This window comes from Mesorhizobium sp. M1004 (genome assembly GCF_040318795.1).
In the GTDB taxonomy this organism is placed as follows: Bacteria; Pseudomonadota; Alphaproteobacteria; order Rhizobiales; family Rhizobiaceae; genus Mesorhizobium.
This window is the reverse complement of the sequence record NZ_JAMYNB010000003.1, coordinates 447,559-494,115: the sequence shown is the minus strand read 5'-3', so window position 1 is coordinate 494,115 and position 46,557 is coordinate 447,559. Positions and strand designations below refer to the sequence as shown.

Sequence of the window (46,557 nt, the reverse complement as noted above, 5' to 3'; positions counted from 1 at the left end):
CAGAAGCAAACTGCTTCGCCGCCAGCGGCGCACCGCCCTCGTTCGTGAGGCGTATATAGTCGCCACCAACCAGAACTGTCAACAGTCATCGACGATGTTTTTGAACTTTTTGCGACAGAAGTTTGGCGCCGGCAGACTGCCCCAGGGGAACATTGGCGTTGCCAAAAAGGAGCCCTATTGCCGCCGCATTGCCGTTCGACACCAAGGCCAACAAAGAAGGGCTCGGCGCGGCCCGCGAGGTGCCTTCCTATAAGAGCCAAAGCGGGGTCTGCGCATCCACCGGTTCGGACCCTCCTACAAGAGGATAAAGTCGCCTCTCTATAAGGGGCTGTAAAACAGAGCGTGTGCGTGGGGATTTCGCCGCTTCGTTGACTTCACTCGCCGTGACAGGCAAATGTCATGGCCCAACAGAAGCGAAAAGCCGTTCCGCCCGGGGAAGAAGCAGCCTTTCTGGATGCCAGACACGGAAGATGTCATAGCCGAACTCGGCAATGAGCCGCCGCTGATCGCGGATGGCCGCAGCGGCCCGCCCGACCGGCGCGAGGTTTCGGCGCGCTGGCTGTCGGGCACCTTTCTTACCGGCGTGACCTCGAGTGTGCTGATGGGCGTGGCGTTGTTTGCCGCCCTTGACGGCCGCCAGCAGCTGGCAACCCCGCCCGAAATCGCCGAACTGGCCCAGCTCGAAAGCGGCGGCGATTCCGGCGAGGTCGCCAAGACCACCAGGCTGGTGGCGCCGCGCCAGATCGCCAAGGCCAAGGACCGCAGGCGCATGGAAGTGTCGATGGTGACCAAGGTCGGTGACCGCGACGTTATCCACACCATGCCGTTCGTGCAGATCAAGATGGCGCTGGCCGCCGGCCACACCACCAACCGCGCCTATCCGCCTTTCGACCCGATGCAGGTGTTCGGCGACGATGGCGACTCAACGCCGGCGCAGCCGGCGACGGCCTCCGCAGTTGGCGGCCAGATCTACGGCGCCAAGGTCGAAAGCGAGATGAGCCTCAAGACGGTCGATTTCCCGGTCGAGACGGCCTCCTTCGACGAAAAAAGCGACCTGTCCGCCGACGAGGTTGAAAAAGTGGTGCGCGAAGCCGGCACCGACCTCAGCGACGGCGCCGTGCAGGTCGCCTCCCTGCATTATGTCGACCCGCAGCGATTCGGCGATGCCTTCGCCGAATCGATGGCCGGCTCCTACGACGTCAAGATCGTGCCGGAAAACGTCTCGGTGGCGCCGCGCGTCGCGCTCGACGACCAGACCCCGGCTTTCGCCGAGGAAATCATTCCCTTCACCAGGGACCGCGACATTGCCGAGGCTTTCGCCGATTCGGGCTATACGGGCGATGACGCCACCGGCATGGCGGAGGCGATCGGCAAGCTGCTCAACGCACCGGCGCTGAAGACCGGAACCGTGCTGCGCGTCGGGCTCGAGGTACATGGCGACGCCGCCAAGGTCGTTCGCACCAGCGTCTATGACAAGACAACGCACATCGTCACCATCGCGCTCGACGACCGCGGCCAGTATGTGCCGGCGCAGGAACCGGAGCCGAACCCCGAATTGCTGACCGCGTTCGACGATTCGTCGGCGCCGGTGGTGGTGCGCGGCAATCTGCCGAACGTCTATGACGGCATCTACCGCGCCGCCTATTCCTACGGCATGTCGAAGAAGCTGACCCAGCAACTGGTCAAGCTCCTGGCCTCCGGCGTCGACTTCCAGTCCAGGCTCAATCCATCGGACCGCATCGACGTGCTGTTCTCGCAGCCGGACGGCGACGACCAGGCCTCCGACGAATCGGAACTGCTCTATGTCTCGTCGACCTTCGGCGGCCAGACGCGCAATTTCTACCGATTCCAGATGCAGGACGGCTCGACCGACTATTTCGACGAGGACGGATCTAGCGCCGAGCAGTTCCTGTTGCGCAACCCCCTGCCCGCCGGGAAATTCCGCTCCGGCTTCGGCGCCCGCCGACATCCGATCCTCGGTTATGTCCGCATGCATACCGGCGTCGACTGGGCGGCGCCGATCGGAACGCCGATCATCGCCGCCGGCAACGGCACCATCGAAAAGGCCGGCTGGGCCGGCGGCTACGGCAAACAGATCATCATCCGCCATGCCAATGGCTACGAGACCTCCTACAATCACCAGAGCGCCTTTGCCAAAGGCATCGAACCGGGCGTTCATGTCCGCCAGGGCCAGACCATCGGCTTCCTCGGTCAGACCGGCCTCTCCACCGGCCCGCATCTTCACTACGAGCTGATCGTCAACGGCACCAAGGTCGACCCAATGCGCGTGCGCCTGCCGGTCGGCAAGGTGCTGAAGGGCGACGACCTGGTCGCTTTCAAGCGCGAGCGCGAGCGCATCGATGAACTGCTCAAGCAGGAAGACAGCAATCCGCTGAAGGTCGCGAGCGCCAAGATCGAAGGCTAATGCATGTCGCCCAGAAGTGTGCCGCGGTTCTGGGACAACGACATGCCTCAAAACAAACACTTAAAGCGCGTCGTATGAATCCGTTTCAGCGCGACGCGCTTTAAGCCGTCACACTCGACGCCGGCGAATCATAATTCCCCATCAGAGCATTCCGAATCGGGTCGGCTCCGAATCAGGTCGACTGCTTCTCTTCGGCTCGTGACCAAGGCAGCTTTTGCCCCGAAACGGTGGCCCAGGCGATAACAGCGGCAAGCAGGCAAAGCACGGCCGTCACTGTCGACACGGCCGCGAACGCCGAATCGCTGGCGGCGCGCCGTGTTGCATCAAGGTCTGGCGCCAGGCCGGCCAATGCCGGTTCTCCGAACCCCGGAATGCCCGGCCTGACGCTGGTATCGAGCATCGTCGAATAGACCCAGGCCGCGAGCGAGCCCATCGCCGCCACAGCAATCAGCCCGCCAATGCGCGAAACCGCATTGTTGATGCCGGAAGCGGCGCCGGTATCCTTGTCCTCGACCGCGGTCATGACGGCCGTCGACAGCGGCGACACCACCAGCGCCATGCCGAGCCCCATCACCGCCATCAGCGGAAAGATACCGGTCCAGAAATTGTGCATGCCGGCATGAGTGAGCAAAGCCAGCCCGGCAAAGGCGATGGCGACCACCAGGCAGCCGCTGGCGATCGGAAAACGCGGACCGATGCGATCCGACCACTGGCCGACGAGACCCGACAGCAGCGCGATCGACGCCGACAGCGGCAGGAAGATGAAACCGACCTCTTTGGTGCTCAGCCCCCATCCGGCGATCAACAGCATCGGCAGGTAGAAGAGATTGGCCGACAGCGCGAAATACAGGAAGAAGGTGGCGAGGTTGGCGCCGGCGAAGGCGCCAATCCGAAACAGCTTAAGATCGATCATCGGCTCGCGCTGCCGAAGCTCGAAGACGATGAAGATGATAAGCAGCACGGCGCCTGCGGCGATGCTCGGCCCCGACATCAGCCCGCTGCCTTCGGCGCTCATCGAGGTTAGTCCGTAGGCAAGCGCCCCGAAGGCAAGCGTGGCGAGAGCGGCGCCGCCGAGATCGAGGCTTCGCTGCTCCGTCGGCGCGTCGGCGGGAATCTTGGCCAGCAGGAGATAGATCGAGATCAGCCCGAGCGGCAGGTTGACGGCGAAGATCGCCCGCCAGATACCGCCGCCAAAGGCCGACAGAACGAAGCCGCCGAGCACCGGACCGAGCGCCGTCGTCAGCGCCGAGGCGGCGGCCCAGATGCCGATCGCCCGGCCGCGCTCCTTCTTCGGATAGGCCTTGGCGATGATGGCGAGGCTGCCCGGCACCATGATCGCCGCACCAATGCCCTGAATGGCGCGAAAGGCGATGAGCACCAGCGCATTCGGCGCCACCGCGCAGGCCAGCGAAGCGACGATGAACAGCGCAATGCCGGCAACGAAGGCGCGCCTGAGGCCAAACCGGTCGCCGGCGGCGCCGCCGGCCAGAATCAGCGCCGACAGCGTCAGCGCATAGGCGTTGGAAATCCACTGGACCTCGGCCAGGCTGGCGCCGAGGTCGACGCGCATTGCCGGCATGGCAATGGCCAGGATCGACCCGTCGATGAAGCCGAGCGCTGACGCAAGGATCGCCGCTACCAGCACGAACTTGCGCTGCGACTGCGGGCAAAATGTACCGTTGGAAAGCGCCCTGCTCAGGGGAACGGCTGCGGCTTCGCTCGGAGACTTCATGAGCGTCTGCTTAGACTTGTTGCGGGCCGGCAACAACCAGCCAGCACCCTGCGCTCATGAATCCAGCTTTGGATATCGGCCTGCCTTATGGGCAGGCCGATATCACTGCGCTGGAGCGCTCACTTGCTCCGCAATATCATCGGCCGAGGGACCGCCGACGAACTCGACGGTGACGCCCGGCGACACCAGCTTGGCCAGTTCACGCGCATCCCAATTTGTCAGGCGCACGCAGCCATGGCTTTCGGTCTTGCCGATCTTGGAGGGATCGGGCGTGCCGTGAATGCCATAGGTCGGCTTGTCCAGCGCAATCCACACCGAGCCGACCGGGCCGTTCGGACCCGGCGGGATGGTCAGGATCTTGTCGTTCTGGCCCTGCTTGAAATTGATGCTGGGGTTGTAGGTGTAGTTAGGATCGAGCGCCACGCGCGACACCGTATGGGTGCCGGTCGGCGAGGGCGTGTCGGCTGAACCGATGGTGGCCGGATAGGCCGCGACCAGCTTGCCACCGGCGTCATAGGCGAACACCTGCTTCTTGTCCTTGTCGGCGACGATGCGGGCAACCGGCGTCGCCACCAGCCTGCCGAAATTGGCGACCTTGATGATGGTGCCGGGACGGCTGAAGTCGGCCTCGGGATTGAGCCCCTTCAGGTAGTTCTCGTCCATGTGGAACCGTTCGGCCAAGGCTTCGGTGACGGAGGTGTAAGCCATGCGGTCGAGCTGCGCCTTCTGGCTGTAATCCTCCGGTATCGAGGCGACATAAGGCCCGGCCGCGTCTTCGGGCGTGATCGTATAATTGGCGAAAGCATCGCCACCGGTTTGCGCCAGCGCAGCCTGGATGCCGACCGCGTCGGTCGAGCGCAGATTGCTGCCGGTGATCTGGTTATAGGCGGCAAGCGCCTTGTCGACATTGGAGCCGAAGCGCCCGTCGACGACGCCGGGTGAAGCGCCGGCGCGGTCGAGCAGCACCTGCAAGGCGGCTACATCCTGGCGTGCGCCGAGTGAAAGCGAGGGATCGACCACGGTCTTGCCACCGGCTTTCGGCGGCAGCGCGGCCTGGTCGGCGGGCGCCGCCGGTTCGGCGGGATCGATAGAGGCTTCGTTCAGCGGCTGGCGCTTGACGGGCCGCGGTTCAGCGGATTTCGGCGCTTCCGGATAGGTGTCGCTGTCATTGGCATCATCCTGCGGAGCGGCCCCCAGGAATCTGTCGCTTTCAGGATCGTATTCATCAACCGGCGGGCCGGGGATTCGTCCCTGATCGTCCAGTTGCCTGCGGCGGAAACGCGCCATGTCTTCGGGATCGTCGAGATAGTAGCGGTCGTCGTGTTCGACCGGTGCGCGTCCAAGCTCACGTGCCCGCATTTCCCGGCGCAGCGCGCGGCGGTCGAGCCTGGTCTGCGGCGGCTGGATGGCGATGACCTTGCCGGTCTCGGCATCAACGATGACGCGGTTGCCCCTGGCGTCGTAATAGATGTCGAGATTGCCGTCCTGGGCAAGCACAATGCCGCCGCTATCGGCGGCGCGGACGGCCGGCAGTGCGTTGTCCACAGTCGGCGATGCCATGGCGCTGGACGTGAGCAGCCCGGCGGCGAGCACCGAAAAGGCAAGGATCGTGCGGAACATGGTGGTCAAACTCTCCGGTACTTACAGCGCCGCGCGTCCGTTTGGACGCGCAAAGGACGCTGTAACACTTCATGTCTGCGCATGATCCTTTCCGAAAATCGAATTTCGATTTTCGGGGTCATGCGTAATTGCCGCCGCCCGGCAGTGTTCCCACCAGAACGTTCTCGCCACCGTTTGGATGCGCAAGGAACGCCCTGATCGTCAAAAGCCTGCAGGCAAACCCCTTCGCCAGCAAACCACAACATAAGCTTTCCAACATGAACCGGGCATGAAGATGGCGGATTACTGGTTGCTACAGGCCCAATTCCTTGCGCGTCTGCTTCGTCAGCTTGAGGACGACGAGGCGGTGGCTTTCGCCGAGATAGTCCTTCAGCGCATCATCATCCATGCTCTGGCTTGTCTGACGCTGGATCCATTTCATGCCGCGCGAGGCGAGATAGGGCGCCGGCCGGCAGCCGGGCTGATCCTTCAGCACGTCATAAGCCATTTCAGAGCATTTGAAGGTGACGAAGACGCCACCCTCCCGGTCATGGCCGGCGATGGTGAAGACCTTGCCACCGACTTTCCAGACATCGGCCCCGCCCCACTGCACGACATGCGTCGTCTGCGGCAGCGAGGCGCAGAAGCTGTTGTAGTCGTCCAGCGTCATCTGCACCCCCATCAAAGGATTGTTGTTTCATAAGAAAATGCCGCGCGTCCGGTCGGACGCGCGGCGTTGGATCAGGCTGCCGCGTCGGTCGGCACCACAGTGGGCCTGGACCGGAAATTCAACCGGTCGGAGCCGGCGGTGACCTTGACGGTCGAGCCGTCGAGTATCTCGCCAAGCAGGATTTTTTCCGCCAGCGGATCTTGCAGGTCCTTCTGCATCACCCGCTTCAGCGGCCGCGCGCCATAGGCCGGGTCGTAGCCCTTCGCCGCCAGCCAGTCGATCGAATCCTGGTCGAGCGACAGTGTGATCTTGCGGTCGGCGAGCAGGCTTTCCAGCCGCTTGAGCTGGATCTCGACGATGCGGCCCATATCCTGCCGGCGCAGCCGGTGGAACAGGATCACCTCGTCGACGCGGTTGAGGAACTCCGGCCTGAACGAGGCTCTCACCACGCTCATAACCTCGTCGCGCACGGCATCGACGTCCTGCTCTTCGCCGAGATTGACCAGATATTCGGCGCCGAGGTTCGACGTCATGACGATCAGCGTGTTGCGGAAGTCGACCGTGCGGCCCTGCCCGTCGGTCAGCCGCCCGTCGTCGAGCACCTGCAACAGCACGTTGAAGACATCCGGATGCGCCTTCTCGATCTCGTCGAACAGCACGACCTGATAGGGCCGGCGCCGCACCGCTTCGGTCAGCGCACCGCCTTCCTCATAGCCGACATAACCGGGAGGCGCTCCGATCAGCCGGGCGACCGAGTGCTTCTCCATGTATTCCGACATGTCGATGCGCACCATGGCGCTCTCGTCGTCGAACAGGAAATTGGCCAGCGCCTTGGTCAGTTCGGTCTTGCCGACGCCGGTCGGTCCGAGGAACATGAACGAGCCGATCGGCCGGTTCGGATCCTGCAGCCCGGCCCGGGCACGACGCACGGCCTTGGACACCGCCTGTACCGCTTCGCCCTGGCCGACGACTCGCTTGCCGATCTCGTCTTCCATGCGCAGCAGCTTGTCGCGCTCGCCCTGCAGCATCTTGTCGACCGGAATGCCGGTCCAACGCGACACGATATGGGCGACGTGGTCGGGCGTGACCACCTCTTCGACCATGCCGGCCTTGCCGTCCTGGGCTTCGGCTTCCTTCAGCTTCTTTTCCAGTTCCGGGATCTTGCCATAGGCAAGCTCGCCGGCGCGCTGGAATTCACCCTTGCGCTGGGCAATGGCGAGGTCGTTGCGGGCCGCGTCGAGCTGCTTCTTGAGGTCAGCGGCGAGGCCAAGCTTCTGCTTCTCCGACTGCCATTTGGCGGTGATCTCGGTCGATTCCTCCTCGAGGCCGACGAGTTCCTTTTCGAGACGCGCGAGCCGGTCCTTTGACGCCTCGTCCTTCTCGACCTTCAGTGCCTCGCGCTCGATCTTGAGCTGCATGATGCGGCGATCGATCTCGTCCAGCGCCTCGGGCTTGGAATCGACCTGCATCCTCAGCCGCGACGCGGCCTCGTCGACAAGGTCGATCGCCTTGTCCGGCAGGAAACGGTCGGCGATGTAGCGGTTGGACAAGGTCGCCGCCGCGACCAGCGCCGAATCCGAGATGCGCACCTTGTGGTGCTGCTCGTACTTCTCCTTGAGGCCACGCAGGATCGACACGGTATCTTCCACCGATGGCTCGTTGACGAAGACCGGCTGGAACCGGCGGGCAAGGGCCGCGTCCTTCTCGACATGCTTCCTGTATTCATCGAGCGTGGTCGCGCCGACGCAGTGCAGTTCGCCGCGCGCCAGCGCCGGCTTCAACAGGTTCGAAGCGTCCATGGCGCCATCGGCCTTGCCGGCGCCGACCAGCGTGTGCATCTCGTCGATGAACAGGATGATGCCCCCGGCCGCCGAGGTGACTTCGTTGAGCACGGCCTTCAGCCGCTCCTCGAACTCGCCGCGATATTTGGCGCCGGCAATCAGCGCGCCCATGTCGAGCGCCATCAACTGCTTGTCCTTCAGCGATTCCGGCACGTCGCCATTGACGATGCGCAGCGCCAGACCTTCGGCGATCGCCGTTTTGCCGACGCCCGGCTCGCCGATCAGCACCGGGTTGTTCTTGGTACGCCGCGACAGCACCTGGATGGTGCGGCGGATCTCGTCGTCACGGCCAATCACAGGGTCGAGCTTGCCGGCGCGGGCATCGGCGGTAAGGTCGCGCGCGTATTTCTTTAGCGCGTCATAGCCCTGCTCGGCGCTCGCCGAATCGGCGGTACGGCCCTTGCGGACGTCGTTGATCACCTGGTTCAGCGCCTGCGCTGTGACGCCGGCCTTGGACAGGATATCGGCCGTCTTGGCCGACTTCTCCATCGCCAGCGCCTGCAGCAGCCGCTCGACCGTGACAAAACTGTCGCCGGCTTTCTTGGCCAATTCCTCGGCGGTCGAAAACACCTTGGCCAGCGGCTGCGCCAGATAAAGCTGGCCGTTGCCGCCTTCCACCTTGGGCATGGCCTCAAGGGCGGTCTCGACGCCAAGCTTGACGTCGCGCACGTTGCCGCCGGCGCGCTCGATCAGCGAGGCGGCCAGCCCCTCGTCGTCATCGACGAGGACCTTCAGCATATGTTCGGGAGTGAATTGCTGGTGATTGCGCGAGAGCGCCATGGTCTGGGCGGACTGAATGAATCCGCGGACGCGCTCGGAGTATTTCTCGAGGTTCATATCTGTCTCCTTCCATCACCGGCCCGCTTTGCGGCACCGGATCAGATTGCGGTGACGGACCCGCTCATCCGAGCCGGGTCCAGTTCACGCCAGATATGGGGCGCAAGCCATTGCCGCTCAAGACGTCCGGCTGATGATATTGCATGGCCGAGCAAACGAAAACGGCGGAGATTTCTCTCCGCCGTTTCATCGACTTATGGGTCAGTTGTTGGCGTCGACGGCGAACGGGTCGCCGGCAGGGCTTTCGGCCGGCGCCGCATCCACCACGTCAACAGCGGCAGCGGTCTCGCCGGCGCCATCCACCACCTGGCCACCACCAGACTGTTCGTCACCGACCTGATCGGCATTGTTGCGCGGGCGGCGCGGACGCCGCGGGCGACGGGCAGCGCCGCTCTCGGTGGCTGCCTCATTGAGTTCGGCCCGGGCGGCAAGAGCCGCCGGCGACAGGTTTTCGTACAGCGGCGCCGGCTCGGAGAAACCGCTCTCGGCTTCGGGCTCAACGGCGGAAACGGTTTCCGCCTGTGCCGGGGTTTCGGTGAAGCGCTGCTGGTCGCCGCGCTGGCCGTTCTGCTCGCCACGCTGGGCAAAGTCGCCACGCTGGTCGTTCTGGCCATAGCCGCCATTGGGGCGGCGGTCACGGTTGCGGCCATTGTTGTCGCGGCCGTTGTTGTTGCGGCCATTATTGTCACGGCCATTATTATCACGGCCACTGTTGTTCTCGCGGCCGTTTTCCTGGCCGTATGCGAGTTCGGCCGGCGTGCCCTCAATCGTCGGCTGCGGACCGTTGCCGTGGTTCGCCATCGGCGCTTGCGTCTCGCCGCCATTGCCGCTGCCGGCATTGTCAAAATCGTCGCGATCTTCATCGTCGTCGAATTCGTCGCGGTTCTGCGGGGCATTCTGGATCGGCATCTGCGCCTGTGCGGCGGCAATGATGCGGTTGTAGTGCTCGGCGTGCTGGAGGTAATTTTCCGCCATAACCCGGTCGCCGGAGCTTTGCGCATCACGGGCCAGAGTGGCGTATTTTTCGGCGATCTGCTGAGCCGATCCACGGATTTTCACGTCCGGGCCGTTGCTCTCGTAGTTGCGCGTCAGGGGATTTGGGCCCTTGCGGTTGTTGTTGTTGTTATTGTTGTTGCCACCGCCGCCGCCATTGTTGTTGCGACCGCGCATGCGCCTGTTCTGCTGTTGTGGCCTCATAAGACTCTCTTCATTTTGAAATTTTCGAAAAACGTTTCACGAACGGAGGCGCTCATGCAGCCAGCCGTTTCGTTTCTTCACCGGCGTTCGCCCGCATCAATTGCGTTGGCGCCACGTGTCATCCTGTTCCGGTTACATCACTTGCCGGACGATTCCCGCACGAAGCTTGGGCGTCGTTTGCGCAAGAAGGCAGCTATTTCCGAGGAAAACCGAATCGCTAAGAGCACTGCCTGCTTCGTCTCATCCGGTTAGGGCGGACCCTAGCCGCATTCCCCGGCATTGCCAAGCGCTTTTTTGCACTGCGTCAAGGCTTTCCCTGTTCAAACATAAGAACCCTGTCGTTTCCGCCAAGGTCGACAAATGCCCCGGCCAGCCTGTAGCCGGCTGCCGCGAATATGTCTTTGACCTCATTGCGCTGCGTGTGGCCGATCTCGACCGCTATCTTGCCTTGTGCTTCCAGAAACTTTGCCGCCTCGGCGGCGATGATCCTGTAGGGGCCAAGACCGTCCACACCGCCATCAAGGGCTCTGTGCGGATCGAAATCGCGGACCTCGTCCTGCAGATTTCCAATGTCTCCAGACGATATATAGGGAGGGTTTGCGGCAATTACATGGTATCGGCCCGAAACTTTTTCGAACCAGTCAGACTGCAGCCCCACGAACCGGCCGGCGAGTCCGAGTTGCTCGGCATTGCGTATCGCGGTTGCCAGCGCGTCTTGTGAAATATCGACCCCGGTGGCGGTCGCGGCCGGAACCGCGCTGAGCAGCGCCAGCGCAATCGCGCCGGTACCGGTGCCGAGATCGAGGATACGGCATTCCCCCAGCCTTTCGGCCGTCGCGCCGGCAAAAGGCAGGATCGCCTCGACCAGCGTTTCGGTGTCCGGCCGCGGCTCCAGCGTTTCCGGCGACAGCGACAGCCGCAGGCCGTAAAACTCGCGAAACCCGAGGATGCGGTGAACCGGTTCGCCGGCCATGCGGCGCTGCAGAGCAGCGCCGATTGCGGCAACCGCACCCGCATCGACCGTCCGTTGCGGGTCGGCGATCGCCTGCGTACGGTCCATGCGGGAAAAATGCTCGACGATCAGCCTGGCATCCAGCGCCGGGTCGGAAAGGCCGGCCGCGGCAAGCCGCTCCCGCGCCACCCGCAACAACGGCCCGAGCGCGCCGGGCAACATGTCAGCCATCGAGGCCAATATCGGCGAGCAGCTTCGACTGATGGTCGGCGATCAGCGCATTGATGACCTCATCGAGCTCGCCCATCATCACCCGGTCGAGCTTGTAGAGCGTCAGGTTGATACGATGGTCGGTAAGGCGGCCCTGCGGGAAGTTGTAGGTGCGGATGCGCTCCGAACGGTCGCCCGAACCAACCTGCGATTTGCGTGACTCCGAGCGCTCCTCGTCCGCCTTGCTGCGCTCGAGGTCGTAAAGCCGCGCACGCAGAATCTGCATGGCTTTCGCCCGGTTCTGATGCTGCGACTTCTCCGCCTGCACCACCATGATGCCGGTCGGCAAATGGGTGATGCGCACCGCAGAATCGGTGGTGTTGACGTGCTGGCCGCCCGAACCCGAGGCGCGCATCGTGTCGATACGGATGTCTTCGGCGCGAATGTCGATGTCGACCTCTTCGGCCTCCGGCAGTACGGCAACCGTCGCCGCCGAAGTGTGGATGCGCCCGCTGGCCTCGGTCGCCGGCACGCGCTGCACGCGGTGCACGCCGGATTCAAATTTCAGATGGGCAAAGACGCCCCTACCGGAAATGGTGGCGATGATTTCCTTGAAGCCGCCGGCATCGCCGTCGCTGGCCGACACCGTCTCGAAGCGCCAGCCGCGTTCGGCGGCATAGCGCTCATACATGCGAAAAAGGTCGCCGGCAAACAATGCCGCCTCGTCGCCGCCGGTGCCGGCGCGGATTTCAAGGATGGCGTTCTTGTCGTCGGCCGCATCCTTGGGCAACAGCAGGATCTGGATGTCCTTCTGCAGCTCTTCGATACGCGCTTCGACGCCGGGCAGATCTGCCTCCGCCAGGGCCCGCATCTCGGCATCGGTGCCCTTGTCGGCAAGCATCGCCTCGAGGTCGGCTTGCTCGCGCTCGACTGAGCGCAGTTCCCTGACCTTGGCCACCATGTCCTGCAGCTCGGCATATTCCGAGGCCATCTTCACATAGGCATCGGCCGCCGGGCCGGCCGACATCTGCGCTTCGAGCATCTCGAAACGCTTGACGACCTGATCCATACGCTCGCGGGGAAGATTGACCATGGCTAATGCTATAGCGGGATGGAGCGGTCGTCGGCGAAGGCCTGCAGCAGCGCCCGCATCGGCAGCCCTTGAGCTGGCGCCATCAGATTGTCGGCAAAGAAAGCCTCCAATTCCTCCAGTGGCAGTTCGGTCAACATCGCCTTGACCGGGCCGATCGAGGCTGGAGACATCGAGATCGAGCGGTAGCCAAGGCCGATCAGCGCCATGGCGGAAATGGGTTTTCCGGCAAGCTCGCCGCACAGCGTCACCGGCGTGTGGTTGCGAACCCCGGCGTCGGCGATCTGCTTCAGAACCCGCAGGAAAGGCGTCGAAAGCGTGTCGAAGCGGTCGGAGAGCTGCGTGTTCCCCCGATCGACCGCCATGACGAACTGGAACAGGTCGTTGGAGCCGACCGAGACGAAATCGACCGCCTTCATCAACTCGTCGAGTTGGAACAGCAGCGACGGCACTTCCAGCATGGCGCCCACCTTGAGGCTGGTCGGCAGATGGTGGGCAAAGCGGGAGAGATGCCGCACTTCGCGGTCGATGATCTCGCGCGCCTGGGCGATTTCGCCGAGTTCGGTAACCATCGGCAGCATCAGCTTCAGTTCGCGCCCGCCGCAGGCCTTCAGCAGAGCGCGGATCTGGGTCCTGAGCAGACCCGGCCGGTCGAGCGTCAGCCGGATCGCGCGCCAGCCGAGCGCAGGGTTTTCTTCCTGGATGGCGCCCTTGAAGTAGGGCAGCACCTTGTCGCCGCCGATGTCGATGGTGCGGAAGGTGACCGGCTTGCCGCGCGCCGCGTCCAGCACGTCGCGGTAGAGCCGCTCCTGCGCCTCGGCACGCGGGAAGGTCGAGGCGACCATGAACTGCAATTCGGTGCGGAACAGGCCGATGCCGGCCGCACCCGCCTCGGCCAGCTGCGGCAGGTCGACGGCCAGGCCCGCATTCATCAGCAGGTCGACCTGGACGCCGTCCTTGGTCACCGACGGCTTCTTGCGCAGTTCCCGGTAGACTTCCTGCCGGCGCGCCCGGAAGCGCACTTTTTCGGCATAGGCAGCTTCGAGGTCGGGCTGCGGCCGCAGATGGATGGTGCCTTCCTCGCCGTCGACGATGATGGCATCGCCGTTTTCCGCCATGGAAACGGCGCCCTTCATCTGGCCGGCGACCGGAATGCCCATGGCGCGCGCTACGATGACGACATGGCTGGTGGCAGCGCCGTCTTCCAGCACCACGCCGCGCAGCTTGTCCCTGGGATAATCAAGCAGTTCGGCCGCGCCCATCGAGCGCGCGACCAGGATGGCATCCTTCGGCAGTGACGCCGCGACGTCGTCAGGCCCGCGCCCCATCAGCTGGCGCAGCAGCCGGTTGGCGAGATCGTCGAAGTCGCTCATCCTCTCGCGCAAATAAGGATCGGTCATGTGCAGCATGCGGGCGCGCATGTCGCTTTGGACCTTTTCCACCGCCGCTTCCGCTGTCAGGCCGTTGCGGATCGCCTCTTCCAGCCGGCGCACCCAGCCGCGGTCGTTGGCAAACATGCGATACGCTTCGAGCACCTCGCGATGTTCGCCCTCGAAGGCGACATCGCGCCGCTCCAGCATGTCGTCGATAGAAAGCCTGAGCGAACCGAGCGACGTCTCCAGCCGGCGCACCTCTTCCTCACTGTCCTCGTTGAACAGATTGGTGACGACGATGCGTGGCTCATGCAGCACGACATGGCCGAGGCCGACGCCCTCGTTGAAGGACAGGCCGGTAAAGCTGACGGGACGGCGCAGATCGAGTTCGAGGCCGGGCCGGGTCAGGCGAGCGAGATCGCCGGTGGCGATCATCTCGGCGATCACCATGGCGGTCGTTTCCAGCGCCTCGACCTCGTCGTCGCGGTAGTGGCGCATGGTCTTGTTCTGCACCACCAGCACGCCCAGCGTGCGCCCTGCCCTTAGTACCGGCACGCCGAGGAAGGAATTGTAGATCTCTTCGCCCGTCTCCGGCAGGTAGGCGAAGGCCGGATGTTCCTGTGCATTGGAGAGGTTGAGCGGCCGCGCGCTCGCGGCAATGGTGCCGACGAGGCCCTGCCCCAGCCGCAGTTGCGCCAAATGGACGGCGTTCGGGTTCAGACCTTCGGTGGCATAGAGTTCGAGCACCGAATCGGCGCGCAGCACATAGAGGGAGCAGACCTCGGCGACCATGTTGGAGGCGATGTCGCGCACGATCCGGTCGAGCCGCTCCTGCGGCTCCAGCGGCTCCTGCATGAGCTCGCGGAGCCGTTTCAGCAGAACGCGCGGGCCGCTGGCCGTATCACGCATCGCGGCTTCTTCTCCAATGGGCATTTTGCCCGCCGCAGTTTCCACTGCGACCGGCGCACACGCAACAACTCAAATCGCTCTCGCTACTGCTTATCCAGACCGTACACGGAATGCAAAGTACGAACCGCGAGTTCCGTGTAGGGACCGTCAATCAGTATCGAAATCTTGATCTCGGAGGTAGTGATGGCGCGGATGTTGATCGCCTTGTCGGCCAGCGCCTTGAAAGCGGTGGCGGCCACACCGGCATGGCTGCGCATGCCGATGCCGATGACCGAAACCTTCGACATGCCGGCTTCCGACTGCACCACGTCATAGCCGATCGAAGCCTTCAGACGCTCCAGCACGGCCAACGCCTTGTCCACGTCGCCGGACGGCACGGTGAAGGTCATGTCGGTGAACTTGCCGTCCTCGGAGATGTTCTGGACGATCATGTCGACATTGATGTTGGCCTCGGCCAGCGGGCCGAAAATGCCGGCGGCAACGCCCGGGCGGTCGCCGACGCGGCGCAGAGAAATCTGCGCTTCGTCCTTGGCGTAGGCAATTCCGGTGACGACCTGCTGTTCCACGATCTCTTCCTCGTCGCAAATGAGCGTTCCCGGAGGATTGAGCAAATCCCCCATTCCGGGCGCATCGGGATCGTCGAAGGACGACCGCACGAACGTACGCACCCTGTGCACCATGGCAAGCTCGACCGAGCGCACCTGCAAGACCTTGGCGCCGAGCGAGGCCATTTCGAGCATTTCCTCGAACGAAATCTTGTTGAGCCGCCGCGCCTTCGGCTCGATGCGCGGATCGGTGGTGTAGACGCCGTCGACATCGGTGTAGATGTCGCAGCGGTCGGCCTTGACCGCCGCGGCAATGGCCACCGCGCTTGTGTCGGAGCCGCCGCGGCCGAGCGTGGCGATGCGGTTGTCCGGGCCGATGCCCTGGAAGCCGGCGACGACAGCCACCTGGCCCTCGCCGAAGCGCTTGATCAGGAACGCGCCGTCAATTTCGAGGATGCGCGCCGCGCCATGCGCGTTGTCGGTCTTGATCGGGATCTGCCAGCCCTGCCAGGAGCGGGCATGGACGCCCATATTCTGCAGTGTGATCGCCAGCAGGCCGGCAGTCACCTGCTCGCCCGAGGCGACCACGGCGTCATACTCGCGCGCGTCGTGCATGGGCGAGGCTTCGCGCGTCCAGCCAACCAGTTCATTGGTCTTGCCCGCCATCGCCGAAACCACGACAGCGACCTCATGGCCGGCATCGACCTCGCGTTTGACGTGACGCGCCACATTGCGGATGCGGGCGATGTCGGCGACGGAGGTTCCGCCGAATTTCATCACGATGCGCGCCATGGAAGCGAAATGCCTTTGACTGAAGCCGGCCCAGGACCGAAAGGGGAAGTAAGCGCTCGACAGAAGCCGGCCGCTGAATGCGCGCCTCCTTAGCCAAATGATCACGGTTTCGCAAGGCTGGCGGCGGATGCCGGCTTCAGGATCGCGGCATATTGCGTTCGGCCCCGCCGCCGCTTACCAAATGCTGCCCGCGGGAAACTCCTTTTGGTCCGGCATATCGAATGATTGTTCGCCTTCGACGCGCCATGCGGTGGCAATCGCTGCCGCTGTTCATCGGCTTCGCCGTGCTGGCGTTGATCGTCGGCACACGCGCCGTGCTGGTCGAGACCCAGAGAGCCAATCGTGAGGCCGCGCGCGAGGCGGTCGAGTATCAGGAATTGCTTTCCGGTTTGCTTGCGATGGCTCAGGAGGCCGAGACCAGCCAGCGCGGCTATCTCCTGACCGGCGAGAAATCCTACCTCCAGCCTTATCGGCAGGCGGTCGACGCCATTCCGGGCCAGCTTGCCCGCATCGACGGCATGACCGCGCCGGACGACGAACTCGTGCAGCAGATCAACCACGTCAAGGACGCGCTTTCACAAAACCAGGCCGAATTGGCTGAGACGATTGCACTCTACGATCGCGGCGATGCGACAAAAGCTCTGGAACTGGTCCGCAGCGGCCAGGGCAAGGCCGCCATGGACCAGATCCGGGCCAGCATGGACACGATCCGGCGCATTGGCGGCGCAGCCATCGCCGCGCGCGACGCTCATACCGACCGGGTCGAAAACTGGCTGCGAATCGGCTCGATAGCGGCGCTGCTGGCGATCTTCCTGCTTGGCGCCTACACGGTTCGCCTTTCGCGCCGCCGGTTCCGCGCAGTGGCCATCGCCCAGGAAGAGCTGATGCGCAAGAACATCGAGCTCGGCAACGAAATTCAGACGCGTGAAAAGGCCGAATCGCAGATCCGCCAGATGCAGAAGATGGAGGCTGTGGGCCAGCTGACCGGCGGTATCGCCCACGATTTCAACAACATGCTGGCGGTGATCATCAGCGCCATGAACCTCGCCCAGCGCAAGCTGACGCGGGGCGAGCACGACATCATGAAATTCATCGAAGCGGCGACCGATGCGGCGACCCGGGCCGCAAACTTGACGTCACGGCTGCTTGCCTTCTCGCGCCAGCAGCCGCTCGCGCCTCAGGTTGTAGACGCCAATCGTCTGGTCGCCGGCATGTCGGACCTGCTTCGGCGGGCGCTCGGCGAAACCATCCGCATCGAAACCGTGCTGGCTGGCGGCCTGTGGAAGACCCATGCCGATCCGAGCCAGCTCGAAAATGCCATTCTCAATCTGGCGGTCAATGCGCGCGACGCCATGGGCGAGGACGGCAAGATGACCATCGAGACCGCCAACAGCCACCTCGACGAGAGCTACGCCGCCACCCATGCCGAGGTCAAAGACGGCCAGTATGTGATGATCGCGGTCAGCGACACCGGCGCCGGCATGCCGGCGGACGTCATGGAGCGGGCTTTCGAGCCATTTTTCACCACCAAGCCAGTCGACAAGGGCACCGGCCTCGGGCTGAGCCAAGTGTTCGGCTTCGTCAAACAGTCCGGCGGACACGTCAAGATCTACTCGGAACCCGGCCAAGGCACCACGATCAGGATCTACCTGCCGCGCTTCTTCGGCCCGGAAGAGGCCGCCATATCTTCGGAACGAGCCGGAAATCCTGCCGTGCCGGTCACCGAAACCATCCTTGTCGTGGAGGACGATCCACGCGTGCGGGCTTCCACCGCCGATGCCATGCGCGAACTCGGCTACACCGTCATTCATGCCGCAAGCGGCCAGGAAGCGCTGGAAAAGCTGGGCGACAACCCTGGTGTGGCGCTCATGTTCACCGATATCGTCATGCCGGTGATGAATGGCCGCAAGCTCGCGGAGGAGGCGCTGGCGCGCATGCCGAAGCTGAAGGTGATCTTCACCACCGGCTTCACCAGGAACGCCGTCGTCCACAATGGCGTGCTCGACCATGACGTGCATTTCCTGGCCAAGCCCTTCACCATCGAGCAGCTGGCGGCGAAATTGCGCGACGTGCTGGACGCAAAATGACCGAGACCCTGGAAATCGTCACCTTTCGCCTCAAGCCTGGAGCGGAAGCGGGCTTTGCCGCCGCCAACAACCTGGTCGCCGACTGGCTGGCGCGGCAACCTGGTTTCGTAAACCGCTGCCTGGCGGGGCGGGACGATGGCAGCTGGGTCGATGTCGTGCGCTGGCGAAGTCGCGAGCAGGCTCTCGCCGCCGCGGGCCGCATCATGGCCGAGATCGGCGATTGCGAAGCGATGCGGGCCATCGATCCCGCGAGTGTTGAGATGGGACATGCGGCGATTGTGATCTCCAGGCCCTAGGTCGACTTGCCAGCAGTCGCATAAAACCGGCCTTGACTTTCTTGCCCCGGCACCCGACTTCCTAGCGTCCGAGGAGACCCGCCCCATGCCAGAGGCCCGACGATCGACAATCGATGCCGGAGAAGTGGAACGCTTTTCCGCGCTTGCCGCCGAATGGTGGAACCCGAACGGCAAATTCCGTCCGCTGCACAAATTCAACCCGGTCCGGCTTGCCTATATCCGGGACCAGGTGGCGGCGCGCTTCGGCCGCGATCCGCGGGCGGCGCGGCCGTTCGAAGGCCTGCGTTTCCTCGATATCGGCTGCGGCGGTGGGTTGTTGTGCGAGCCGATGGCAAGGCTTGGCGCCGAAGTGGTCGGCGCCGACGCCTCGGCAACCAACATCGAGGTGGCGAAGCTGCACGCGGCCGAAGGCGGCGTGAAGGTGGATTATCGCGCTACGACCGCTGAGGATTTGGCCGATTCCGGCGAGAAATTCGACGTCGTCCTCAACATGGAAGTCGTCGAGCATGTTGCCGATGTCGACCTGTTCATCGGCAAGTGCGGCGAGATGGTCAAGCCCGGCGGCATCATGTTCGTGGCCACCATCAACCGCACGCTGAAGGCACTGGGCCTGGCCATCATCGGCGCCGAATATGTGCTGCGCTGGCTGCCGCGCGGCACCCACCAGTTCGGCAAGCTGGTGCGGCCCGAAGAGCTTGAAAAGGCGCTCGGCAGCGCCGCCATGACCATCATCGACCGCACCGGCGTGACCTACAATCCTCTCGCCGACCGCTGGGCACGCTCCAAGGACATGGACGTCAACTATATGGTGCTGGCGGAAAAACGATCGGTCTGAACGAAAGGGGGCGGCCGTGGACACTATGAGGGCCCGAGAGCTGGCGCTCGATCTTCCCGAAACGGTCGAGCAATCGCATTTCGGCAAGGCTGACTTCCGCGTCCGCAACCGTATCTTCGTCTCGCTGCCCGAAGCCGACCGTGCTGTCGTCAAGCTCGACCGCGACCAGCAAGAGATGATGGCCGCGGCTGAGCCATCGGTTTTCAGGCCCGTGACAGGCGGCTGGGGCCAAAAGGGATGGACGTCGATCATGCTCGAAGCCTGCGACGAACAGACATTCCGCAGCGCCGTTCGGACGGCCTGGCGAAACGTCGCCCCGCCGGCGCTACGGAAGCGCCTCGACGCGAGCCAAATTTAAGCTTGAGCAGTTCGAGCAAAGTGTGAAGCGGTTTTCCCGGGAAAAGCGCATAGCGCTTTGCCTAGGAATTGCGTAAACCAAAGACCCTATGCCTTCTGGCTCTGCGCCTTGGTGGTGATGATCACGCCGATGGTGATGATCACCGCGCCGGCCCAGGTCAGCAACTGGTAGTGCTCGCCGAGGAAGATGGTTCCGGCAAACAGGCCGACGGCCGCCGCCACATAGCCGATCTGGCTGAGATAGACCGGACCGCCCACGGCCTGCAGCCGGAAGAAGAAGGCAAACATCGCCGAGGCCGAAGCGACCTGCGCCACGACAACCAGCGGCACGGCGCCAAGCGGGGCGAAGGCACTGAGGCCGAACAGCGCGAGAATGCCGATCAGCAGCAGCGTCGCCGAGGCCAGGTGGCTGCCGACGGCCAGTTCGATCGGACCAGTGCCTTTGGGCCAGTCGACGGTGCGATAGATATTGCCGGCGGCAAGGCTGACCGGGATCAAAAGTCCGACCAGTACCCAGAAGAAATCGGCCGGCTGGCCGGCCTCGCCGCGCGTCACCGCCACCATGACGGCGCCGATGAAGCCGACGGCGATACCGATACTGCCGAGCATATTTGGCCGTCGAACGCCGAGCAGGATCGAAAACACCAGTGTGATGACCGGCGACAGCGTGAACATGATGCCGGTGTAGCCGGCGCCGAGATGCGGGATAGCCGAAAACATCAGCAGATTGGGCACGGCGTAGGACACGGCGGCGGTGATGAAGAAATAGCGCAGTCTGTGCGAGGTGAGCCGCATGCGCTCGCCGTTCGCGAGCAACGCGCACAGCAGCACGCCCCCGGCGCCGAACGAGATGACGAAGGCCCAGACCATGGCCGGAACGCCGGCAGCCGTCGCCAGCTTGCCGAACGGCAGGGTCAGGCCGAGCAGGCCGCCGGTGACGACCAGCAGGCCAAGCGCCGATTCCCAGAGAAATTTCATCGGATGGTCCCGTCACTCACTTGCGGCACTGGGTCGAAACTGTATCTTGAGGTAGCATACCACAAAGATTCTTAACGTCAAGATACTTAGCGGTGAGACAGGTGGATCGCGCGGCAAAGGCGGTGGAGCAATGGAAGCGGGAACGGCCGGACCTGGAGGTGTCGCCGATGCTGGTGCTTGGGCGGCTGAACGAAGCCTCTTCGCTAATCGCCCGCGAGCGCCTCGCCCCGCTGTTTGCCCGTTTCGGACTGCAGGCCGGCGAATTCGATGTGCTGGCGACGCTGCGCCGCTCCGGCCAGCCTTACGCGCTGACACCGACCGCTCTCTACGAGGCGACGATGGTGACCTCTGGGGCCATGACCAACCGGCTCGACCGGCTTGAGAAGGCCGGACTGATCCTGCGCGGCCCGCACCCCAACGACCGGCGTGGCATTGTCGTGCAACTGACCGAAAAAGGTCTGGCCTTGATCGACGAAGCCCTGACCGCCCACGTCGCCAACGAGCATGAAATCCTCGCCGGGCTCACCGGCACGGAGCGGGGGGCACTGGCTCAGTTGCTTGGCAAATTGATCGATAGCGCCAGCTGATCGCTCAATTGCGCTCCTCGGGAAAACTCGGGATCGGCATGAAATCGATGCCATCCTCGGCCAAGCTCTTGGCTTCGTCCAACGTCGCCTCGCCATAGATGCCGCGCGCATCGCTCTCGCCGAAATGGATCTTGCGCGCTTCTTCGGCAAACTTGTCGCCGACATAGTCGGCATTCTCGCGCACCTTCTCGGCCATCGCCTTCAGTTGCGCCAAAGCCTGCTTCTGGGTTTCGCCCATGGCCAGCGCAATTGTTTCCTGCTTCCGCGCGGTGGAGACGGCTGGCGCCATCAGCGCCTTTTGCACCTTGTGCGAGCCGCAGCTCGGGCAATCGACGAAGCCGCGCTTCTTCTGCGTGTCGAAATCGTCATTGCTGCGAAACCAGCCCTCGAATTCGTGCTCGTGCTCGCAGATCAGGGCAAAGCGGATCACGAAGCCGCGCCCCTGAGCCGCGGCGCTTCCACTGCGCCGGCATTGACGGCAAAATCGCGCGCATTCCTAAGGTTGGGGATTTTCTTACGCGCGGCCCACGACTGCGCCGTGTCGATCTCGGCGATGATCACCTCCGGATCGTCATGGTCGGCCTCGGCGAGAATTCGACCCCATGGGTCGACGATCAGCGAATGGCCATAGGTTTCGCGGCCATCCTCATGCAGGCCACCTTGTGCTGCAGCAACCACATAGGCGCCGTTCTCGATGGCACGGGCTCGCAGCAGCACATGCCAGTGCGCCTCGCCGGTCTGGCGGGTGAAGGCGGCAGGCACCGACAAGAGGTCGGCGCCGGCCATCGCCTCGGCGCGGAACAGCTGTGGAAAGCGTAGATCGTAGCAGACGGCAAAGCCGAGCCTAGCGCCGTCGATCTCGGTGACGACGGCCTCGGTGCCCGGCTCATAGGCGGCGGATTCGCGCCAGCTCTCGCCATTGTCGAGGTCGACATCGAACATGTGGATCTTGTCGTAGGTGGCAAGGGTGGCGCCGTCCGGCCCAAACAGCAGCGCCCGGTTGGCGAGCTTGCCGTCGGTGCGCAGGATGGCGGTCGAGCCGATGTGCAGGAAGACGCCGAGTTCGCTGGCGAGCTTGCGCGCGGCCGCCACGACGATGTCCTTGTCTTCCAAGGTGAAGGAAGCAGCCCTGGCTTCCTTGTCGCGGATCAGCGCACCGGTCATTTCCGGGGTCTGGATGTAGGTTGCACCGAGGCCTGCCGCTTCGCGCACCAGCCGTTCGAGATCGACCGCGTTGCGCTCGGGGCTCTCGCCCGAACGCATCTGGATCGCCGCCGCCTTGAAAATACCCATCGTCACGTCCTCTTTGAGCAATTCCAGGAAAAGTGTGTAACGGTTTTCCGTCCGGAATTGCGTAAAAACAAAGACATAGAGCGGCGCTACGAACCGCTCTTTGTCGTCGAGCCGTTGGCAAGCAGCCTATCCAGCTGCCCCCGTGCCTCCAACTCGTGGAGGTCGTCGGAGCCGCCGACATGCGTGTCGCCGATGAAAATCTGCGGAAACGTCGAGCGGCCATGCGCCCGCGAAATCATTTCCTGGCGCAATTCCGGCGAAAACGAAGCGTCATGCTCGGTGTAAGCGACGCCCTTGCGGTCGAGCAGCCGCTTGGCCGCCGCGCAATAGCCGCACATCATACGGGTGTAAATCGTCACATCGAGCATCGGTCCGTGCCTTTCCTCGACCTTATATAGTCGCGGACTCGTCGGCCCGAAAGTCCCCCGGCAGGACACGCGCGAAGGTCAGCACATCGACCGCTCCGGCGCCGCCCTTCTTCAGCGCCCTGGCGACCGAGCGCACGGTGGCGCCGGTGGTGTAGACATCGTCGACCAGAAGCACGCGGCGCCCAGTGATCTCGATTTCGGCTTCCGCAGGCACACGGAAGGCGGCGCGGACATTGGCCTCGCGCTCCTGCCGCTCCAGCCCGACCTGCTGGCGCGTGAGCTTGACGCGCCGGACCGCCGAGGGCGAGAAAGGCAGCCCGCTAAGCTGCGCAACCGCCCTTGCCAACTCCGCCGACTGGTTGAACTGCCGGCGAAAGAAGCGCCGCCAGTGCAGCGGCACCGGTACGACGACATCGGCGTCTGCAATTAGCTCGGCGCCGGCGCGCAGCATCCAGCGCGCCATCCATGGCGCCAGATCGGTGCGGTCCTGGTATTTCAGCCCTTGCACCATCTGGCGGGCGACACCGGAATAGGCCACGGCCGCCCGCGCCCGCTCGAACGGCGGCGGATCGGCGATCGCCTCGGCCGACAGGAACCCCTCGCCCATATCGTGGGTGAATGGCGTGCCCATGACCGCGCACCATGGCCGCTCCAGCAGCCTCAGCTTCGGCCAGCAGGCGCCGCACAAAACGCCGGGTTGCGAGACGTGCCTGCGACAGCCGGCACAGACCGGCGGGAACAGCATCCGCGCCGGCCAGTCCAACATGGCCAGTTTCAACATGGTTTGAGCGAGGCTCTTGATCTCCATCACCGGATCGGCCACGTGGTTTTGTCGTCCGCGCCAGGATATCACTAGACGGACAAACAGGATGTCTACCGTTGCAGCCGATCATCGATACTGAACTTTGGCTGGTGCGCAAGCGCAGGGCCCTAGCCCACCCCGTAGCCGGCGCGGATTTTCTGATGCGGCGGGCGGCGGAAGACCTTGCCGACCGGCTTGGCGCGGTCGAGCGGAAATTCGGCAAGGCCGCGGTGCTGTTTTGCCAGACGCCGGACGCAACGGACGTGGTCGCTGCAAGCGGCAAGGCAGCGGAGATCGTGCGCGTCGAGGCAGATCCAGCGTTTCTGGACGGCCGGCCAGGGCTGGTAGCACCGCTGGAGACAGTGCCGTTCCAGCCGGAAAGCCTCGACCTCGTCGTTTCGCTCCTGTCGCTCCAGGCGATGAACGACATTCCCGGCATGCTGGTGCAGATCCGCCGCGCGCTCAGGCCCGACGGGCTTTTTCTCGGCGCCTTTGCCGGCGCCGGCACGCTTTCCGAATTGCGCGAAAGCCTGCTCGCCGCCGAGACCGAGCTCTATGGCGGCGCCAGCCCGCGCGTCATCCCCTTCACGGATGTTCGCGATGCCGGCGCATTGCTGCAGCGCGCCGGACTGGCGCTGCCGGTGGCCGACGTCGAAACTGTGACGGCGCGTTACGATACTCTTTTCGACCTCACGGCCGATCTCAGGGCGATGGGCGAAACCAGCGCGCTGACCGATCGCAGCCGGCGACCGGGAGCGCGAAAGCTTTTTACCCGTGCCGCCGAACTCTATGCCGAACGCTTTTCGGACGCTGATGGCCGCATCAGGGTAAGCTTTTCCATCGTCTGGATGTCGGGCTGGGCGCCCGATGCATCGCAGCAAAAGCCCTTGAAACCGGGCTCGGCGAAGGTCTCGCTGAAGACAATACTGGAAGATCCCGGCGGGCGGTGACGACGCTCCGGATCAGTGCTCGGCGAAGGCATTGGCAAGCTTGCTGTTGGTATCACTGAACAAAAACTGGATCGCGGTGGTGACCTTGCCGATGCCGCCGACGATGGCAAGCGACAGCACGGCGACGATCAGGCCATATTCAACGGCCGTGGCGCCTGTTTCGTCTTGCAAAAATCGGCGCAGCAATGGCTTCATGATCGTCAATCCCTCTCATCCCCGACCATATCGCCGACCTGTTAAGAAAGGTTAACGGCACAAGCTTAACAGGCTGTGAAATGGGCCTGCGTTGAGGAAGTTCTCAAGCTGGTGTCGACCTTGTTGGTCAGCAGTCGCCGCTGCGTTGGCCGTCGGCGCGGATGATGCAGACTGAGCTCGGTGAGGGCTGCAGCACGCTTCTGCGCAGCGTATAGGTGGCCCGCGAGCCGATCGAACCCGTGCTCATCGGGTCGAGACCGCCTGCAAGAGCATCGCGGCTGGATGATCGCGTCTGGTTGTCCAGCACGGGGACCGCAATCAGCGCCAGCGCCACTGCGGCCGAGCCGAACAACAGCGTGACGCGCAATATGCCGACGCCGGCGGCGCGAAAGCTGCGATCCGGCCGGATCGAGTCCCATTCCCTGTCGAGGCTCATGCAATCGCTCCCCGCGAACCCGCTTTGCCGCAATTTTTCACGACGAGATAAATCTTCCATTAACGCTGGCTAGATCAGACCGCGAAATGGCTTTGTATCACAACAGGTCGATGAGGAACTGGATCAGCGGCGCGTCGGCCGGCGGCATGGGATAGTCGCGCATCTGCTTTGGCCGCACCCATTTCAACGCCTGCCCTTCCCTGGGCTGCGCGATGCCGCGGAAGCGGCGGCAGACGAACAGGGGCATCAGGAGATGGAAATCATCATAGGAATGGCTGGCGAAGGTGAGCGGCGCCAGGCAAGGAATGTCGGTCTCGATGCCGATCTCTTCCTGCAGTTCGCGGATCAGGCATTGTTCCGGCGTCTCGCCTGGCTCTACCTTGCCGCCGGGAAATTCCCAAAGGCCGGCAAGCTGCTTGCCCTCGGGCCGCTGCGCCAGAAGCACCCGGCCATCGGTATCGACCAGCGCGCACGCGGCGACCAGCAGCAGGCGTTTGCCGGTGATCTCGCTCATGCGCCCGGCGGCCGGCGATAGTGGTAGCGATAGACTTCGTCGAAGCCCAGCGAGCGATAGAGCGCCAGCGCCGGCGCATTGCCGGCCTCGACCTGCAGCCAGGCTTCGCGAGCGCCACGCAGCCTCGCCCATTTCAGCGCCGACAGGATCAGGTTGCGGCCATGGCCCTGATTGCGCGCCGACTTGGCGGTGGCGATCTCGAACAGGCCGGCAAGATCGCCGTCATGGACGCAGATCAGCACCGCCAGGGGATCGGCCCCTTCCTCCAGCGCAAACAGCCCGACTTCGGGTTGGATAGCGCCGATGATTTCCGAAAGACCGGGCCGCAGCGATGCATCCGAGCCGCTGACCTTGAGCGACGCGCCGAGAAAGCGGCTGATATCCTTCAGCGGAATCTGGTCCATGGCCGGCGCCAGTTGCGCGTCCGCCAGCGGCAGCCGCATCACCTGGGATTCGTCGAATGTGCTCCAGCCCTCATTGTCGAGATGCTTGGCCAGGTCCGGCCCCGACAGCGGCGAGATGCGGAAGGTCAGCGGCCTGCCATAGGCGTCGAAGCGCCGGCTGGCGCGGCCGATGCGCTCGGCAATGTGCTGGGTGTCGCCGGGATCGAGCGGGTTGACCGAGTTCAGCCGTTTGGCCGGATGACCGGCCGTCAGCCGCACCACCCAGGTGCCGTCATAATGGACGGCCGCAGCCGGCCAGGCGCGAAAACCCGCCGCCTCGTAGCGGCGCACGATGGCGAGCATGCTTGCCGGATGCCTGGAAGCCAACTCCATCAGCTCCGGTAATCGCCATTGATGGCGACATATTCCTTGGTGAGGTCGCAGGTCCACACCGTCGCCTTGCCGCGGCCGATACCGATATCGGCGCGGATGCGGATGTCGTCGCGCTTCATATAGGCCGAGGTCGCTTCCTCGGAGTAGCCTGGGTCGCGTTCGCCCTCATGCGCCAGACGGTTGTCGCCGAACCAGATCGACAGCCGGTCGCGATCGGCCGGCTCGCCGGCCTTGCCGACGGCCATGACGACGCGGCCCCAATTGGCGTCCTCGCCGGCAACCGCCGTCTTGACCAGCGGCGAATTGGCGATGGACAGCGCGATGCGCTTGGCCGAGCGCGCCGATTTGGCGCCGGTAACGGTGACTTCGACCTGCTTGCGGGCGCCCTCGCCGTCGCGCACCACTTGCAGCGCCAGCGATTTGAGCACCTTGCCCAGCGCCCGGCGGAACGCGCCGAGACGCGCATCCTTGGGATCGCTGATGGCGGGCGCGCCGCGCTTGGCAGCGGCTCCGGTGGCGAACAACAGCAGCGTGTCGCTGGTCGAGGTGTCGCTGTCGACGGTGACGGCGTTGAAGGTCTTGGCCGTGCCGCGCGACAACAAGTCCTGCAGCACGGGGGCGGCGATCGGCGCATCGGTGGCGATGAAGGACAGCATAGTCGCCATATCGGGCGCGATCATGCCGGCGCCCTTGGAGATGCCATTGATGATGACGTCGGTGTCGCCGAGCTTGACCGTCGCTGTCGCCACTTTCGGATAGGTGTCGGTGGTCATGATGGCCTTTGCGGCCTCGGTCCACAGATCCGGCTTGCCGTCCTTGACCAGTCCGGCGAGCAAATGGCTGAATTTGGTGGTGTCGAGCGGCTCGCCGATTACCCCGGTAGAAGCGAGGAACACTTCGCCTGGCGTGCAGCCTGCGGCCTTGGCCGCGGCCTCGCCGGTCAGTTGGGTGGAGGCGCGGCCCTTCTTGCCGGTGAAGGCGTTGGCGTTGCCGGAATTGACGACCAGCACCCGCGCCTTGCCGGCGCCAAGGTTCTCGCGGCAGAAGTCGACCGGCGCCGAGGGGCATTTCGACTTCGTGAACACGCCGGCAACCGCTGTGCCGGCATCGAAGACCATGGCCAAGAGGTCGGTACGGTTCTTGTACTTGATCCCGGCCTCTGCGGTGGCGATGCGCACGCCCTCAATGGCAGGCATTTTGGGATATTTCTTCGGCGAGAGCGGCGAAATCGTTGCGGACATTGGAGACCTCGGGCGAGGGAAAAACGCTGGGCGAAGGCCGGTTTGCCCGATAGCACGGCCCGGCGCAAGGGCGTTTTCTTGGCCGCCGCTGTCGGCAAGCCACCAGGGATTAAGCTTGCATTTCAAATCCGTTGGCGTCACCGGGGCCTCTGGCGTTATGATATCGGCCATGGGCAGGCTGGTGATCTTGGCGGTGGCGTTTATGGGGCTTTTGCTCCTGAGCGCCGATGCGCAGCCGGAACGGCGCGTGGCGCTGGTCATCGGCAATGGCACCTATGCCGAAGCCGGCACGCTCACCAATCCGGTCAACGATGCTCTCGATATTGCCGGCAAGCTGCGCTCGATCGGCTTCGAAGTCATCGAGGGCAACGATCTCGGCAAGCGCGAACTCGAGCGCAAGATCGGCGAATTTTCCGATGCGCTGGAAGGTGCGGGCGTCGGGCTTTTCTATTACGCCGGCCACGGCCTGCAGGTGGAAGGGCGCAACTACATCGTGCCGGTCGACGCCCGGCTCGACATGCCGGTCAAGCTGCAGCTCGAAGCCGTGCCGATCGACGAAGTCCTCGACATCATGGAGCAGCAGACCAAGGTCAGCCTGGTCTTTCTCGATGCCTGCCGCAACAATCCCTTTGCCCGCAGCCTGAGCCGCACCGCCACCACGCGCTCGGCAACGGCGCTTGCCGGTCTGGCGCAGTTCGATTCGACGCGCGGCTCCTTCATCGCCTTCTCGACGGCGCCAGGCGCTGTCGCCATGGACGGCACCGGACGCAATTCGCCGTTCGCCGCCGCCCTGCTGCGGCACATGGCCGAGCCCGGCCAGAGCATCAACGACATGATGATCGCGGTGCGCCGCGACGTGGTCTCCGAAACCCGCGAGGGACAGCGCCCATGGGAACAGGGTTCGCTGCTCGAACGGTTTGAGTTTGTGCCCGGCGGCGAAACGGTCGCACAGCCGAAGCCCGCCGTCCCCCCGGCGCCCGAAACAAAGGTTGCGGCACTCGAACGGTCTGTAGGCGACGACAAGACCGCAATCGAGAAATTCCTGCGCGACGACTATCTTGCGCCCGATGCCGCGGCGATCGGCGAGACCGTCAAGCGGCTCTATGCGCCTTCCGCCACCATCTTCGGCACGCGCTATGACAGCGACGCCGTCGTCAAGCTCAAGACGGACTGGTTCGCGCAATTTGCATCCTGGTCGTTCAGTCTCGAGCCCGGCAGCCTCGAGGTGACGCCGCAGGGCGAGAACCGCGCCGAAGCCGTGTTCGCGATGAGCTACGACTATATGTCGAAAGACAAATCGGCGGCGCGCATGACCGGCAAGGCACGAGTCACGCTTGGGCTGGTGAAGAGCGACGGCCAGTGGCGTATCGCCTCGGAAACCTCGCAAGCGATGAACTGAAATCCCCGCGAAGCGAATGTGAGACCTGCTTCTACAAGCGCTGGAAACGGGCCGTTTCGTTTGCCTGCCAGCTCACCTATATTGCCGGCGAGATTGTTGGCGAGGGCAGACATTGTTGGCGAGGACAGACATGGGCGAGGATCCGGCCCGCAGATCGATCGGGGCGCGGCGCAACCCAGACAGCGCCGAGGCCATTCTCGAGGCCGCGGAGGCGGTGCTGGTCGAGGCCGGCTATGCCGGCTTCTCCATAGAGGCCGTGGCGCGGCGGGCGCGCGCCGGCAAACCCACGATCTATCGCTGGTGGCCGAGCAAGGCGGCCCTGCTGCTGGAGGTTTACAAGCGGCAAAAGCGTGTCGACGTCCCCGATACCGGCAGTCTCGAAGACGACCTCGTCGGTTTTCTGAGGAACCTCTTCGCGCATTGGCGCGACACATCCTCGGGCAGCGTATTCCGCTCGCTGATCGCCGAGGCCCAGTCCGACGAAGCGGCGGCCGCGGCCCTGACTGGCTATGCCGATGGGCGCGTGTCCCACACCGCTCGGATCATCGAGCGCGCCAAGGCGCGCGGCGAGGTTGCGGCCGATATCGACGCAGCGCTGGTCGCCGACCTCATCGCTTCCTATGCCTGGAAACACCTTTTGACCAACCGGCTGGACGAAGATGAGGCGACAATCCGTGCCACTGTCCGCTATGTGATGTCCGGCATCTCCCGCAATTGAAAAGGGCGCCGAACGGCGCCCTTTGCATGTTTTTTCGGTGCCGGCCTTACTTGCCGGCTTCCATCGTGTCGACGGCCTTCTTCAGATTGGCGTCGGGGATTTCAACCTTTGCGGCGCCGCGCAGCTGCTTGACCAGTGCGAAATACTTGTCGCGGATCACCGCCTGCTTGGCCTGGTCCTTGACGTCGTCGAAGGCCGGCGGCTGTTTGGTGCGCTTGTCCTCGAGCTTGATGACATGCCAGCCGAATTGCGTTTGCACCGGCTCCTTGGTGTATTTACCGATTTCTAGCGCAACTGCCGCCTTGTCGAATTCCGGCACCATCTGCCCCGGGCCGAACCAGCCGAGATCGCCGCCATTGGTCTTGCCCGAGGGATCGCTGGTATGCTCGTTGGCGAGCTTCTGGAAGTCTGCACCGCCATCGAGCTGCTTGATGATCGCCTCGGCCTCTTCCTTCGTCTTCACGAGGATGTGACGGGCATGAATCTCATTGACCGGCGGCGTGCTGGCGATTTCCTGGTCGTAGCGGGCGCGCACCTCGGCATCGGTAACCTTGTCGACGACGCCCTTCTCGACCATCTCGCCATGCAGCGCGCGCTGCTGCAGGAACGCCATGCGGCGCTGGAATTCGGGATCCTTGTCGAGCCCGGTAGCGACCGCCTGGGCGGCCATGACGCGGATTTCGATGGCCGCCGAAAGGGCGGCGGCGCGGCGCTGCTCGGGTGGCAACTGCGAGAACTGCTGCGACAGCTCGCCCTCGGCAAGCCCAAGGTCCGCCTCGGTCAGCTTCTGGCCATTGACGGTAGCGATAACGGCGTTCGGATCGACGGGGGCTGCCGCCGGCGCTGCTGCGGCATCGGCCGGGGCGGGAGCGGCTTCCTGGGCCATCAGCGGAGACAGCGACAGGGCCGACAGGCCGAAGGCCAGGCCAAGGCTGGCGAGCGACGCACGGCGAAACAGTAAGGACATCAAGATTAACTCCAAGGGGGGATTGGTAGGGCTTGCAGATCAGCCGGATTGTGGCGGAATTTGGCGCTGCCCATAGGGCTAACGCGGCGTTGACATCAGTTGAGCCCCCTCTTATCTGTCCAACGACTTTGCGTCCAGAACCGTTTTCCGGGCGCTTTTTGTGTTTGTCCGCGTTTCACGCGGAATTGATGGGGCCGGCCGGCGCTCATCTCAAAATTGAGAATTCTATCGAAAGGACCATCGGATGGTCAGTCTCGGCGGTCTCGCCCGTAAGGTTTTCGGTTCCTCCAACGATCGTCGCGTAAAATCGACCCGGCCGCGTGTCGAGGCGATCAACGCCATGGAAAACGAGATGCGGGCGCTGTCCGACGCCGAGCTTCAGGCCCGCACGGAAAAATTCCGCCAGGATATCGCCAACGGCGCTACGCTCGATGACCTGCTGGTGCCGGCCTTCGCCACCGTCCGCGAGGCATCCCGCCGCGTGCTCGGCATGCGCCCGTTCGACGTGCAGCTGATCGGCGGCATGGTGCTGCACAATGGCGGCATCGCCGAAATGCGTACCGGCGAGGGCAAGACCCTGGTCGCCACCCTGCCCGTTTATCTCAACGCGCTTGCCGGCAAGGGCGTCCATGTCGTCACCGTCAACGACTATCTCGCCACCCGCGACTCCGAATGGATGGGCCGCGTCTACAAATTCCTCGGCCTCTCGGTTGGCGTCATCGTCCATGGCCTGTCCGACGAGGAACGCCGCGTCGCCTACGCGTCCGACGTTACCTATGCCACCAACAATGAGCTCGGCTTCGACTATTTGCGCGACAACATGAAGTATGAGCGCGCGCAGATGGTGCAGCGCGGCCACAATTACGCGATCGTCGACGAAGTCGATTCCATCCTGGTCGACGAGGCGCGCACGCCGCTGATCATTTCCGGTCCGCTCGAGGACCGTTCGGAAATGTACAACACCATCGATGCCTTCATGCTGCAGCTCGGCCCGGCCGACTACGAGATCGACGAGAAGCAGAAGACCTCGATCTTCACCGAGGAAGGCACCGAGAAGCTGGAAAACCTGCTGCGCGCGGCCGGCCTGCTCAAGGGCGAGTCGCTCTATGACGTCGAGAACGTCGCCATCGTCCACCACGTCAACAACGCGCTGAAGGCGCACCGGCTGTTCCAGAAGGACAAGGACTACATCGTCCGCAACGACGAGATCGTCATCATCGACGAATTCACCGGCCGCATGATGCCGGGCCGCCGCTATTCGGAAGGCCTGCACCAGGCGCTCGAAGCCAAGGAGCATGTGGCGATCCAGCCGGAAAACCAGACGCTGGCATCCGTCACCTTCCAGAACTATTTCCGCCTCTACAAGAAGCTGTCCGGCATGACCGGCACGGCGCTGACCGAGGCCGAGGAGTTCGGCAACATTTACGGCCTCGAAGTCACCGAGATCCCGACCAATCTGCCGGTCATCCGCAAGGACGAGGACGACGAGGTCTACCGGACGGTCGAGGAGAAGTACAAGGCGATCGTCAAGGAGATCAAGGAAGCGCGCGCCAAGGGCCAGCCGACGCTGGTCGGCACCACCTCCATTGAAAAATCCGAGCAGCTGGCCGAGCGCCTGCGCAAGGAAGGGTTCAAGGATTTCGAAGTGCTGAACGCCCGCCATCACGAGCGCGAAGCGGCCATCGTCGCCCAGGCCGGCAAACCCGGCGCCATCACCATCGCCACCAACATGGCGGGACGCGGCACCGACATCAAGCTCGGCGGCAACGCCGAGATGCGCATCGAGGACGAACTGGGCGACATGCCTGCTGGTCCCGAGCGCGAGGCGCGCGAAAAGGAAATCATTGCCGATGTCGAGCGCCTGAAGGAAAAGGCGCTGGCCGCCGGCGGCCTCTACGTGCTGGCCACCGAGCGCCATGAATCGCGCCGCATCGACAACCAGCTCCGCGGCCGCTCCGGCCGCCAAGGCGACCCCGGCCGTTCGAAATTCTTCCTGTCGCTGCAGGACGATCTGATGCGCATCTTCGGCTCCGAGCGCATGGACGGCATGCTGCAGAAGCTTGGCCTCAAGGAAGACGAGGCCATCATCCATCCGTGGATCAACAAGGCGCTGGAAAAGGCGCAGAAGAAGGTCGAAGCGCGCAACTTCGACATCCGCAAGAACCTGTTGAAATACGACGACGTCTCGAACGACCAGCGCAAGGTGGTGTTCGAGCAGCGCATCGAATTGATGGACGGCGAAGGCCTGTCCGAGACGATCGCCGAGATGCGCGAAGGCGTCATCGAGGAGATCGTCACCAAGAACATCCCCGAAAACGCCTATGCCGAGCAGTGGAACGTCGCCGGCCTCAAGGCCGAGGTCGCCGAATTCCTCAATCTCGACCTGCCGGTCGAGGACTGGGTCAAGGAAGAAGGCATTGCCGAGGACGACATCCGCGAGCGCCTGACCAAGGCCGCCGACGCCGCCGCCAAGGAGCGCGCCGAGCGCTTCGGCGCAGACGTGATGAGCTATGTCGAACGCTCGGTGGTGCTGCAGACGCTCGATCATCTGTGGCGCGAGCACATCGTCAACCTCGACCATCTGCGTTCGGTCGTCGGCTTCCGCGGCTACGCCCAGCGCGATCCGCTGCAGGAATACAAGAGCGAGGCGTTCGAGCTGTTCCAGGCGCTGCTCGGCAATCTGCGCCAGGCCGTCACCGCGCAATTGATGCGCGTCGAACTGGTCCGCCAGGCCGCCGAAGCACCGCCGCCCGAAGCGCCTGAAATGTTCGGCAGCCACATTGACGGCACCACGGGCGAGGACGATTTCGAGGGCGGCGAGACCGCACTTCTGGTCCGCCAGGAGAGCAACGCCATCGTCGCTCCCGAAGACCGCGATCCGAACAACCAGGCGACCTGGGGCAAGATCGGCCGCAACGAAGCCTGCCCCTGCGGCTCCGGCAAGAAATACAAGCACTGCCACGGCGCGTTTGCCTGATTTCGAAGGCTAGGTCGGCGGGACAGCACCCCCCTCTGGCCTGCCGGCCATCTCCCCCTCAAGGGGGGAGATCAGCAGCTTCGGCGCCGTAACTTCTTTCAATTTCGACAATCGGCGAAAGCCGCGATGACAGCCAATCTCCCCCCTTGAGGGGCAACAGCCAATCTCCCCCCTTGAGGGGCAGATGTCCGGCAGGACAGAGGGGGGTGCGAAGGATCGCGACCTCTCGGTCCAACCCTCGTCAAAACCTCACAACAACCCCGAATCGCGCGCGGTCGCTGTCGCCTCGCCGCGCGACACCGCATCCAGCTTGCCCAGCACCGCCGAGACATGGTGATCGACCGTCTTTGGCGAAATCGTCAATTGCTCGGCGATCCGCTTGTTGGAGAGGCCGCGTTCGATCAGCTGCAGCACCTGCATCTGGCGCAAGGTGAGGCCGGCGAGGTTGGCGCGCGTCGAGCGGCGCGGGCCGCGGGCGATGCCGCCAACGCCGTTCCTGCGCATGATATCGCGCAGGCGCTGGGCCGCCGGCCTTGCCCCCAGGCCGTCGAAAATATCCAATGCCAGACGCTGCCCCTCGTCATCGCCGAGGATGAGCGCCAGTCCGCGCTCGTATGGCGCATTCAATTCGGACCAGAGTGCCGAAGCCGAACGCCAGTCGCCGGTCAGGAGCAGCCGGTATGGTGTCGCCATCTCGGCGGTGTCGCCGGCCGGCATATCGGGAGAGAGCAATGTTCGCCACAGAGCCAGCTCCCCGACATGGGCACGCGAGCGCACCGGCGTTTCGGCGCGGGTGATCAGCGCCAGCGCCTCTTGCCTGTCGGCCAGGCCCAGCCATGCCTGCTCCGCCATCAGCGCTGCGTAAGAGCTCAGCATCTGCAGGTCGCCGCCGCTTCCGACCAGACGCGCCATTTCGGCGAACAGCGGCTCGGCCGAGGGATCGCCGCGCCTCAGGCGCAGTTTCGCCAGTGCCAGCAGCGCCGGAAACCGGCCCACGGTGGTTGTCCGCTCATTGTCGATGACATCGCTTGCCGTCGCGGCGGCCTCATCCCATTGGCCCTGACGCAGCTGCACATCGGCCAGCATGCCCCTGAGATAGTCGCGCCAGGTGCCGAGGTCGTTCTCGGTGCAATAGTGGATGCCGCTCTCGAGCACCGGACGTGCCGCGTCGTAGCTCATCTGGGTGATCTCGAAACAGGCGCGGTTGGTGAAGGCGCGCGCGGCATGTTCCTGGAAATTGCCTTGGAGCGCAATTTCAAGGCTTTCGTCGAGGCGCAGGCGTCCGGCATCCGGATTGAGCCACTGCTCGACGCAGCCGACATTGTTGAGGGCATGCGACGCGATGTCGGGACGGTTCATGCGCGCAGCCAGCGCCGCTGCCTTCTCGCCATAGAACAGCGTGTCTTCCACCCTCTCCGAAAGCATCGCCAGATGCGAAAGGTTCGAATAGGCCATGGCGAGTTCGGGACCGGCGGGAGCCGCTTCCAGCATAGCCACAGCCTCGGCGCCGAAGGCGGCCGCCGCCTCGCGGTCATCGCCCATTTCGCTCAGCCGGGAGAGCCATCTCAGGCTGTCGCCCTCCTTCAGCCTGTTGCCGTCTGCCTGATGCAACCGGCGCGCCTGTCCCTGCGCTGCAAGCGCATCATCGATCTTGCCGATGAGATGGCACTCGAAGGCATGACTTTCGTAGAGCGCGGCGCGCTCGATCACCGGCAGGCTGTCGGCCTGCTGCAGGGCGATCTCGTAATAGCCGGCGGCATCGCGATGGGCGCCGACGCGCGACGCCTCGCGCGCGGCGATTGGCGCAAGTTCGCGCACCGCCGCCAGATTATGCGCCTCGACCGCATGATGCACCAGGCGGCCTGTGGAGACGTCGCCATTTTCGAGCAGTGCCGCCAGCGCACGCTGGTTGAATTGCCGCCTGTGCGACGTCGTCAGCATCATTTCGATGGCGCGCCGCGCGATGTCGTGCCGGAAGGCGTAGCCGTCGCCCAGATCGTCGAGCAGGCCGTTGGCGACACACTCGGCCAGCTGGCCGGCGCTGGCGACGCCGCACAGGCCCTGCAGGGCCCAGGCGTCGGCCCGGCGCGGGAACACCGACACCGCGTCGAGCATGGCCCGGGCGCCAACCGACAGCCGCTCGGCCCTTGCCAGCACGGCGTCGCGCACGCTTGCCGGCAGCGCCATTTCGTTTTCGGCGCACAACAATTCGGTGACGAAGAAGGCATTGCCTGCGGTCGCCCGGTAGATGGCGTCGCCATCGCGGCCGGCCGCATCGGCGAGCGACAGCACGGCCGCCTGGCTGAGCAGCGGCACGTCGATGCGCGCCACGCTGCCGGCCGGGCTTTCGCCCAGGGCGCGGCGCACCCGCATCTGTCCCTCGCTGCGGTCGGTGCGCGCCGTGAGCAACAGCAGGATGTGGGTGTTGGCGATACGCCGGCCGAGGAAGCGCACGAAATCGAGCGTCGCATCGTCGGCCCAGTGCAGGTCTTCGATCACCAGCAGGCTCGGTCCCTTGGCCGCAAAGGCGTCGAGCGCATCGGAAAACAGCGGCAGTCTCTGCCCATGCCGGGCGTCGATTGCGCGCGGCAGCGCCCATTGCGCCTCACGGGCCAGATCGTAGAGCGGCCCCAGCGGATCGGGGATCGACAGATCCTCGCAGGCGCTGCGCAACATTGCCGCGCTCTGCCCGACACGGGCCGCGAATGCCTCGACCAGTGCGGTCTTGCCGGCGCCGGCCTCCCCCGCCAGCACCGCGACGCGGCCATGGCCGCCTATTGCATCGCCAAGCAGGATCTCCAGCTGCTGCAGCTGCGTCTGCCGTTCCAGAAGCATCATTGTCATCGTCTCACAGGATCGGAGTTTTCCCACCATGGCGGGCCGCTCACGATTAGCCCGTGAAGAAAGCGCCGCAATGTGACTTTGCACACATTGCCGTGCCTCTTTCCACAAAGAACGACGGCAATATAGGGAATCGTCCCGTCCAATATGGGGAATCGTTCCGATGCGCGGGCCGGGCCGGCGTGGTCAACGTCCAGCCGCGCTCCGACCGAGCGTGAATCAATGGAAAAGGAAGTCTTCCATGCCTCGCTATCTGATTGAACGCACATTTCCGGACGGCCTCAACATTCCGATGACCGACATCGGCGCCACTGCGGTCGGCGGGGTCGTCATGCGCAATGCCGAAAAGGGCGTCACCTGGATCCAGTCCTTCGTCACGCCCGACAAGAAGCACAGCTTCTGCATCTACGACGCGCCGACGCCCGAAGCTATCCGCAGCACCGCTCAGAAAAACTCGCTGCCGGTCGACAAGATCACGGAGGTGCGGGTTCTTGACCCTTACTTTTACCTCTGATCCTGCGTTCGGTCGCCACGATGATGAGCATCAAACTGTCCTTCGCGGCCGTGGCGAACTGCCTGATGGCCTGCCGCTCGGTGGAATCGGGCCTGTCCTGGGAAAGACCGTCCGGCCAACCTCCGTGCTCTGCCGTCTATGGCGGTTCGCGTCGAAGCTGCCTGCGTATCTGTCTGAAAGGCGGCGCCTGCCCCCGGAAGGCGACTATCTGAGGCGCGACATCGGGCTATCGGAGCGCGACGTCCCGCAGGAATATTGGCAATACTATTTTTGGGATCGTTGATTTTGCACGGTTTTTAAGGGCTGCGGCCAAAGCCCGGCAACGGAAGCCGCATCGCATGAACCGGGACGGACAAACCAAATCCTAAACCAACGCCGCAGCGTTTCGGGCAGCCTGATCGGCCGCCGTCGCCTCGAGCGTCAACAAACGAACGGAAGACCATGACCATAATTCTTTGGACGACACGCTTCGCGGCTTTCGCCGCCATCTCGATCGCGGCGGGTGCCGCCGCCCAGGCGCACGACGCCAACCTGCTGGCCGAAAAGGTGCGCGCCGCCAACAGCCGCTTCGAAAATGTGGCAACCGCCACTGCCGAAGGCTATGCCCCCATCCCTTGCGCCAGCGGCATCACCGGCGGCGCCATGGGCATCCACTATGTCAACGGCGCCTATGTCAAGGACGATGCCGTCGATGTCGCCAAGCCCGAAGCGGTGATGTACGAGCCGACGGCCGACGGCAGCCTGAAGCTGATAGCGGTCGAATACATCACCTCGAAGGGCCCGGCCTCGCTCGAAGGCCAGCTGTTCAACTTCAACAGCGCCCCCAATCGCTACGGCCTCGGCCCGTTCTACGAACTGCACGTCTGGGCATGGAAACAGAACCCGACGGGCGCCTTCGCCGACATGAACCCGAACGTGTCCTGCGACGCGATGAAGGGGATGTAACGCTCCGACACCTCCGGCACCGGACACACCCGGTGCCTGGCCATCCCCCTTGGCGGGGGAGGGGCGAGCGAAACGCCGACCGGCTCCCCAGTCTTCCCCGGCGTTCGCTCGCCTTCTATTATGCCCCGGTATACGATGACGCACCTTGCACACGCGGCCGTCCTTGGCCCCTCGGCGCACCCGCACCTGCCCACCCTTTCTTAAGGTGTTTCGGATACATCGAAAGCTTGAAAAGAGGCGGAAAACGGAGAGACATCGGGGTGCGGTTTTCCGCGGCGACGACGGCCGGGCGGTTCTTGCCGCAGCGCTTGGCGCTGCGCATGGGGCCGCTGCTTGGCCGGATCGATGCGGTGCTGTTCACCGCCGACGAGCGCGGCGAAGCCGGGCGCATGTCGCTGATCGCCTTTGCCATCCGCATCGTCAGCGCCGTCATCGCCTTCATCAGCCAGGTGCTGATGGCGCGCTGGATGGGCTCGTTCGAATACGGAATCTTCGTCCTCGTCTGGGTGACGATGGTCATCGTCGGCAACCTCGCCTGCCTCGGCTTCCACACTTCGGTGATCCGCTTCATCCCCGAATACCGCGAACGCAACATGCTCGCCGAACTGCGCGGCATCGTGGTCGCCAGCCGCCTGTTCGTGCTGATTGCCTCGACCGCGATCGCCGGGCTTGGCGCACTGGGCGTCTGGCTGTGCGCGAACTGGATCGAGAGCTACTATGTAATGCCCTTCATCCTCGGCCTGTTCTGCCTGCCGATGATCGCCATGGGCGATCTGCTGCAAGGCCAGTCACGCGCCAATTCCTGGGCGTTGTTTGCGTTGTCGCCGACCTATCTGGTGCGGCCGGTGCTGATCCTGGCGCTGATGGCGCTGATGCTGGCAATGGGCTATGCGCCCGACGCCAGGACAGCGATCTTCGCCTCGATCGCCGCCACCTACGCCACCACGCTCGGCCAGCTCATCGGCGTGACCACGCGCATGGGCAGGAATATCCCGTCCGGGCCGATGAAGGTGCATTTCGCCGAGTGGTTCATCGTCTCGCTGCCGATCTTCCTGGTCGAGAGCTTCTTCTTCCTGCTCACCAACGCCGATGTGCTGATGGTCGGCGCCTATCTTCAGCCCAACGACGTCGCCGTCTATTTCGCCACCGTCAAGACGCTGGCGCTGGTGCATTTCGTCTATTTCTCCGTCAAGGCCGGCGTTGCCCAGCGCTATGCGCAGTTCACCCATGGCGAACCGGAAAAGCTCGCCGCCTTCGCCCGCGAGACCGTGTCATGGACGTTCTGGCCGTCGCTGCTGATGGCGCTGCTGGTGCTGGCGCTCGGCGAACCGATGCTGGTTCTGTTCGGCCCGGAATTCACCGCCGGCTATCCGCTGTTGTTCCTGCTGGTGTTCGGCGTCGTGGCGCGCGCCGCCGTCGGCCCGTGCGAAAGCCTTCTGACGATGAGCGGCAACCAGAACATCTGCGCCGCCGTCTATGCCATGACGCTGGCCTTCAACATCGGTCTCAACGTGGTGCTGATCCCGTTCTTCGGCCTGTGGGGCGCGGCGATCGCCACCAGCCTCGCCATGGTCTTCGAGGCCAGCGCCCTGTCCTTCACCGTCTGGCGCAAGCTCGGCATCGTCATGCTGATCTTCGTGCCCGCTGCCGAGGGAGCCGCCTGATGGCCGCCATCCCGCTGATCGAGGAAACCAGCGGCGGTCCGGCCGGCGCCATGGTGTCGGGCCTTGCCGGCCTGGCGCGCGACGCCGATCCGGCGCATCTCGAGATCCTCGCCAACAACCGGCCGCTGCGCAAGCTGGCGATCTATCCGGCCTCGGCCGGCTTCGAGCTGGTCGAGGAACTCGACTATCTGTGCACCCGCACGATCGAGCCGAACGTCTTCTTCAACCCGCGCTTTCTGGCGCCGGCCATGCCCCGGCTGGAAGATCGCGAGGTCAAGCTGGCGGTGATCCGCGACGGCGACGAATACCGCAACCGGCTGCGCCTGCTGGTGCCGTTCTCGGTCGAACGGCCGGCCGTGCCGCTCGGTGTTCCGGTGATGCGCACATGGTCGAGCCCGTTCGGTCCGATCGGCACGCCGCTGCTCGACCATGACGACCCCATCGGCGTCGTCGAGGACTTTTTCGGCATGCTGTCGCGGCCGCATCTGAAGCTGCCGAAGGTCTTCGTTTTGCCCGACATGCGGCTCGACGGCCCGTTGGCCAGCGTGCTTGACGCCGTTGCCGAGACGCGCGGCCTGACAATGGTCACCACCGGCAAGGCGGACCGGCCGGTGCTCGAAAGCACGCTCGAAGGCGAAGCCTATCTGAAGGCGTCGCTGCGTTCGCACCATTATCGCGAGTTCCGCCGCCTGAAGCGGCGCCTGGGCGATCTCGGCAAACTGGAACACCTCGTGGCGCGTGGCCCCGACGAAATCCGCCACGCCATCGAAAGCTTCCTGACGCTGGAAGCCGCCGGCTGGAAGGGCCGCGAGCGCACCGCCATGGCCATCGACCGCTACCGCGCCGCCTTCGCTCGCGAGGCCGTGCACCGGTTGGCCGAGCAGGATCTGTGCCGGATCCATTCGCTGACGCTGGACGGCCGCACCATCGCCTGCCTGGTCGTCTTCGTCGAAGCCGGCGTCGCCTACACCTGGAAGACCGCCTATGACGAGACGCTGGCGACCTATTCGCCGGGCACGCTGCTGATGATCGAGGTGACCAGGCAGCATCTCGACGACCCCAACATCATGATGACGGATTCCTGCGCCGTGCCCGACCACCCGGTGATGAGCCGGCTGTGGAGCGAGCGCAAGCCGATGGGCTCGCTGGTGATCGGGCTAACGCCGGATGCCGACCGCCTCGCCCGCCAGGCCGCCTCGCAGCTGCATCTCTACCGCGAAACCCGCAACATGGCCCGTCTGCTGCGCAACCGCGTGAAGAGTTTGCTGGGACGGCGATAGCCACTGGATCAACGGCAAGACACCAGCTATGGCTCCGGCGGCAATTTCGGCCGGCCTTCACGACAAGCCATCCTGATGATCAGAACGTTTTTGCGTCACGCCGGTCCCCGTGCGGCCTTTTTGCTGCTTGCGCTGCTGCCTGTCCGCGCCTGGGCCGATAGCTGTCCCGAGGATTGCAGCGAGCCCGCGCCGTCCATCAACATCTACAGCCACACCGCCGCCAGCTATCTCAGCCCGGCCACGCTGGGTGCACTGCCGCGCGTCTATGTGCCGAACCGCTCCTCCAACAGCGTCACGGTGATCGACACCATGACGCTCAAGGAAGTCGACCGGTTCCCGGTCGGCAGCAAACCGCAGCACGTCGTGCCGTCCTGGGACCTGAAGACGCTCTGGGTCGCCAACAATGGCACCGGCAAGAACGGCAGCCTGACGCCGATCGACCCGATGACCGGCAAGCCCGGCCCGCAGATCGCCGTTGACGATCCCTACAATTTGTATTTCATGCCGGGCGCGGCCATCGTCGTCGACGAAGCCCTGGAGCGGCTCGATTTCCGCGATCCTCACACCATGGCGCTGAAGTCGGCCCTGCCGACGCCCACTTGCCCCGGCATCAACCACGCCGATTTCTCGGCCGACGGCGCCTACGCGATTTTCACCTGCGAATACGGCAATGGCGGACTGGCCAAGATCGACCTGAAGAACCAGAAGGTGCTTGGCCATCTCGACTTTTCGAAAATGGGCATGCCGCAGGACATCCGCCTCTCGCCCGACGGCAAGGTTTTTTACGTCGCCGACATGATGAATGACGGCGTGTTCCTCGTCGATGGCGACAGTTTCAAGGAGATCGGCTTCATCCCGACCGGCATCGGCGCCCATGGCTTCGTCGTCAGCCGCGACGGCAAGCGGCTCTATGTCTCGAACCGGGGCTCGCACAAGATGGAGCAGGGCAAGGCAAAGGGCCCGGGCAGCGTGAGCGTGATCGACTTCGCCACCCGCGCGGTCGTAGCACTTTGGCCGATCCCCGGCGGCGGCAGCCCCGACATGGGCAATGTCAGCGCCGACGGCAAACAACTATGGCTGTCCGGCCGCTTCGACAGTGCCGCCTACATGATCGACACGACATCGGGCGCGGTGACCAAGTTTCGGGTTGGCTCAGAGCCGCACGGCCTGACCGTGTGGCCACAGCCGGGGCGGTATTCGCAAGGGCATACGGGGAATATGCGCTAAGTCCGTGTTCGAGGCGCGGCTCGAACGCAAAAGGTCGCAAGGGCAACCGCCCATCGGCCGGGACCCGGAACGAGCAGGGGCTTTCCTTGGACACCGCGAAGCTGTAGCTCCACACACTGGTTTCGGATACTGCCAGAAGATGAACCTTCGCCGCATCGTCCTCATCGTCGCGCTTCTCAATCTTGCCTATTTCGGGATCGAGTTCGCTGTGGCGCTCGCCATTGGATCAGTGTCCCTGTTCGCCGACAGCATCGACTTTCTTGAAGATGCTTCCGTGAACCTCCTCATCCTGCTCGCACTTGGCTGGTCTGTGCGCTCCCGTGCGCGGGTGGGGATGGCATTGGCGCTCATCCTTCTCATGCCGGGTCTGGCAACGCTCTGGACGGCTTGGGAGAAGTTCAACGTGCCGGTGCCGCCGCAGCCCATCGCCTTGACCTTGGCGGGACTTGGCGCTCTCGCCGTCAACCTGTCCTGCGCCTACATGCTGGCCGCGCACCGGCATCGTGGCGGCAGCCTCACAAAGGCGGCCTTCCTGTCGGCCCGCAACGACGCCTTGGCCAACATCGCCATTATTGCCGCAGGGTTGGTCACGGCCTTGCTCTGGCATTCCGCGTGGCCCGATTTGGCGGTGGGATTGGGGATCGCGGTCATGAACGCCGACGCGGCCCGCGAAGTGTGGGAAGCTGCCCGTGAAGAACACCGTGCGGCGGCCTGAGAGCACGTAGAGCGGGGCTACCGGCCGCCGCTGATTGGCGCTATCGCTGTCATCCTCAGCAGCCGCGGTTGGCTCTGTGTTCGAGGCACTGTTCGAACCCGGAGGGTTCGCAAGGGCGACCGCCCGTCGGCCGGTCAGGCCGCCCCATCGGAGCCCATGAGCGAAGCGAACTGGCGTGAGATCAAAAATGGTGCCCCTAGCCGGGGTACTGGGGCTGGATCGAACCAGCGCTTAGACCGAACAATATCTCAGCGATAACAAGACCTTATGGGCATGTCGCCCCCGAAGTCCGATAGTCTCGATGTACCTCAGTGGGTATCAGGCGCTGTACCTCGGGTCAAGCTGCCCGCGCCGCATCCCTCACGTCTTCAACGTACAACTGCAGGACGGTCCAAGGGTCATCCTCCAATTCCACCGCCACCGCGTAAGCCTGACCTTCCCCGAAGGTGTCGCGGACATCCTCAAGGTGTCGCTTAAGCCACGCCGCCGCGTTAGCTTCGAGGCGGGAGAAATCCATCTTCGTGTGCATGTATGTGACCCCGTGCCATGATTGGCGAGTGAGGCTTACGGGCGCTGCCATCACATGACAAACCACTAATATTCATTCCTCGAAAGGGACGATCCCGGCAGCGGGTTGAATGCCGCGCCGGACGCCGCCAAGGTCGCCCGCTCTATGGTCGCGGGGAACCTCAGCGCCACTCAGCGCAGCCTCTACGGGGCGGGAAAGATCAACTTAAGTCGCTACGCGCTTCCGCCTCAACGAACCTGACGGGCAACGCTGCGGCGATCTCCTCAGCCATCCCCGGCAAGAGCCGTTCGAGAGCCTGACGGGTCCGCAAGTAGGACTGTGGTCGCCATGATGGCTGACCGCCGCGCGTCCCTGACTTGTACTGAATGATCCATTGGATTTGGTTGCGGCACTCGATGATCCGGGTCGCCTTGGCCTCGCTGAAGTCCCATCTCAGGACAACGCGGGAATAGTTGTCTGCTTCCTCGCAAGCCGGGTTAAGGGCGCGCGGGCTTCTGCTTCTGCTCACTGTCTGAATTGCCTTCCTGTTGCTGTGGTGTTGATGGTTTCCGGGGCTGCCGGGGCTGCGCTGAACGCGGTGAAGCAATCCGGGCGCACAATGTGCCTCCAGACCAAAGCGCCGCTGCGCGCAGGGTGTTTGAGTGGGGTAGAGCCCGAAGGGGGCTTTGAGCTTGGGGCAATGGTTCACCGTGATGGCGACCTAACCCCCTTCGGGAATGGTGGTGCTGCTATATGCCCAGGTCGAGACGCATCTTGGCAGCGGCCTGTGCATGTCGGGTGAGCAATGCCCAATCCCCACGCACAACGGCCCGCCTAAACTCTGACAACTCGGCTTCGTCGATGTGTTCTGACCAGCTTTCAAGGGTCAGCCCGACCGGTGCAAGGACGCTGCGAACAAGCCGCTGGGTAAACGCTGTCTCGACCACTTGGGCCTCCAGCTGGTCCACGCCTGCCGCTTCAAAGTCGATGACGCCTGTTTCCGCGAAGGTGTCCACCACGGCCTGTTGGACCTCAACCGGCTGCGCTTCCGCCCAGCGGTTCAACGCCCTGTCAGCGCCGTCAGAAAGCTCTTGATGTGTCTTCTCGGCCTTCTGTTCCGGTGTCAGGTCATCTTTCTCAAGGTCTTGGTCGTCATCATCCTGCTCAATCGCCACCTCCGGGGTTTCCCCCGAAGGCTGTTCTGGGACGAGTGAGCCTATCGGAAAGAACCGTAGCCGTATGGCGCTACAGCCTGCTCGACGGCAGCCGCGTAGTCTGCAGGGCTGATCTCGCCTGCCTCGACCATCTGCCGGGCCTGCTTAGGGCCAAGCTGGATGCCGCCCACGGTCACGGGAAGGCTGTCGACAAGGGCGCGAGGTGGGACGGCAAAGGCGCTGTTCGACGGGTCCGCCTTGGCGTTAAGCTGCTCGACCGTCGTCTTGCCGTTGCTGATCGAAACCCGCTGGCTGAGCTGGCCACGCTGCTGGGCCTGATACCACTGGTTGCCGGCTAACGAGACCTCGGTCGCTGCTGCGATCTGGGCCTTCAAGCGGGCCTCTTTCTCAAGGTGGGTCGCTCGGGCCGCGTCGAAGCGCATCCGGTCAATAACCTCCTCTCGCTGGGTAGCGGACATCGCCATCAAGGCTCGTTCCTGCTCGGTCGGCTCGCTGTAGGTGTGGCTTGAGCTTCCGCTCATCTGGTCGTCGCTATATCTGGTCATGGGTCGTTCCTTTCATAAATGATGGTCCCCGCGACGGATGTTGCGAGGTTCTGGTAGTGATGGGTTATGGGGTCAGCGGCGTGGCTGGAGCCCGTAGCTGTGGATTGGTGGTTCTGGGGTGTGGCCGGCCTCTGGGGGCGCTACGGCCGGGCTTAGGCTGGTCTTGCGGGGACGCATGTAAAGCTCGGCCATTCGCCGCATCATATTCCCGCCTTCAAGCTCACGGTAGCCGTAGACCGTGTAGCATCGCCCGGCGACGATTAGGGCGTCTGGGATGCCGGAAAGTCGGTCCAGTTCGGATGATCGACCCTCCTCCATCCTGCCCAAGGCTTCAATGATGGCGAAGGCCTGATCGCGGGTCGGCCAATCTGCGAGGGCGGGGAGAAACTGGCTCACTGGCCTTCCCTGTGGTGCTGGAGCCATGGCGTCTTGGCGTGAGCCTTGGCGGTGCCAAAGCGGAAGAGGTGGTCGAGGTGCTGGCCCCCGTCTGCCCCATCGGAATACCGGCCAAAGTCGCGGTCAGCATCCCACCTCGGGCCAATCCAAGCCAGCGCCTTGCGGCTGAGGTCGAACTGGTCGCGCTTGGCCTGACCCAACCTCTTCCATGCGAACTGCGCGTAGTGGATGGCGATGCCCTTCTCACGCCGCTTCCCACGTCGATCCGCCGCCGCCTTGATGGACTGGGTGCGGGTCTGTTTGGTCCTGAGAGAGAGCTTGGTGTCGGGGATGTTGCGATAGCCGGGGGCGTTGACGAGGTGCTGTTTCCAGTCGATGCGGTCGCCTTGGGATGCTCTGAGGGCCGACTTAGCCTGCCTCTTGGCTGTGGCCGTGGCCATGGTAAGGGCGCTGATGTCGTCGTCATGGACATCAGGTTTGGTTTCTCGCTCATGCAGGAATAGAGCCCTGTCGAACGGTCGTGCATCTTCGGTCATGTCATGCAGTTTCCTCTCGGGATTGTTGTTTGGTTGTCGCTTGGAAAAGGGAAGGCTGGCAGGGTCATTTTCAGCCGATGTAACGTCATGTGTAATAGGTACCTTGTAACGACACTTAAGGTTCACCCTGAGGGTTCCCCCTGAGCTGGAGACATCAGACTGAGACCACCAGAAGAAAGAGGCGGAAGCCTCCCCCAACATCCCACCTTCAGGTTCACTTCTGGCCATCGCTCTAAGGTGTCAGCCCACGGAGCTGAGGTGTT

Annotated in this window: 42 protein-coding genes; 17 read left to right on the top strand and 25 right to left on the bottom strand. The window is 64.0% G+C overall.

The window, feature by feature from the left end; genetic code table 11:
- Positions 1-454 precede the first annotated feature (454 nt).
- Complete coding sequence (locus NKH54_RS09290) at positions 455-2,425, top strand: M23 family metallopeptidase (RefSeq protein WP_023701439.1); 1,971 nt, start codon at positions 455-457, stop codon at positions 2,423-2,425.
- 172 nt (positions 2,426-2,597) lie between these two features.
- Here NKH54_RS09290 and NKH54_RS09285 read toward each other — a convergent pair whose 3' ends face one another.
- The 9 genes from NKH54_RS09285 to NKH54_RS09245 form a co-directional block, all read right to left on the bottom strand.
- Entirely contained in the window at positions 2,598-4,157 is a 1,560-nt protein-coding gene (locus tag NKH54_RS09285) for an MFS transporter (protein WP_023731035.1), read from the bottom strand.
- Between the two features lie 102 nt (positions 4,158-4,259).
- Positions 4,260-5,777 (bottom strand): L,D-transpeptidase family protein, encoded by a 1,518-nt coding sequence (locus tag NKH54_RS09280; RefSeq protein ID WP_353028087.1) that lies wholly within the window; start codon positions 5,775-5,777, stop codon positions 4,260-4,262.
- Positions 5,778-6,069: 292 nt separating this feature from the next.
- Complete coding sequence (locus NKH54_RS09275) at positions 6,070-6,426, bottom strand: MmcQ/YjbR family DNA-binding protein (protein WP_023685771.1); 357 nt, start codon at positions 6,424-6,426, stop codon at positions 6,070-6,072.
- A 71-nt stretch (positions 6,427-6,497) separates the two neighbouring features.
- Positions 6,498-9,104, bottom strand: coding sequence for an ATP-dependent chaperone ClpB (gene clpB, locus NKH54_RS09270; RefSeq protein WP_023672968.1), 2,607 nt, complete (start codon positions 9,102-9,104; stop codon positions 6,498-6,500).
- Between the two features lie 201 nt (positions 9,105-9,305).
- On the bottom strand, positions 9,306-10,301 hold the full coding sequence (locus NKH54_RS09265) for a DUF4167 domain-containing protein (RefSeq protein ID WP_352638161.1): 996 nt from the start codon (positions 10,299-10,301) through the stop codon (positions 9,306-9,308).
- Between the two features lie 304 nt (positions 10,302-10,605).
- Entirely contained in the window at positions 10,606-11,484 is an 879-nt protein-coding gene (gene prmC, locus NKH54_RS09260; RefSeq protein ID WP_023832523.1) for a peptide chain release factor N(5)-glutamine methyltransferase, read from the bottom strand.
- On the bottom strand, positions 11,477-12,556 hold the full coding sequence (prfA, locus tag NKH54_RS09255) for a peptide chain release factor 1 (protein WP_023672971.1): 1,080 nt from the start codon (positions 12,554-12,556) through the stop codon (positions 11,477-11,479). The genes prmC and prfA overlap by 8 nt, the downstream gene beginning before the upstream one ends.
- Before the next feature lie 8 nt (positions 12,557-12,564).
- Positions 12,565-14,835, bottom strand: a complete 2,271-nt coding sequence (gene ptsP / locus NKH54_RS09250; RefSeq protein ID WP_023693992.1) for a phosphoenolpyruvate--protein phosphotransferase — start codon at positions 14,833-14,835, stop codon at positions 12,565-12,567.
- Between the two features lie 83 nt (positions 14,836-14,918).
- Entirely contained in the window at positions 14,919-16,172 is a 1,254-nt protein-coding gene (locus NKH54_RS09245) for an aspartate kinase (RefSeq protein WP_023672973.1), read from the bottom strand.
- Between the two features lie 245 nt (positions 16,173-16,417).
- Here NKH54_RS09245 and NKH54_RS09240 point away from each other — a divergent pair, with 245 nt between their 5' ends.
- The 4 genes from NKH54_RS09240 (at position 16,418) to NKH54_RS09225 (ending at position 19,748) form a co-directional block, all read left to right on the top strand.
- Positions 16,418-18,259: a CHASE3 domain-containing protein gene (locus NKH54_RS09240; RefSeq protein WP_353028086.1), complete on the top strand. Its 1,842-nt coding sequence runs from the start codon at positions 16,418-16,420 to the stop codon at positions 18,257-18,259.
- The gene (locus NKH54_RS09235; RefSeq protein WP_353028085.1) at positions 18,256-18,555 is read left to right on the top strand and encodes an antibiotic biosynthesis monooxygenase family protein; all 300 of its coding nucleotides are present in this window, start codon (positions 18,256-18,258) and stop codon (positions 18,553-18,555) included. The genes NKH54_RS09240 and NKH54_RS09235 overlap by 4 nt, the downstream gene beginning before the upstream one ends.
- Before the next feature lie 85 nt (positions 18,556-18,640).
- Entirely contained in the window at positions 18,641-19,390 is a 750-nt protein-coding gene (gene ubiG, locus NKH54_RS09230; protein ID WP_023704287.1) for a bifunctional 2-polyprenyl-6-hydroxyphenol methylase/3-demethylubiquinol 3-O-methyltransferase UbiG, read from the top strand.
- A gap of 25 nt (positions 19,391-19,415) precedes the next feature.
- On the top strand, positions 19,416-19,748 hold the full coding sequence (locus NKH54_RS09225; protein WP_023685781.1) for an MmcQ/YjbR family DNA-binding protein: 333 nt from the start codon (positions 19,416-19,418) through the stop codon (positions 19,746-19,748).
- An 86-nt stretch (positions 19,749-19,834) separates the two neighbouring features.
- Here the strand turns inward: NKH54_RS09225 and NKH54_RS09220 are convergent, their stop codons facing one another.
- Complete coding sequence (locus tag NKH54_RS09220) at positions 19,835-20,725, bottom strand: DMT family transporter (RefSeq protein ID WP_023698970.1); 891 nt, start codon at positions 20,723-20,725, stop codon at positions 19,835-19,837.
- Positions 20,726-20,826: 101 nt separating this feature from the next.
- Between NKH54_RS09220 and NKH54_RS09215 the strand changes: the two genes are divergently transcribed.
- Positions 20,827-21,312 (top strand): MarR family winged helix-turn-helix transcriptional regulator, encoded by a 486-nt coding sequence (locus tag NKH54_RS09215; RefSeq protein ID WP_023672979.1) that lies wholly within the window; start codon positions 20,827-20,829, stop codon positions 21,310-21,312.
- Between the two features lie 4 nt (positions 21,313-21,316).
- On the opposite strand, the gene NKH54_RS09210 is transcribed toward NKH54_RS09215, so the two are convergent.
- The 4 genes from NKH54_RS09210 to NKH54_RS09195 form a co-directional block, all read right to left on the bottom strand.
- Positions 21,317-21,742 carry a DUF1178 family protein gene (locus NKH54_RS09210; RefSeq protein WP_023672980.1) on the bottom strand — a complete coding sequence of 142 codons (426 nt, stop codon included), beginning with the start codon at positions 21,740-21,742 and terminating at the stop codon, positions 21,317-21,319.
- Positions 21,739-22,605 (bottom strand): carbon-nitrogen hydrolase family protein, encoded by an 867-nt coding sequence (locus NKH54_RS09205; protein WP_023743063.1) that lies wholly within the window; start codon positions 22,603-22,605, stop codon positions 21,739-21,741. Before NKH54_RS09205 ends, NKH54_RS09210 begins: the two co-directional genes overlap by 4 nt.
- Before the next feature lie 86 nt (positions 22,606-22,691).
- Positions 22,692-22,973 (bottom strand): glutaredoxin 3, encoded by a 282-nt coding sequence (gene grxC / locus NKH54_RS09200; RefSeq protein ID WP_023672982.1) that lies wholly within the window; start codon positions 22,971-22,973, stop codon positions 22,692-22,694.
- Positions 22,974-22,995: 22 nt separating this feature from the next.
- Positions 22,996-23,781 (bottom strand): ComF family protein, encoded by a 786-nt coding sequence (locus NKH54_RS09195; RefSeq protein WP_196814971.1) that lies wholly within the window; start codon positions 23,779-23,781, stop codon positions 22,996-22,998.
- A 71-nt stretch (positions 23,782-23,852) separates the two neighbouring features.
- Here NKH54_RS09195 and NKH54_RS09190 point away from each other — a divergent pair, with 71 nt between their 5' ends.
- Positions 23,853-24,725, top strand: coding sequence for a methyltransferase domain-containing protein (locus NKH54_RS09190; protein WP_353028084.1), 873 nt, complete (start codon positions 23,853-23,855; stop codon positions 24,723-24,725).
- 12 nt (positions 24,726-24,737) lie between these two features.
- On the opposite strand, the gene NKH54_RS09185 is transcribed toward NKH54_RS09190, so the two are convergent.
- The 5 genes from NKH54_RS09185 to argJ all read right to left on the bottom strand — a co-directional run bounded on the left by NKH54_RS09185 (position 24,738) and on the right by argJ (position 27,887).
- Positions 24,738-24,920, bottom strand: a complete 183-nt coding sequence (locus NKH54_RS09185) for a Flp family type IVb pilin (RefSeq protein ID WP_023818502.1) — start codon at positions 24,918-24,920, stop codon at positions 24,738-24,740.
- Positions 24,921-25,047: 127 nt separating this feature from the next.
- Entirely contained in the window at positions 25,048-25,356 is a 309-nt protein-coding gene (locus NKH54_RS09180; RefSeq protein WP_023818501.1) for a hypothetical protein, read from the bottom strand.
- Positions 25,357-25,453: 97 nt separating this feature from the next.
- Positions 25,454-25,870 carry an 8-oxo-dGTP diphosphatase MutT gene (mutT, locus tag NKH54_RS09175; protein ID WP_023685791.1) on the bottom strand — a complete coding sequence of 139 codons (417 nt, stop codon included), beginning with the start codon at positions 25,868-25,870 and terminating at the stop codon, positions 25,454-25,456.
- Positions 25,867-26,616, bottom strand: a complete 750-nt coding sequence (locus NKH54_RS09170; RefSeq protein ID WP_353028090.1) for a GNAT family N-acetyltransferase — start codon at positions 26,614-26,616, stop codon at positions 25,867-25,869. Before NKH54_RS09170 ends, mutT begins: the two co-directional genes overlap by 4 nt.
- Positions 26,617-26,645: 29 nt before the next feature.
- Positions 26,646-27,887, bottom strand: a complete 1,242-nt coding sequence (gene argJ, locus NKH54_RS09165) for a bifunctional glutamate N-acetyltransferase/amino-acid acetyltransferase ArgJ (protein WP_353028083.1) — start codon at positions 27,885-27,887, stop codon at positions 26,646-26,648.
- 169 nt (positions 27,888-28,056) lie between these two features.
- Here argJ and NKH54_RS09160 point away from each other — a divergent pair, with 169 nt between their 5' ends.
- Positions 28,057-29,286, top strand: coding sequence for a caspase family protein (locus NKH54_RS09160; protein WP_023731046.1), 1,230 nt, complete (start codon positions 28,057-28,059; stop codon positions 29,284-29,286).
- 130 nt (positions 29,287-29,416) lie between these two features.
- The gene (locus tag NKH54_RS09155; RefSeq protein WP_023694003.1) at positions 29,417-30,004 is read left to right on the top strand and encodes a TetR/AcrR family transcriptional regulator; all 588 of its coding nucleotides are present in this window, start codon (positions 29,417-29,419) and stop codon (positions 30,002-30,004) included.
- Positions 30,005-30,050: 46 nt separating this feature from the next.
- Here NKH54_RS09155 and NKH54_RS09150 read toward each other — a convergent pair whose 3' ends face one another.
- Positions 30,051-30,971: a peptidylprolyl isomerase gene (locus NKH54_RS09150; RefSeq protein ID WP_023686683.1), complete on the bottom strand. Its 921-nt coding sequence runs from the start codon at positions 30,969-30,971 to the stop codon at positions 30,051-30,053.
- 244 nt (positions 30,972-31,215) lie between these two features.
- On the opposite strand from NKH54_RS09150, the gene secA reads away from it, so the two are divergent.
- Positions 31,216-33,948, top strand: a complete 2,733-nt coding sequence (secA, locus tag NKH54_RS09145; protein WP_353028082.1) for a preprotein translocase subunit SecA — start codon at positions 31,216-31,218, stop codon at positions 33,946-33,948.
- 249 nt (positions 33,949-34,197) lie between these two features.
- On the opposite strand, the gene NKH54_RS09140 is transcribed toward secA, so the two are convergent.
- Positions 34,198-36,786 carry a helix-turn-helix transcriptional regulator gene (locus tag NKH54_RS09140; RefSeq protein WP_353028081.1) on the bottom strand — a complete coding sequence of 863 codons (2,589 nt, stop codon included), beginning with the start codon at positions 36,784-36,786 and terminating at the stop codon, positions 34,198-34,200.
- Between the two features lie 244 nt (positions 36,787-37,030).
- Between NKH54_RS09140 and NKH54_RS09135 the strand changes: the two genes are divergently transcribed.
- From NKH54_RS09135 to NKH54_RS09105, 7 genes are all read left to right on the top strand, one after another.
- A complete protein-coding gene (locus tag NKH54_RS09135; protein ID WP_023685308.1) occupies positions 37,031-37,303 on the top strand; it encodes a DUF4242 domain-containing protein in 273 nt (90 codons plus the stop codon).
- Complete coding sequence (locus NKH54_RS09130) at positions 37,281-37,586, top strand: hypothetical protein (RefSeq protein WP_353028080.1); 306 nt, start codon at positions 37,281-37,283, stop codon at positions 37,584-37,586. Before NKH54_RS09135 ends, NKH54_RS09130 begins: the two co-directional genes overlap by 23 nt.
- Positions 37,587-37,744: 158 nt before the next feature.
- Positions 37,745-38,248 carry a hypothetical protein gene (locus tag NKH54_RS09125; protein WP_353028079.1) on the top strand — a complete coding sequence of 168 codons (504 nt, stop codon included), beginning with the start codon at positions 37,745-37,747 and terminating at the stop codon, positions 38,246-38,248.
- Between the two features lie 260 nt (positions 38,249-38,508).
- A complete protein-coding gene (locus tag NKH54_RS09120; RefSeq protein ID WP_023737465.1) occupies positions 38,509-39,912 on the top strand; it encodes a lipopolysaccharide biosynthesis protein in 1,404 nt (467 codons plus the stop codon).
- Positions 39,912-41,192: a GNAT family N-acetyltransferase gene (locus NKH54_RS09115; RefSeq protein WP_353028078.1), complete on the top strand. Its 1,281-nt coding sequence runs from the start codon at positions 39,912-39,914 to the stop codon at positions 41,190-41,192. The genes NKH54_RS09120 and NKH54_RS09115 overlap by 1 nt, the downstream gene beginning before the upstream one ends.
- Positions 41,193-41,267: 75 nt before the next feature.
- Positions 41,268-42,419, top strand: coding sequence for a YVTN family beta-propeller repeat protein (locus NKH54_RS09110; protein ID WP_353028077.1), 1,152 nt, complete (start codon positions 41,268-41,270; stop codon positions 42,417-42,419).
- Between the two features lie 139 nt (positions 42,420-42,558).
- Positions 42,559-43,134, top strand: coding sequence for a cation efflux transmembrane domain-containing protein (locus NKH54_RS09105; protein ID WP_023673757.1), 576 nt, complete (start codon positions 42,559-42,561; stop codon positions 43,132-43,134).
- Positions 43,135-43,471: 337 nt separating this feature from the next.
- Here NKH54_RS09105 and NKH54_RS09100 read toward each other — a convergent pair whose 3' ends face one another.
- The 4 genes from NKH54_RS09100 to NKH54_RS09085 form a co-directional block, all read right to left on the bottom strand.
- The gene (locus NKH54_RS09100) at positions 43,472-43,663 is read right to left on the bottom strand and encodes a hypothetical protein (protein WP_031243451.1); all 192 of its coding nucleotides are present in this window, start codon (positions 43,661-43,663) and stop codon (positions 43,472-43,474) included.
- Between the two features lie 728 nt (positions 43,664-44,391).
- On the bottom strand, positions 44,392-44,817 hold the full coding sequence (locus NKH54_RS09095; RefSeq protein WP_023748479.1) for a hypothetical protein: 426 nt from the start codon (positions 44,815-44,817) through the stop codon (positions 44,392-44,394).
- Between the two features lie 41 nt (positions 44,818-44,858).
- A complete protein-coding gene (locus NKH54_RS09090; protein WP_353028076.1) occupies positions 44,859-45,362 on the bottom strand; it encodes a hypothetical protein in 504 nt (167 codons plus the stop codon).
- A gap of 392 nt (positions 45,363-45,754) precedes the next feature.
- Positions 45,755-46,294: a hypothetical protein gene (locus NKH54_RS09085; RefSeq protein ID WP_023748482.1), complete on the bottom strand. Its 540-nt coding sequence runs from the start codon at positions 46,292-46,294 to the stop codon at positions 45,755-45,757.
- Positions 46,295-46,557 lie beyond the last annotated feature (263 nt).

Bases quoted from the DNA above. Each gene is read 5' to 3' on its own strand.
- NKH54_RS09290 (WP_023701439.1), top strand. From the start codon at position 455: ATGCCAGACACGGAAGATGTCATAGCCGAACTCGGCAATGAGCCGCCG.
- NKH54_RS09285 (WP_023731035.1), bottom strand. From the start codon at position 4,157: ATGAAGTCTCCGAGCGAAGCCGCAGCCGTTCCCCTGAGCAGGGCGCTT.
- NKH54_RS09280 (WP_353028087.1), bottom strand. From the start codon at position 5,777: ATGTTCCGCACGATCCTTGCCTTTTCGGTGCTCGCCGCCGGGCTGCTC.
- NKH54_RS09275 (WP_023685771.1), bottom strand. From the start codon at position 6,426: ATGACGCTGGACGACTACAACAGCTTCTGCGCCTCGCTGCCGCAGACG.
- clpB (WP_023672968.1), bottom strand. From the start codon at position 9,104: ATGAACCTCGAGAAATACTCCGAGCGCGTCCGCGGATTCATTCAGTCC.
- NKH54_RS09265 (WP_352638161.1), bottom strand. From the start codon at position 10,301: ATGAGGCCACAACAGCAGAACAGGCGCATGCGCGGTCGCAACAACAAT.
- prmC (WP_023832523.1), bottom strand. From the start codon at position 11,484: ATGGCTGACATGTTGCCCGGCGCGCTCGGGCCGTTGTTGCGGGTGGCG.
- prfA (WP_023672971.1), bottom strand. From the start codon at position 12,556: ATGGTCAATCTTCCCCGCGAGCGTATGGATCAGGTCGTCAAGCGTTTC.
- ptsP (WP_023693992.1), bottom strand. From the start codon at position 14,835: ATGCGTGATACGGCCAGCGGCCCGCGCGTTCTGCTGAAACGGCTCCGC.
- NKH54_RS09245 (WP_023672973.1), bottom strand. From the start codon at position 16,172: ATGGCGCGCATCGTGATGAAATTCGGCGGAACCTCCGTCGCCGACATC.
- NKH54_RS09240 (WP_353028086.1), top strand. From the start codon at position 16,418: ATGCGGTGGCAATCGCTGCCGCTGTTCATCGGCTTCGCCGTGCTGGCG.
- NKH54_RS09235 (WP_353028085.1), top strand. From the start codon at position 18,256: ATGACCGAGACCCTGGAAATCGTCACCTTTCGCCTCAAGCCTGGAGCG.
- ubiG (WP_023704287.1), top strand. From the start codon at position 18,641: ATGCCAGAGGCCCGACGATCGACAATCGATGCCGGAGAAGTGGAACGC.
- NKH54_RS09225 (WP_023685781.1), top strand. From the start codon at position 19,416: ATGAGGGCCCGAGAGCTGGCGCTCGATCTTCCCGAAACGGTCGAGCAA.
- NKH54_RS09220 (WP_023698970.1), bottom strand. From the start codon at position 20,725: ATGAAATTTCTCTGGGAATCGGCGCTTGGCCTGCTGGTCGTCACCGGC.
- NKH54_RS09205 (WP_023743063.1), bottom strand. From the start codon at position 22,605: ATGGGTATTTTCAAGGCGGCGGCGATCCAGATGCGTTCGGGCGAGAGC.
- grxC (WP_023672982.1), bottom strand. From the start codon at position 22,973: ATGCTCGATGTGACGATTTACACCCGTATGATGTGCGGCTATTGCGCG.
- NKH54_RS09195 (WP_196814971.1), bottom strand. From the start codon at position 23,781: ATGGAGATCAAGAGCCTCGCTCAAACCATGTTGAAACTGGCCATGTTG.
- NKH54_RS09185 (WP_023818502.1), bottom strand. From the start codon at position 24,920: ATGAAGCCATTGCTGCGCCGATTTTTGCAAGACGAAACAGGCGCCACG.
- NKH54_RS09180 (WP_023818501.1), bottom strand. From the start codon at position 25,356: ATGAGCCTCGACAGGGAATGGGACTCGATCCGGCCGGATCGCAGCTTT.
- mutT (WP_023685791.1), bottom strand. From the start codon at position 25,870: ATGAGCGAGATCACCGGCAAACGCCTGCTGCTGGTCGCCGCGTGCGCG.
- NKH54_RS09170 (WP_353028090.1), bottom strand. From the start codon at position 26,616: ATGCTCGCCATCGTGCGCCGCTACGAGGCGGCGGGTTTTCGCGCCTGG.
- argJ (WP_353028083.1), bottom strand. From the start codon at position 27,887: ATGTCCGCAACGATTTCGCCGCTCTCGCCGAAGAAATATCCCAAAATG.
- NKH54_RS09160 (WP_023731046.1), top strand. From the start codon at position 28,057: ATGGGCAGGCTGGTGATCTTGGCGGTGGCGTTTATGGGGCTTTTGCTC.
- NKH54_RS09155 (WP_023694003.1), top strand. From the start codon at position 29,417: ATGGGCGAGGATCCGGCCCGCAGATCGATCGGGGCGCGGCGCAACCCA.
- NKH54_RS09150 (WP_023686683.1), bottom strand. From the start codon at position 30,971: ATGTCCTTACTGTTTCGCCGTGCGTCGCTCGCCAGCCTTGGCCTGGCC.
- secA (WP_353028082.1), top strand. From the start codon at position 31,216: ATGGTCAGTCTCGGCGGTCTCGCCCGTAAGGTTTTCGGTTCCTCCAAC.
- NKH54_RS09140 (WP_353028081.1), bottom strand. From the start codon at position 36,786: ATGATGCTTCTGGAACGGCAGACGCAGCTGCAGCAGCTGGAGATCCTG.
- NKH54_RS09135 (WP_023685308.1), top strand. From the start codon at position 37,031: ATGCCTCGCTATCTGATTGAACGCACATTTCCGGACGGCCTCAACATT.
- NKH54_RS09125 (WP_353028079.1), top strand. From the start codon at position 37,745: ATGACCATAATTCTTTGGACGACACGCTTCGCGGCTTTCGCCGCCATC.
- NKH54_RS09115 (WP_353028078.1), top strand. From the start codon at position 39,912: ATGGCCGCCATCCCGCTGATCGAGGAAACCAGCGGCGGTCCGGCCGGC.
- NKH54_RS09110 (WP_353028077.1), top strand. From the start codon at position 41,268: ATGATCAGAACGTTTTTGCGTCACGCCGGTCCCCGTGCGGCCTTTTTG.
- NKH54_RS09105 (WP_023673757.1), top strand. From the start codon at position 42,559: ATGAACCTTCGCCGCATCGTCCTCATCGTCGCGCTTCTCAATCTTGCC.
- NKH54_RS09100 (WP_031243451.1), bottom strand. From the start codon at position 43,663: ATGCACACGAAGATGGATTTCTCCCGCCTCGAAGCTAACGCGGCGGCG.
- NKH54_RS09090 (WP_353028076.1), bottom strand. From the start codon at position 45,362: ATGACCAGATATAGCGACGACCAGATGAGCGGAAGCTCAAGCCACACC.
- NKH54_RS09085 (WP_023748482.1), bottom strand. From the start codon at position 46,294: ATGACCGAAGATGCACGACCGTTCGACAGGGCTCTATTCCTGCATGAG.